Source organism: Rhizobium sp. AB2/73 (assembly GCF_020871915.1).
Taxonomy (GTDB): domain Bacteria; phylum Pseudomonadota; class Alphaproteobacteria; order Rhizobiales; family Rhizobiaceae; genus Rhizobium; species Rhizobium dioscoreae.
The window spans coordinates 396,871-454,541 of the sequence record NZ_CP067073.1 but is presented as its reverse complement, the minus strand read 5'-3'; the positions used below and the strand labels follow the sequence as shown (position 1 = coordinate 454,541).

The window sequence follows — 57,671 nt, the reverse complement described above, 5'->3', positions numbered from 1 at the left end:
CCGTCAATACCATGCATATTGACCGCTCGACGATGCTGACCGTCCTGGTTCTCGCCAATATCGTGGCATTGGGCGCGATTCCCGCATGGGCCATTCTAGCAGACCGCATCGGCCGCAAACCCGTGTTCATCTTTGGAGCCGTCGGCTGCGCGGTACTGATTTGGCCCTACATCTGGGCCATCAGCCAGAACAACCTCATGCTCGTCTTCGTCCTCGGCATCCTGCTTTCGGGCGTGGTCTATAGTGCATCGAACGGCATCTGGCCGGCCCTCTATGCCGAAATGTTCGATACCCGCGTCCGTCTGTCCGGCATGGCCGTCGGAACCCAGATCGGTTTCGCGCTCGGCGGCTTCGCGCCAACGATCAGCGCGGCGGTCATGGGCACCGGACCGATGGGTTGGGTGCCAGTCGCGGTCTTTACCTCGATCACAGCCTTGATTGCCGCCATTTCCGCGGCAACCGCGACGGAGACCTACCGGACGCCGATCGATCAGCTTGGCAGGGATGAACGACGCTTGGCAGCTGCCGTTCGCCACGCCGATCGCATTGTCTAGTCGTCGCGTCTGACCTTGATGGCGATAACGTGTCGCGATCGCGGATGAGTTTGTTGAAAATCGTCAAGTAACGGGATGAAACAATGAAAACCTCGATTGCGACCGTTTCGATCAGCGGTGACCTCAAGGAAAAGCTTCAGGCCATCGCCAAGGCAGGTTTCGATGGCGTCGAGATCTTCGAGAACGACTTTCTCGCTTTCGATGAATCACCGCGCCAGGTCGGTCAGATCGTGAGGGATCATGGGCTGGAGATTACGCTCTTTCAGCCGTTCCGTGACTTTGAGGGCATGCCCGAACACTTGCGCAGCCGCACCTTCGACCGGGCTGAACGCAAGTTCGACCTGATGCAGGAGATGGGGACCGATCTCGTTCTTGTTTGTTCGAACGTCTCGTCCGTGGCGCTGGGCGGGATTGATCGTGCCGCCGCCGACTTCTTCGAGCTCGGCGAGAGAGCGGCCAAACGCGGCCTGCGCGTCGGATATGAGGCGCTCGCCTGGGGGCGACACATTCACGACCACCGCGATGCCTGGGAAATCGTCCGCCGTGCCGATCATCCGAATATCGGCCTCATTCTCGACAGCTTCCATACGCTTTCGCGCAAGATCGACGTCAATTCGATCCGGTCGATCCCGAAAGAGAAGATCTTCATCATCCAGCTTGCCGACGCGCCGCTAATCGACATGGATCTGCTGTATTGGAGCCGCCATTTCCGCAACATGCCGGGGGAGGGCGACCTTCCGGTACTCGAATTCATGAAGGCCGTCGCCGCGACGGGCTATAACGGCTATCTGTCGCTGGAGATTTTCAACGACCAGTTCCGCGGCGGCTCGCCGACCGCCATCGCCGTCGATGGCCGGCGCTCGCTCATCTATCTCGGCGACCAGGTTCGTCGCGCGGAGAGCAGCGGTCTCACCTTGCCCCCGATGCCGCCGCGTGCCGAAGTGGACGGCGTTGCCTTTGTCGAGTTTACCGTCGATGAAGTCGAGGCGTCCGTCCTTTCTGATCGGCTGCGCGCGCTGGGCTTTCGCCATGTCGGGCGCCATAAGAGCAAGCGCGTCGATGTCTTCCGGCAAGGCAATATCAATCTGGTCGTCAATACCGATCCGGACGGGTTTGCGGGCGCTTCTTACGCTTTGCACGGGCAGTCGGCCTATGCGATGGGATTATGGGTGGATGATGCGGAAGCCGCGGTTGTGCGGGCCGTGGCCCTGGGCGCCGAACGCTTCGAACAACCATTGGATCCCGGCGAGATTGAAATGCCTGGTGTCAGGGGCGTTGGCGGCGGCATCCTGTATTTCCTCGATCGCAGGAGCGCGCTCGGCCGCATATGGGAGATCGAATTCGATCCGGTCCATGACGATACCGATTGGCGACCTGTCGGGTTGACGGGCATAGACCATGTCGCGCAAACGATGAAATATGAGGAGCTGCTGACCTGGCTGCTCTTTTATACCGCGATATTGAATGCGCATAAGACGCCGATGGTCGACATTATCGATCCCGCCGGGGTCGTTCGCAGCCAGGTTGTCGAAAACGAGCCGGGCAGCTTGCGCATCACGCTGAACGGTGCGGAAAATCGCAACACGCTCGCCGGGCATTTCATCGCCGAAACTTTTGGCTCCGGCATCCAGCATCTTGCCTTTGCGACCGATGATATCTTTGCCGCCGCGGCCGCTCTGTCGGACAACGGTTTTGCCACCTTGATGATCTCGCCCAACTACTATGACGATCTGGAAGCGAGATTCGGCCTGGAGCCGGCTTTCACGGATCGCCTGAAGGCGCACAACATCCTCTACGACCGCGACGATCACGGCGAATATTTCCAGCTTTACAGCCCCACTTACGGCGAAGGCTTCTTCTTCGAAATCGTTCAGCGCAGCGGCTATCGTGGATATGGCGCGGCGAATGCCATTTTTCGCATTGCGGCGCTGAGGCGGCATCTGCGACCGATTGGTCTGCCGAAACTTTAGGCCCTCCCCATTGGCGTGAAGCCTGTGTTAAAGCTTTGATCTTCAATGTTGGGCAGGGACAGACCCAGGAAGACGGGCAAGGCATGACCAAAGCGCAAGCGGCCAAGATCGAGCGTCTTACGCGAAAGAACGATCCAGACGCGACCAAGGAAAACATTCTCAAGATCGCCACCGAGGAATTCGTCGCAGCCGGTTTTTCCGGTGCGCGCGTCGATGAGATCGCCGAGCGCACCAAGACGTCCAAGCGCATGATCTACTATTATTTCGGCAGCAAGGAAGGGCTCTATCTCGCCGTTCTCGAGCAGGCCTATACAAAGATTCGCACGCTGGAGAGCGAACTCGATCTCGAAAACATGCCGCCCGTTCAGGCCATGGCGCAATTGATCGCAAGTACCTTCGATCATGACGACCAAAATCCGGATTTCGTACGGCTGGTCAGCATCGAGAACATTCATCGCGCCGAACATATGAAACGTTCGGTCGTCCTGTCGCAGATGAATATCGCCGTCATCGATATCATCACGAACATCCTTGAACGGGGTTATGCCGATGGCAGCTTCGTGCGCAGGGTAGACCCGGTCGATCTGCATATGATGATCAGCGCCCAGTGCTTCTTTCGCGTTTCCAATCGCCATACCTTTGGGGCGATCTTCGAGCGTGACCTGTCGTCCGAAGCCTTGAAGAAGCGGCACAAGTCGCTAATCGTCGATGCGATCCTTGCATTTCTGAGACATCCTTCCTCCGAAATGGCCTGACGAGGCCCGGGGTGATTTGATTGGCTTTGGCGTTTTCCGGCGGCGCTCCATCACGCCTTCATATTGACTTTACGTACTAGTTCGTACATTTTGTGAGCAAGCCTGCGGCATGGCTTTGTTTTGCTGCTCGGGAGGAAAGATTGAACACTCAAGCCGCCATTGTTCCTCGTCAACTTCATGTCGGATTGATCGGCGCCGGGATCGGCCGATCATTGACGCCGGCCATGCATATGCGCGAAGGCGAGCATTGCGGCCTGTCCTATCGCTACGATCTCATCGATCTCGACGCCCGCGGTCTCTCCGTATCGGACCTGCCGGCTCTCATCGATGAGGCCGAGGCGATGGGGTTTGCCGGCCTCAATATCACCCATCCTTGCAAGCAGGCGGCCGTCGCGCTGGTGGACGAGCTTTCGCCCGATGCCCAGACGCTGCGATCCATTAACACGATCGTTTTTGATGGGCGGCGCAGGATCGGACACAATACCGATTGGTGGGGATTTGCCGAAAGCTTCCGGCGCGGGCTGGCCGGGGTTTCACTCGACCATCTCGTGCAGCTGGGCGCGGGCGGCGCCGGCGTTGCCGTTGCGCATGCAGTGGCTGAAATGGGCGCGCATTCCGTGGAGATATTCGATCTCGATCCTTCGCGTGCACAGGCCCTCGTCGACCAGCTTCAGCCGGCACATGCCGCTTGCCGTTTCTCGGTCGGTCATGATCTCGCCGCGGCACTGGGTGCCGCCGATGGTCTGGTTCATGCAACACCAACCGGCATGGCCGCCCATCCTGGGCTCCCGCTCGATGCGCAACTTCTATCCGATCGTCTCTGGGTCGCGGAAATCGTCTATTTCCCGATCGAGACCGCGCTGGTGAAACGCGCCCGACAGACAGGGTGCCGTGTTCTCGACGGCGGCGGCATGGCGGTGTTCCAGGCAGTGAAGGCTTTCGAACTCTTCACCGGCATCCGGCCGGCGGCCGAGCGTATGATGCAGCACTTCAATTCGCTGCGCGCCTAAAGCACGTCGCGATCTTTCAGATTCGCTTCCTGTGCTTTAGGTCCTTGATTTCGCGCATGTCGGTCTCGCAAAACCGCTACACACTTTTGCGCGACATGCTTTAAACGCCGATCAATAATCGAAGAGCCTCGATCCCAAAACTCCGGCGTCGAAGTTTCATCCTCGCCGCCGGAGACGTCACAGGCGGTATCAGACCGGTTGCTCGATCACCAATACGCCGTAGCCGGCAAGCTCGGTCGCGCCTGATATGACTTTGCCCGTCAGCAGGTCGGTACCCGCCGGCAGATCGACAATCTTCGTTTCATGCTCGGTATTGAGCACGAACAGCAGCTTCCTGCCGCCACCTTCGCGCAGTGACACTTCGACGCCATTAGGCATATCCTGCACCAGCGGCGCGGCAACATCGTTGCTGACGAGAAGCTCGCGAATGGCTTCTGCGAGCGGCGCGGTGAGATAGGTGCCGAGGTAGTAGACCTGACCATTGCCATGCCGGCGGCGCGTCAGCATCGGCGTGCCTTCCAGGAAACGGTCGGACCAGCGGCCGATGATCTCGGTGTCGGCGGATGTCTCCAGCTTCTCGTAAAGGTGTCCGGCTTCCAGCTGACGATTGCCGATCGTATAGGCATATTTGCGCGAGGCCGAGGATGCCGGCGGACGCGGGGATGGTTGGTGGCTGCCGATACCGCCCTCGCGGAAGCCGCTGAACAGTCCATCCGCCCCCGGGGCGGAGACTGGTCCGAATTCATAGACGCTGACGCCGGATAGCTTGGAAAGTGCAGTGCCCGGCGCTTGGGTGCGGATGATGTGGTTGTTGTCATCGCGGGTGCCCGTCATTGCCGACAGGATGAGCGTACCGCCGTCGGCGACGAACTTCTCCACCGCTTTCGACCACTCCTCCTTCCACATGACCCAATGGGGAACATAGAGGGCCTTGATGCGCGAGAGATCATCTTCCGGATGGATGAAGCCGCAGGCAATGCCGGCCTCATAGCATGCGCGGTGCAGATGGGCTGCATCCTGCATCGGGCTTGGCAGGCCGATCGCGTAGGTCTTATAGGCTTCCTGATTGTCGAAATCCGCGCCGGCGATGGCAATATCCATTCGGACGGTGGTGCCGAGCAGCTTGTCCTCGATCTTGCGGATGTCGGACGCGAATTGCTTGGCTTCCTCGTAGCGACGGCGCGGAACGTCGTCATGGTCGATAATGCCGTTCCAGTAGATCTCTGCGCCGAAATGCGCCGGCCGCCAGCGGAAGAACATCAGGCCATCAGCGCCGCGCGATACCGAGGTCATCGCCATGCGGCGCATCTCGCCCGGTTCCGGCACGGAGGAGGAAAAGCCCGGCTGGCTGCCGAGGCCGGAGGCCTGTTCCGGGACGATGAAATTGCCGGAATAGGCGCGGCATTGGTCGAGATGGAAGGCCTGCGTGATCGCATGACCGCCGCCGCGACGCATCTCGTCATAGAGGAACGGATAGATGTCGAAGCCGATGAAATCGAGATCCTGGCCGAACTGGCCGCGGAAATCGATGTCCACAAGGCCTCCGAGATTGTGGAAGATGAAACACGCGGGATTGGTCGCCCGCAGGATTTCGACCTGATCGTGCTGGAAGAGCGCTGTCGCGAAGGCGAGAAAGCGATGATAGTCCTGCACGTGACCAGGGCTGGAGAAGGATGGATTCATCGGCTGCGGGAAGACGATCTGGTCGAAGGTCTGGTACGCCGTTGCCCAGAAGTCGCCGCCCCAGGCAAAATTCAGCGCGTCGATCGTTCCATATTTCGCGCGGCAGAACTTCTGGAACTCGATGAGTGCCGAGGGCGAATAGCTCTCGGAAGTCGTCGTATTGAGCTCGTTATCCGTCTGCCAGCCGATGACGTGAGGATTGTCCCGGTAGTGCTCGGCCATCGCACGGGTAATCCGTTGGCTGTGCCGGCGCAGCACCGGGCTCGTCGTGTCGCAGTGCTGGCGCGATCCATGGCTTGCCTGCCGGCCATTGGCATCGACGCGCAGGACTTCGGGGTACTTCGCAGTCAGCCAGCGCGGCGGCGTTGCCGTCGGCGTGCAGAGAATGGTCTTGATGCCGTGCTTGGCCAGGCCGGCGATTGCCTTGTCGAAGAGCGAGAAGTCGAAATGGTCCTCATGCGGCTCCATGATATGCCAGGCGAATTCCGCCATGCGAACGGTGTTGAAACCGGCGGCCGCCATGCGTTCGGCATCGCGGTCCCAATAACTCTCGTCGACATGTTCGGGATAATGCGGGACGCCGACTATGAAACCGTCGAGATTGAGCGTCCGCCAGACGGATAGCGGCTTTTTTTCCAAAACTTTCATGAGGTCACAAGCTTTCTTTACAGAGAGGCAATGATTGACTTCGGCCGGCTGAGGGTTCTGCCATCGGGACCGAAGAGATAGAGGGACGATGTCGAGGCGGATAGCTTGATCTGCTCGCCGGCCGAAAAGCCGGCGGCATTGCCGAGCTGAACGGTGAAATTGCGCGTGCCGCTTTCAGAGCCGATCGTTGCGAGCGGACCCGCATCGACATAGAGAATGGTTTCACGGCCGAGCTGCTCGACCAACCCGACCTTGCCGTCAAAGGAGATCGCGGCGTCTTCAGTGGAGGAGCCTATTTTGAGCGATTCCGGCCGAATCCCCAAGGTCAGGCTGGCTTGCGCTTTAAGATCGCCGACATTGGCCACCGGCACATGGACCGTCGTGCCGCCTCCTTCGAACGCGACTTCAGCGATGCCGTCGCTGAGGGAAACGAGCTTCGCATTGACGAAGTTGATGCGCGGCGCGCCGAGAAAGCCAGCGACGAATTGGTTTGCCGGATTGTGATAGAGATTGAGCGGCGCGCCTTCCTGCTCGATGATACCCTTGTTGAATACCACGATGCGGCTTGCCATGGTCATCGCCTCGACCTGATCGTGCGTCACATAGATCATCGTCGAGCCAAGCTGCTGGTGCAGCGTCGAAAGCTCGACGCGCATTTGCGTGCGCAACGCGGCATCGAGATTGGAGAGCGGTTCGTCGAAGAGGAAGACCTCCGGCGAGCGGGTGATGGCGCGGCCGATGGCGACGCGCTGGCGCTGGCCGCCCGAAAGCTGCTTCGGGCGCTTGTCGAGCTGGTCGGATATTCTGAGGATTTCGGCCGCGCGTTTGACGGCCGCATCGATCTCGTTTTGCGGGCGCTTCGCCATCTTCAGGCCGAAGCCCATGTTCTCGGCAACCGTCATATGCGGATAGAGCGCATAGGACTGGAAGACCATGGCAATGCCGCGGTCGCCCGGCTCTTCGCGCGTCACGTCGCGGCCGTTGATCCAGATCTCGCCGGAGCTGATGTTTTCCAGCCCGGCGATCGTTTTCAGCGTGGTGGATTTGCCGCAGCCCGACGGGCCGACCATGACGATGAACTCGCCCTTGTCGACGGAAAGATTGACCGAACGCAGGGCGTGATAGCCGCCATAATGTTTGTCGATGTCGATCAGCTTTACATGGCTCATGAGTGATACTCCAAATCTGTTCGCGCGGTACGGGACATGTCAGCCCTTGACGGCGCCCATGGTCAGGCCCGCGATGAAATGTTTCTGCATCAGGAAGAACATCAGGACCGGCGGAACGGCGACGAACAAGGTTGCCGCCGCCACGATATTCCAGGCGGATGTCCACTCGCCTCTGAGATTGTTCAGGCCCGCCGTTACCGGTTTCACGACATCGCTCTGGGTGAGCACGATCGCCCAGAAGTAATCGTTCCAGACGAAGGTGAAGATCAGGATCGCAAGGGCTGCGAGCGCCGGCCGCATCAGCGGTATGACGACATGGCGCATCGTCTGCCAGGGGGACGCGCCTTCCGCGCGCGCGGCCTGAAACAATTCGTCGGGCAGAGCCGCGATGAAATTGCGCATGAACAGGGTCGCAAAGCCGGTCTGGAAGGCGACATGGAAGATGATCAATGCGAAATAGGTGTCGTATAGGCCAACCGAGACCATGAGATCGCGCACCGGGATCATCATGATCTGCGCGGGCAGGAAGTTGCCGCCGACGAAGAGCGAGAAGAGCAGGGCGTTGCCGCGGAAATTATAGCGCGCGAGCACATAGCCGGTCAGCGTCGAGAACATGAGAACCAGCAGCACCGAAGGCAGCGTGATGATGAGGCTGTTGATGAAATAGCCCCACATGTTCGTCTGCTGGAAGACCGCCTGGAAGTTCTCGACGAGATTAAAGTGCTTGGGCCATGTCCAGTATTTGCCGGCCATGATTTCATCGGCCGTCTTGGATGCGGTCAACATGACCGCGAAGAGGGGCAGCAGCCAGAGGATCAGGATCAGGCCGACGAAGCCCGCATAAAGGCCGCGAAGTACGGGCTTTTCTTCGGAGATCGGGCGAGGATACATCAGCGTGTCTCCCGTTCCATGCGCACCATGACGCGCAGATACCAGGTGATGAAAACGATCATGATTGCAAAGAGGACGGTGGCGATCGCCGCGCCGTAGCCAAAACGATAGGAGAAGATCGACTGCTCGTACATCTGGTAGGCCAACACCTCCGACGAGCCGAAGGGACCGCCTGATGTCATCACGGCGATCATGTCGAAGGATCGCAAGGCGCCGACAACGGTCACGGCAAGAGCGATGAAACCCACCTGGCGCAATTGCGGCAGGACGACGTGCCAGAGCATGTTCCAGCCGCGCGCGCCATCGACACGTCCGGCCCCGATGATATCGGAACTCAGATTGTTGAGGCCCGCGAGAAACAGCACCATGCAAAAGGCGATCTGTGGCCAGAGCGCGGCGGCAACCACGGCGAAGGTGACGAAATGCTCATCGGCGAGCAGGGCAGGCGCCGTCGCGCCGAAGAGATTGAAGATGAGCGCAAGAAGCCCGTAATTCGGATCATAGACCCAGCCGAACACGACACCGACCGTGACCGTGGCGAGTACGAGCGGAATGAAGAAGAGCGACTTCAAGATCCGCATCCCGGCAATCTGCTGGTTGACGAGCAGCGCCAGCGCGAGTCCGAGCGGCGGCGCCGCCATGAACATGACGAGCCAGATGATGTTGTTCTTCAGCGAGACGTAGAATTGCGGGTCGGCAAAAAGTTCGGAATAGTTTGCCAATCCCACCCAGCTCTTCTGCGCGACGCCGTCCCAATCGAAAAAGGAAATCCAGATCGATTCCACCGAGGAAGCGATGATGATCGTTCCGAACAGGATGCATCCCGGCACGATGAAGAGGACAGGCGTCAGCCAGTTCCTGTGTTTTTTCCACATGGCTCAGACTTTTTGGTTCGATAATTCAAGGCACGCGCGGCGGGGTGAGGGCTTAAAGCCGATGCCCGCCGCGCCTTGGTCCGGGAGGACTATTTGAAAACGCGCGCGCGCGTCTTTTCGAGCCGCGCCAGGATCTGGTCGCGACGCTCGGGCTTGACCGTGAATTCCTGGAAGCCTTTCATGCCGTCCTGCGCCATGTCCGGGTCAGTGTCACGGTCATAATATTGCGACGTTCCCTTCACGCTCTTGAGCGATTCCACGGCGATGTTGACCAAAGGGTCCTTGCTTGGCGGGCAATCGTTACGCGGCGGAATGGTGCCCTCGGCTTCGAGGAATGCGCCGAGATTGTCAGGCTGATAGAAGTGGGCGAGAAAATCGCGCGCGCCTTGCCGGTTCTTCGCCTTGGCCGGGATATGCACGGAGTTGACCGAGAAATCCTCGTAGCGTTCGACGCCAGAGACGATTTCCGGGAAGGGAGCGAACGCAATCTGGCCCTCGTCGCTTGCCGGGAAGGCGGACTTGATGAAGCCTCCAAGGTCCATCATTGCAGCCTTCTTCTGCGCTAGGGCGGCGCCCGCCTGTTCCCAGCCGAATGACGGCGCGCTTGCGGAGAAGAAATTGGCCTTGATGAGCTCTTCCCATTTGTCGAAGACCAGCTTCAGCATCGGGTCGGTATAGGGGATCTTGCCCTCCATCAGCGCGAGGTGCTTGTCGAGGCCGTTGATACGCAGGTTCATGTGGTCGAACCAGCCCCCGGTCGGCCAGAGCTCCTTCGTACCCATGCTGATCGGTGTCATGCCGGCGGATTTCGCCGCCTCGCCGAATTTCAGGAATTCGTCCCAGTTCTTGGGCGCCGTCCAGCCCTTCTCGGCAAAGACGTCCTTGCGATAGAAAAGACCCCAGAGAATGCCGCCGAGCGGCAGACCGTACTGCTTGCCGTTGACGGTGACGGCTGTCATCGTAGCGCCGAGCTTGTCGCTATAGCCTTCCTTGGCGAACAGGTCGGAAATGTCGTCGAACAGTCCGCGATCGACGAAAGCCTTCATGCGGTTGCCGGAGAACCAGAAGCAGATATCCGGGGCGCCGACGACGAGGTAGCTGCGGATCGCCGTCTTGTGAGCCTCGTGATCCATATTGTTGATGGTGACTTTCGTCCCTGTCTTCTTGGTAAAATCGGCAGCGATACGGTCAAGGACGGCGCGCTGATCGGCATTGCCGATATCCGAAATGATCGTCACCTCGCCGCCATTGGCAATTGCCGGCCGATAAAGCGCCGTGGCGGCCAGGGCAGCGCCCGTGCCGATCATGAACTGGCGCCGTGACGCCCTGATTGCATTGACGAGTGAAAGTTCGTTCTTCGATGCCATCCTTTTCCTCCCGAGGCATATCAAATCCAGGCCCGCCCACCGAGGTGAGCAACCACTAACCTTCAGAAATTTCGCAATAAACCGGCAATTCCGCTTGTGCTGATACAAGCAGACATTCCTCCATTGCCATGCGCTATTGCATACCGTATCTTCCAAGAAGCAACAATAGTTAATTTACAAAATAAATTTAAAGGATCACCGTGCGCGGCAACCCCAGTACCTCCCGAGCCCTCAACCGGCGGCTCATCCTCAACCTGCTGCGAAATCGCGGAGCGATGCCGCGCGCCGAAATCGCCACCGTGACGGGCCTCAGCCCGGCGGCCGTGACTTTCGTGGTCACGGAGCTGGTCGAGGAGGGGCTCGTCATCGAGGGAAAAGCGCAGACGGGTGCCACGGGCCGGCGGCCTGTGCCGGTCGACATCAATTATGATGGCCACCTCGCTGTCGGCTTCAAGCTTCGCCACGACAGCATCGATTGTGTCCTGACCGATCTCGCCACGACGCCGATCGCCTCCTTCGATATGCCTGTGCCGGACACGCGGCCGGAAACGATGGTCGAAGCGATTGCGGTGGCAATCCCGAAGCTGCTGGCCGATGCCGGCCGCACCGGCTTGCCGGTCATGGGGGTCGGGGTTTCCATCCCCGGCGAGGTGGACGCGGTCAAAGGCATCTGCGTCCAGAGCCCGCGCTTCGGTTGGCGCAATCTTGCTTTTCCCGAACTGCTGCGGGAACGGGTCCACGTCCCTGTCTGGATCGACGACGATATCAGCGCCTTCACCGTCGCACAGCGGCTCTTCGGTGCGGGCCGCAACTACAGTAATTTCGCGACGATTGCCGTCGGCACCGGCGTCGGGTCATCGCTCGTAATGGGCGGGGAGATCTATCACGGAAGTCACGGCCTGGCCGGAAAGCTCGGCCACATCATCACTGTTCCCGGCGGACGTCTTTGCGAATGCGGGAGAAGGGGCTGCCTTCAGGCTCATACAGCCGAGGCCGCGATGATCGAGGACTGGGGCCGACAAAGAGGCGCAAAGGCCAATCGCGATGAATTCGCAGCCGCGATCGATGGCGGCGATCCGGCGGCGCTCCAGGTCATGGCGGAGGCGGGGGAGCTGATCGGGCGCCATCTGGCCGATCTGGTGAACCTGTTCGATCCAGAGGTCCTCATCGCCGGCGGCGAAGCCATGCAGTTCGGTGAAGCGATTCTTGAGCCGATCCGCCGTTCGATGGCGAAATATGTCTTCTTGAATACGCCGGAATTACTTTCTGACTGGGTGCCGGGCTCCTGGGCGCGGGGCGCTGCAGCTCTGGCGACCCAGCATTTCTTTGATCTGGACGTTGAATGATACCGCTGCGCGCATGATCCGCTTATGCACACCGTGTCGCCAAGATCGCCCGCCCGAGGCGCGGCTCGCTCCTCATCGGGAGCATCCTTGGTGGAGCTGGCGGCCATTGTCACGCCACGTTTCGACGGCTGCTTCAGGCATTCGCGCGCCGTAACTCCGTGGGAGATTGTCCGTAGAGCCGGCGAAAGAGCCTCGCAAAATGGGACGCGCTGTCGAAGCCGACCTCCAGTGCGATTTCAATGAGCGGAGCCTCTGTCTGGAGAACCAGCTGCTTGGCCCGTTCCATGCGAATACGGGTGTAGACGGCTCCGGGAGAGGTTTTCATTTCCTCGGTGAACAGACGTTCAAGCTGCCGCCGGGACAGTCCGACAGATGCGGCGAGATCTTCGGTCGGCACCACGTCCTCTATATGGCTCTCCATGGTAATCAGCACGGCCTTCAGGCGTGGGTCCTGGCATTCGATCGCGAGCGGCTTGCGCGGCTGGATATCCAGCCCGGATCGGGCGCGCTCGATCTGCAGCACTTCAAGCGCGTTTCGCTCGGCGTCCCGGCTGATGTGCCGTCTGACAAGAAAGGCGGCCATATCGGCGGCGCTGCTTCCGCCGGCGCATGATCCGCGGCTCCGGTCGAGATTGAACAGGCGATCGGAGCGAACGGGGTTTTCGGGGAATTGCTCCCGGTAGGCCTGATAATGCAGCCAGCTGACGCAGGTCTGGTGTGTTTTCATCAAGCCAAGGCGTGCCAAGATGAACGTGCCGGTGCAGACCCCGATCAGCGGGATCTTCTGAGCCGCGGCCTTCTTCAGATAATCGGCGGTCTGATTGTCAATCGTGATGTCCGTGTTCAAAAGTCCGCCGACGACGACAATGTAATGGAATTCCTTCGGGTCGATAAAGTCCGACGTCGGTGCGACCTGAACACCGCAGCTCGATGTGATGAGATGCCGGGTGCTACCCAATACCTGCCAATCGGCCAGCACTCTGCCCGATTTATCGGCTTCGTCGCTCGCCAATCTCAGCGTATCCACGAATAGAGCGAAGGCGGAAAGCGTAAATGATCGCGCGAGGATGAATCCGACCTTCAAGGGATCGTGCTTAGCTTCTTGTTTGACGGATTTCATGCAATGCCTCGACGGACAGGCCTCTTCTATTTGATCTGGAAACCTAGGCCAAAGGATCTCGATCGTCGACGAAGATCGTATTACGGCCGATGGTCCGCGCCCAGCCCCCGACGCTGGGCCCGATGTCGCGGAAACCTCCGATTTCAACGTCGGACTCGATGTATGCTTCGAATACCGTGCCGATATCAGTGGCAGTGGTACCCCGTAAACTGGAGATAGGCCGCAAGGCTGACGGCGGAAAGCGCCACAATGGCAGCGGGGTGGGAAAGGCTCTTGCTGATGGCCGCGAGCAGCAGGCCGAGCAAGACGATGGCACTTCCCAGTAACGGCCCCTTATCGGCAAAGGACAATGCAAGGGCCGTCAGGCTGACTGCCGCCGCGACCATCGTAACCGGCATCTGGTTTTGAAGACTGTCACCGCGGCTTGCGAAGGTCAGCAGAAACCTGTTCCAGCTCAAGCCGAGGGAGATGCTCAAAAGTAGCGGCAGGAGAATGGACAGCATGAATATCGTCTCTTCCGATGGATCAATCGTAAAGACGCAATTCATGTGCCAATAGGCGCCGGCGTTAATCCGGCCGGGTATATCGGAGCTCAGGTGTAGACTGCTGCCCGTTTGTGCGGCGATCTGCCGCTCCGTTCAGCATCCGTCGGAATTGGCAGGCTTAATGCCGGGCAGGAAAAGGGCTTTGAGTTCATCGATAGCGCAGTCCCGCCTGCGTGACGATCACGTCCATCGGAATGTCATGAGCGAGCGGACGGATGGTATCGATCCTCTGCGATTCGAAGCCGACGCCGATGACCAAAGGCTTGCGCTCGAGGGCCGCGAGGGTTCTGTCGAAAAATCCGCCTCCATAACCAAGCCGGTAGCAGGCTGCATCGAAGCCGACCAGGGGCGCGATGACGATATCGGGAACCGCTTGCCTGCCCTCTGCCGGCACGGGAATGTTCCATACCCCGCGTTCAAGCCGCTCTCCCGTTTTCCATGATCGGAATATCAAGGGTTCTGCCTTGGCGACAACAACCGGCAACAGGCAATTCGCGCCGCGTGCCGTCAAGGACGCCATCCATCCTCTCAAGTCCGGCTCTCCCGAGAAGGGCCAGAACAGGCTGATATATTTGCCGTCGATATCGGTGACAATCTGATCGAGATAGGTGGCGATCACGCCTGTATATTCTTCACGCTTTGCGATTGGCAGCGCCTTTCGCTCGCCGATCAGCCTTTGCCGCTCGGCCCTTCGCCACGCGAAAATATCCGAGATCCGGTTCTCGTTGGGTGAAATGCCGCTATAGGCTGGGTCGACCTCGTGCAACATGCAGGCAGGCGACGCGTATTCGCGGATTGCCTCGTCGGTTTCACGTCGATCTGGTTTTGCCATCCGCCCGTCAGAACTCCATTCCCTGGCTCGATACCGAAACATGCTTGAGCTGCGCCAATGATTTTTATATAGGGAATGATAAGGTAACTTAATTCCTGAATCGAGATCTTTTAATTGGACCTCTCATCAATCGAGATCTTCCTTGCCGTGGCCAGTGACCGCAGCGTGACCAAGGCCGCGAAGGCGGTGGGGCGCGTGCCGTCGAACGTGACGACGCGCATTCAGCAGTTGGAAGACGATCTGGGCGTCCTGCTCTTCAGCCGCGACGGCAAGAAGATGACCCTGACGAAAGAAGGCGAGACATTTTACTGCTATGCCAATCGGCTCGCCGCGCTTGCGCTCGAGGCGCGTCAGGCGGTCAGGCCCCAGCGCCCGACGGGCACGTTGCGTCTGGGGACGATGGAAAGCACGGCGGCAAGCCGGCTGCCCGCGGCGCTCAGCCGGTTCAACCAAATGTGGCCGGATGTATCGCTCAAGCTGACGCTTGGCGCCTCCCGCGATCTTGCTCAAGATGTTCTGCGCGATGTTCTGGACTGCGCGCTGATCGCCCGGCCGCCAAAGGCAATGCTGGATGAAGATCCAAGTTTCGCGGCTGAACTCAAGCAGCTCGAAGCCGAACCGGTATTTGTGGAGGATCTGCTGCTCCTGCTGCCATCCGGGCATCCGCCGATCCGGTCGGCTGCCGATTTGCGCGTCGGTTCGATTGCTGCCCTTGAGCCAGGATGCACTTATCGCGGGATTGCTGAAGGCTGGGCGCGCAGGTCGAGCTCTCTGCCAACGATCGAACTTGGCTCCTATCATGCGATTCTGGCCAGTGTGGCGACCGGCAACGCAGCCGGTGTCATGCCAAGATCGGTTCTCGATCTCATGCACTGGCCGGCGACATCGGTGACGCACCAGCTCGCCATCGTCGACACGATCCTTATCTCGCGCAAGAATGGCCGCCCGAGTTCGCTCGATGCGTTTCATGAGGTCCTTGGCGCCACCAAGGGCAAGAGCCTGCCGCTAGCGCTGAACTAGCCGGCGTCCCGCCGTTCATCCAAGGAATGCCCTTCTCTAATACTGGTTTCATCATGCAGCATCCAGAATCCCATAAGGCGGCGTCCAGCCGGTTCCGCCTGTTTTCCCCGATCCTGGCCGGAGCCACCTTGCGCGAACGGCTGATCGCGTGCCTCGGTGCCTTGATCGGCATCGGCCTTACCGGCGTGATCAGCGGCTATCTCTTCGGTCAGGGGCCGCATCTTCCGCTCATCGTCGCGCCGATGGGAGCATCCGCGGTGCTGCTTTTCGCGGTTCCGGCAAGCCCGCTTGCCCAGCCTTGGTCGATCATCGGCGGCAACACCATTTCAGCCATGATGGGTATCATCGCCGCCTATCTCATCCACGATCCGATCATCGCGATTGGGGTCGGCGTCTCGCTTGCGATCGGAGCGATGTCATTTACGCGATGCCTGCATCCGCCAGGCGGTGCTGCCGCCTTGACCGCCGTTCTCGGCGGCCCGGTCGTCGCGGGCTGGGGCTTCCTGTTTCCGTTCGTGCCGGTTGCCTTGAATTCCTGCATACTCGTCGGCCTCGGACTTATGTTTCACAAGCTTTCCAGGCGCAATTATCCGCATGTCGCCGCAAAGCCTGCCGAGAATTTCCATCAGACACGTGATCTTCCGCCGCCCTTGCGGGTGGGCTTTCGAGAAGAAGATGTCGATGCCGCCCTGGGCGTGCTGGACGAGACCTTCGATATCGATCGCGCTGACCTCAGCCGCCTCTTGCGGCAGGTCGAACTGCAGGCAGCGGTGCGATCGCATGGAGATATAAGCTGCGCCGACATCATGTCGCGCGATGTCATCGCCATTGGCGAGGATGCCGAGCCGGATCACGCGAGACATCTTCTGCTGAAGCACAATATTCGAACATTGCCTGTCAAGGATCGGGAGGGCCGTCTGATCGGTACGGTCGGTTTGCGCGAGCTCTCCGGCGGCCTCGACGCCATCGCGCACGCCATATCAAAGCCGGCTGTCGCCGATGCGACCGATCCTGCTCTTTCGCTCCTGCCTGTTCTGACGGACGGACGCACACACGCGGTCATCGTCATTGATGCCGATCGGCGCGTTCTTGGTCTGATATCGCAGACGGATTTGTTGAGCGCGATGGCGCGACTTCTGCCGACCCGCGATGCCCCGGCTCAGGTCGTCGCCTGAAATCCGCGCGGAGGTTCCGACATACTTCCATCTTCGGGCGATGGCAATGCCGGTCAATGATCTACCGATTGGTGAGGAAGTCCATGAGCACGACAGCGTTATTGTGCTCGGTGTCTGTCGCACCATAAAGAAGCGTGGCAGTCGATTGTCCGATTTGCTCTCTAAGCTCTTTTACGGCCTTCGAATTCTTCTCGAGTTCATCCTGGTAGCGCCGGCGAAACTCATCCCATTTTTGGGGATCGTGACCGAACCAGCGTCGCAGCTCAGCGCTTGGCGCAAGGTCTTTCAGCCAGGCGTCAATATGAGCGTCGTTCTTGCTGACGCCGCGAGGCCATAGACGGTCGACCAGGATGCGCTTGCCGTCGCCGTCGTCAGCGGGTTCGTAAATTCGTTTGATGTGTAGTGGCATGTCCATCGCCTTTGCGGGGCGGCTGCCCCTTGCCAATGATAGCATCCATCTGCGGAAGCCCGGCCGATAATCGGGAGATCGGCGCGGATCGCGAAGGATTTCGCGCCGACGATCTTGCCGCGATCCTGCGGCTCGATGCCATCGCCGTGGCGCATCATGCCGGCCAATTTCTTCGTCTCGACATGTACATGGAGAGCGGCGATTTCGCCCCTTACGTGTCGCAGTGCGGGATGCTTGTCTACGATACGGTCCTGACCATGTCGCTTGGAAACCATCCCTCCAATAGAAACAAGGCCGCCGCCGGCATGGCGGCAACACATGCTCTTGCCAGGCGCTCGGCTAAAATCTCACCGCGCATAGGCCTTTCGCGTGTTGGCCAGATGTTATTTAGCCAAACAGAGGAGATGGCGTGGCGTCATCGTCAGCCGTCTTCCGCCCTCCGGCGTAACAACCACCGTCTCGCTGAATCCAAGCCTGGCGGCTGTCGTATAGACATGGAAAACCATGCCTTCCTCCAGCGTCCAATCCGCATCCGGCAGAAAGACCCGGGAGAAATCGCTGGTGCGCGGCGTGCGGGTATAGAGACCAAGCGTATAGGCCGTTACATTGTCGTAACGCTGTCTCAGTCCTGACGACATGAGGCCCTGACGGACAACAGCATCCACCTCGCAGGCAGGAACGCCCGGCTTCATGGCTTCGATCTGCCGGTCCTGCAATGCGATGATGCGCGAGGCGATATCCTGAAGCCTTGCCGATGCACTGCCGATGACGATCGGCCGCATGAGACGGGCACCATAGCCGCCCACACGCGGAATAAGCTCCACGTGCAAAATATCGCCTGCGTCAAGCAATTCACTCTTGAAAGAGCCGTGCAGGAATTGGTGGTCGCCGCTGGCCTTGACGATCGGACCGGTCTCGCCGCTATCAGCACCTTCAAGCAGGAAGGTGGCCGCCGCGGTCGCCGCAGCCGTACGGGTCGAAGAGCCGGCCCGCGTATTCTGCGCTATCGCCAGCATGGCCCTGTCGGCGATGCCGGCCGCTTGCGTCAGAACGGCAATTTCGCGAGCCGATTTGACCCATCGCAGACTGTCGCTGATGCCGGGAAGAGCGACGAATTGCGCTTGGGGCAGGTGCGCCCCAAGCTTGGCCGCCGTATCGGCGCTGAAGCTATAGGCGGCGAAGTCGGCGCCGATGCGGGCGCTGGCGAAACCTCGAGCATGGATGCTGGTGGCGATCGCTTCGTGCGGATTGGTCGTATCGGCGAACCCGATGATATCGGAAATCCAGGTTTTTTCCCTGCACGGCGCTTCGTCGAGCTCGCGCAGGACGAACCAGGGCGCACCGTGTCGCGGGAGAAAGGCGGCGCGGTACATGGTTTCCGAAACGGTATAACCGGTAAGCCAAGCAAGGAGCTCACCGCTGTCGATCAGGAGCAGATCGACAGCGGCGGCGTCCATGGCGGCATGTGCCTTGGCGATACGCCAATCATATTCGTCACGAGGAAACATGCGGCCTCAGGCAGCCTCGCAAATGTCGAGAATGGTGAGCATGTAGACCCGGATCATGTCGAGATAGTCGACGATGTCGACGCGTTCGTCCGGCATGGTGTTGTACCGGCCGCCTGGTCCGCAGACGATGCCTTCCATGCCGAGCTCATGGTAGAGATGGCCGGCGTCCGTTCCGTAAAAACGCGTGGGCGTAATGGCGCCCGTCGGCTGCGTCTCGCCGCGGACGGTCTCATAGGCGGCGTTGATCGAGGTCACGATGCGTGAGGTCGGCGAGACTTCGAAAGGAGGCATCAGGGGACGGCCTTCGATCATCTCAGGCACCAGCTTGGCTTTCAGCCCGGGAAAGCGCTTTTCGAGCGCGACCAATTCCGCGGTGAGATCGGCAAGCACGCCTTCCTGCGTCTGGCCGGGCGCATAGCGGGCCGAACCTCGGATGCGGACGAAATCGGCGACCTGCGGCGGGCGCCATTCCTCCAGCTCACGCCCGAGCGCACCATGGACGACACCGACATGGCCGCGATTGATCGAGCGGTGCACTTCGCTTCTCGCGCCGCTGAAGGTCATGGCGTTGATACGCGGGATGAGATCGCAGGCGGCGGCGATGGCGTCGACCGATTGTTCGCGTTTGGACAGGTGCCGCGTGTCGCCGGTCAGCTCGATCACGAAGCTCAGCGCGGCGGCATGCATCGTCACGGCAGCAAGATCGCTCGGCTCGCTGTTGATGAAATAGTCGGCCTTAACGCCGCCGCGGATGGCTGCGAGCGTGCCCACGCCGCCCTGAAGTTCGCCGACGACATAGGTCAGGATCACATCGCCCTTCAGCTTGACGCCGGCGTCGAGCAAGGTCTTGACCGCGCAGAAGTAGGCGGCATCTCCCGCTTTCATGTTGGAGACGCCGATACCGTAGATGAATTTGTCGTCGACGAGGCCGCCCCAGGGATCGACGGTCCAGCCCTCGGTAACCGGGTTTGTATCGAGATGGCCGTTGAAGAGCAGGCTCTTTCCACCGCCGGTTCCCTTCAGGCGTCCGATCGCATTGAAGCGCTCGCCATTATCGAAGGGTTGCAGTTCGGACTGAAGTCCGATCGCCTCCATCTGGCGCGCCATGATGCGCGCAAGCTCGCGTTCGCCTTCGGTCTGGGAATGGCTCTTCTGGCGAACCATCATCGACAGGAAGTCGAGGCAGCTCTTCTCATCGATTGTTCCGATGAGCGATTTCGGGTCCATTTGTAATGCTCCTTAGAAGTCTCGTTCTGTAGGTGCGGCGCCGACAGGCGTCGGGACCGCGGCAAGCAGCCGGCGCGTATAGTCGGCCCGCTCGGGGCTGGTGATGTCATCCGTCGGCACGACTTCGAGGAGATCGCCGCGATACATCACCGCGATGCGGTGGGCGATCTGACGAACGAGGTTGAGGTCGTGGGTGATGAAGAGGAAGGCGGTGGAATGCTCGCGATGCAGTTCCAGCAGCAGCTCGATGATGGAGGCCTGCACCGAGACGTCGAGCGCGGAGGTGATCTCATCGCAGATCACCAGCTTTGGTCTGGATGCGAAGGCGCGCGCGATGGCGACGCGCTGCTTTTCGCCGCCGGAGAGCTGATGTGGATAGCGATCGGCATGGGTACGCGGCAGGCGCACCTGCTCAAGCATGTCGCCGATCCGTTGCGCGATGGCCCCATTCTCGCCTTCGCCATAGAGCTTCAGCGGCCGCGCCAGGATTTCGCGGATTTTCTGGCGCGGATTGAGCGAGGCATCCGGATGCTGGAAGATCATCTGGACATTCTTTCGATAGGATTTGTCCATGTCGGCAAGGCCTGAAATCGTGCGCCCGGCGAAGGTCATCCGGCCTTCGAAGGGATTGAGCCCGGTCATTGCCTTGGCAAGCGTCGATTTGCCGGAGCCTGATTCCCCGACGATGCCGAGGATCTCTCCCGGCTGCACGCTGAGGCTGACGGCACGATTGCCCGCGAAGCGCTCGAAGGACCGGCCGGTCAGCGCCGACAGGAACGGCTTGCGGCCGTAATGCACGCTGACATTCTCGACCTTCATTAGGGGCTGGTCCTGATAGGACGGGCGTGTCTGCGTCCGGCGGTCGCTCGGCCGCGGCACCGCGGCAGTCAGCTGGCGCGTATAATCATGCTGCGGCGCATTGAAGATCGCGTCGACCGCTCCCTGCTCGACGATTTCGCCGCGCCGGATGACGGCGACCCGTTTCGCGGTGCGCGACAGCAAGGCGAGATCATGCGAGATATAGAGCGAGGCGACGCCGGTTTCGGCCTGCAGGTCGAGGAAGAGGTCGAGGATCTGACGGGAGGTGATGACGTCGAGCGCCGTCGTGGGCTCGTCGAAGATGATGCATTCCGGATTGCAGGCAAAGGCGGTGGCGATAACCACGCGCTGCTTCTCGCCGCCGGATGCCTCGTGCGGCATGCGCTTCATCATGTCAGCGGGGCTTTTAAGGCCGACGCGATGCAGCATGGCTTCGCCCTCGCTCCAGGCCTGCCTTGCGCTCAGGCCGCGATGGCGCCTCAGCGTTTCCGTGAGCTGCGTGCCGAGCGAGAGGGTCGGGTTGAGCGAGGTGCCGGGGTCCTGGAACACCATGCTGATCCGCTTGCCCCGCATGCGATTGACCTCGGCCGGCGACTTTGCCGTCAAATCCTCGCCGCGAAGCCGGATGTCGCCACCGGCCTCACGGGCATTTGCCGGAAGGTAGCGCATGATCGACCACGCCATCGAGGTCTTGCCGGAGCCGGACTCGCCGACAAGGCCGAGAATCTCGCCGGCACCGACTTGGAGATCGATATTCTTGAGCGCATGAAACACGCCGCCCGCCGTCAGATAGTCGAGCGAATAATTGCGGACCTGTAGGACGATATTGCTTGCCGTTTCTGTCATCTCAGCCTCCGGTGCGCGGGTTGAGCGCATCGCGCAGGCCGTCGCCGAGAAGGTTGAAGCCGATGGCGACAATGGCGATGGCGAGGCTCGGCCAGATCAGGATGCCGGCGCTGAGGTGCATGTATTGTCTCGCCTCCGAGACCATCAGCCCCCATTCGGTGGCGGGCGGCTGGGCGCCCAGACCAAGGAAGCTCAGTGTCGCGAACAGCATGACGGCGAAGGAAACGCGGATCGTCGTTTCCACCACGATGGGCGCGACGACATTCGGCAGCATCTCGCGCAGGATGATGTAACGCGAGCTTTCGCCGCGGGCGATCGCCGCGCTCACATAGTCCTGCTTGCGCACGGCAAGGGCTACGCTGCGAGTGATGCGCGCCATGCCCGGCGCGAAGGCGACGGCGACGGCGACCAGCGCATTGATGCTGCTGGACCCGAGCAGATTGACGATCAGCAGCGCGAACAGAAGGTTCGGGATTGCCATGATCGCGTCGATGGTGCGCATGATGAATTCGTCGGCGCGGCCGCCCAGGAAGGCGGATACCGTTCCGATGAGGGCTCCGGCAAGCGTGCCGGCAAGCGTGGCGAAGACCGCCATCGTCACGGTCGAGCGCGCACCGATCAGCAGGCGGCTCAAGATATCGCGGCCGTATTGGTCGGTGCCGAGAAGGAAATTCGCGCTCGGGCCCTTATAACGGGCAAGGATCGACATGGCTTCCGGATCGCGTGGAGCAAGCCAGGGACCGAAGACGACGACGATGAAGACGAGGACGACCAGGAAAAGGCCGACCGCGCCCTGCGGCGTGCGCAGCAGCCGTTTGAGAAGCTCAATCATACTGGATCCTCTTGTCGAGCCATGCGTAGAGAATGTCGGCGGCGAAATTGACGATGGAATAGGTTGCCGCCATGAGCAGCACGCCGGCCTGGATCGCGGGAAGGTCGCGCGTCTGGATCGCGACGATCAATTGCCTGCCGATGCCGGGAAGCGCGAAGATTTCCTCGACGACGATGATGCCGCCGAGGAGATAGCCGACATCGAGCGCGACGACGGTAATGGTCGGCAGCAGGGCGTTGCGCAGCGCATGACCGAACAGCACCCTTGACGTGGAAAGACCCTTCAGCCGCGCCGCGCGGATATAATCGGTATGCAGCACGTCCACGAGTTCGGAACGCACCATGCGGGAGACATGCGCGATAAGGATGATCGACACCACGCAAACCGGCAGTAGCAGATGGGCAAGGCCGCCGAGAAAATTCTCGGTCAATGGCACATAGCCCGTTGGCGGCAAAAGCTTCGCCCAATCGGCGACAAAGAGCACCGCAAGCGTCGCCGTCACGAATTCCGGCAGCGATACGCCGGCATAGGAGATGAGGCTGACGATCATGTCGGCGAGCTTGCCGCGCCGGATCGCTGCGAGGACACCGAGCGGTATGGCAAGCGCCAGCATCAAGGCGATGGAGAGCACGGCGAGTAGAAGCGAACGGCCGAGCGCCTGAAGCATGGCCGGCCCGACGGGTTGGCCGGTGCGCAGCGACTGGCCGAAATCGCCATGCAGGACGCCGCCCAGCCAATGCAGATATTGCAGCCAGACGGGATCGTTCAATCCCATCTGCTGGCGCAGTGCCTCAAGCGCCTGGTCGGTGGCGTTCTCTCCAAGCATCATCACGGCGGCATCCGCCGGCAGGACCTGGGTGATCGCGAAGACGACGAGCGACACGATGAAGAGCGTGTAAACGATCATCAAAAGCCGCTTCAGGAGATAGTTCGGTGACAAGGGCCATTCCCTGGCGTTGGAGCGACCGGTCGCTTCAACATAAGCGCCGATCTTCTTGCTATGGGATGCGTCGCGAAGGTCGTTGACCTCGCGACGCTCATTCAGCTCGCAGGTGCTATTAGCTCCGCTTCGGCGCCTTGTCGGTCAAGGAGACGTAATCGAGACGGAAGACGGAAGCACGCGGATGGACCTCGAAACCGGCGATCCAATCCCGCTTGGCCGCGAGAACGTCGAAGAAGACCGGAATGATGGAAGGAACGTCCTCATTCATCAGCTTCTGCGCCTCGGCATAAAGCTCCTTGCGCTTGGCTTCGTCGGTGATGCCGCGGGCTTCGTTGACGACCTTGTCGAAGGCGCCATTGTTCCAGCGCGTTTCATTCCAAGCGGCATCGGAGGTGTAGAGCAGCTTGAAGATCGCATCCGCCGTCGGCTGCATGTTGTAGAAGCCGACATAGAAGCTGCCCTTCTTCCACACCTGCTCGAGATAGGTCGCGTGCGGCATCGTCTGGACGTTGATGTTGATGCCGGCTTCCTTCGCCATCTCGCGCAATGCGACGGCGAGCTGGGTGCGCTGGCTCGGCTTGTCCGATGCAATCAGCGTCGCCTCGAAACCGTTCGGATAGCCTGCCTCGGCCAGCAGCTTCTTGGCTTCTTCGACATTGGCCTGGCGCAGCGGCAGGTCGGCATAGAAGCGATAGGAGGAATTGAGGGCGGTATCGTTGCCCGGCGTGCCGAATCCCTCGGTGACGAAATCGACCATCGCCTGCCGGTCGACGGTAAGGGCCAGCGCGCGCCGAACGCGGGCATCGTTGAAGGGCTTTGTGTCGCAGCCGAAATTGATGTTGCAGAACTGGCCCGACGGCACGCGCAGCGGATTGACGCCTTGGGCATCCTTCATCCGTAGATATTCGGTCGGCTGCACGGTCGAAATGATGTCGATATCGCCGGCAAGCAGGGCCGAGGTCTGCGCCGAGGTATCCGGGAAAACCTGGATTTCGACGCGATCGAGATAGGGACGCTTCGGATCGTAATAATCGGGATTGCGCTCGACGACGATCAGACGGTCGGGTTCGTAGGAGACAAGCTTGAACGGACCGGTGCCGACGGCTGTCGTCGACAGCTTCTTGAAGTCGCCAGTCGCGATGGAAGCCGGGATGATGCGCGCGACCGTATAGGCTGTTGCCACGGGAAAGTCGGCGTAAGGGGTCGAAAGCTTGAAGACGGCGGTCAGCGGATCGGCTGCGATCACATCGGCGATCGGGCCGACATTGTTGAGTGCCGGCGAAGCGTTCTTCGGATCGAGGATTGCCTTGAAGCTCTGGACGACATCGTTTGCGGTCAGCGGCGATCCGTCGTGGAACTTGACGCCGCTACGCAGCTTGAAGGTCCATTCCGTCAGTGCATCGTTGGCGCTCCAGCTTTCGGCAAGATCCGGCTCGACCGACATATCGACCTTCAGTCGGGTCAGATTGCTGTAGAGCAGCTCGGTGACCATGTATTCCGGATTGACGCGCGTCAGCAGCGGATGGATCACGCTTGCGGCCTGATCGACGGAAATGCGCAATGTGCCGCCCTTGCCCGGCGCAGCGGCTTGAGCAAAGCCGATGGCAGGCGTTGCCAGAATGGCGGCGGTGCTCGCCAGGAAATGACGTCGATTCAGCTTCAGCATTGCGATGTTCCCTTATTTGATGGTGCGTGTTCTGGAATAAGGCCGGTCTCAAAGTCGCGGGCGAGATAGGCAAGGATGCTCTTCGCCAGCGCGACGATATCCGTGGTCGTCGTATGTTCGTCGGCGCTATGGATGCAGCTCTCCGGACGTCCAAGGCCGCCGAGCAGGACTTCCTGCATCGCACCCGTCCGCTGCACGTAGCCGAAATCGGAGCAGCTGGCGGCACCCCATTTTCTGAAATCGGAATCCTGATAGCCGAAGCCGAGGCTGAGCGCCTTCTGCCAGCGCGGCCAATGCGGACCGTCCGGGTCTGAGGTCGGAATGAGATGGCCGACAAGATCGATCTCGACGCGCAGCTCGGGCGATTTTGCCATGGCGGTGCGCACGAGCTCTTCGATCTCAGCCTTTGCCGTTTCGTAACTTTCCTCGGGTGCGTAACGGCGGCTGACGAGGATCTTCAGCTCCGCGGGAACCTGTCCCCCCGACGTACCGCCATTGATGGCGGCGATGGAAAGCTGTGGCCGCAGCGCTCCGCTCGCATGTGGCGGCGCTGGCAAGGCGGATGCAAAGGCGGCCACTTGCGGCTTCAAGGCGTGCAAGGCATTCAGAAGAGGAAGCGCTCCGTCGATGGCATTGATGCCCGAGCCGGTGCGGTTGCCTTCGCCCGCGTGAACCGCGTGGCCGCGAATAGTGATCTGAAGATTGAAGACGCCGAAGCAGCCCGCCCATATGCGCGGTGCGGCCGAACCGTTGAAATTGACGATATGTCCCTTGAGCATGCCCTGCTCGGCGAGATATCGGATTCCCGGATAGAGGCCGCCTTCCTCATCGGTGCAGAGGAGCAGCATCGGATCGTAGGCAAGCTCGACCCCACAAGCATCGGCGGCACGCAGCGCAAGGAGTGTCGCCGCGATGGTGCCTTTCATGTCCGCAGCGCCAAGCCCGAAGAGGCGTTCGCCTTCGCGGCGCAGACACAGCGGATCCTGTTGCCAGGCAGGGGCGGCCGGAACCGTGTCGACGTGGTAGTACAGCCCGCAAACCGGGTTGTTGCCGGATCGCTCAGCAATGAGATTAACCCGCGCCCCTTGGGCAGGGCCATTGCTGACCCGCCACAGCTCTTCCGGCACGGTAACCTCCCGGCAATGAAAGCCCAAGGGTTCCAGCAGGCCCGACATCAGCTCCGCAAAAGCGGGATAGCCGTCTCCGGGCGGAAAAGACGTATCGATCGCGACCATCCGCGCGAGGTCGCCGACAGCGCTTTCGACGGTCTCCTCAATGATTTTCAAGGCGCTTGCAAATGGCTCCTCGAAAGATGACAAGATTTGATCGCGCATACTCGATTTCCGAAAAGACGCGCAGAAACACATGGAGGTTCCGCACTCGTATTTATATAAACTATATAGTAATGATGCTGCCGCTCACGCTTCGAGTCAACTCCAAATAAGAGGCAAATAATTGCGCGAAATGCCCAAATTTTCAGCAGATGTGCCGCGTGCATCCGAGCTCTCGGTTCCGCTCTATGAGGTCGTGAAACGTCAGATCACGGAAGCCATCATGATGGGCAAATGGCCGGCCGGGACCGTGCTGCCGAGCGAGATCGCGCTGTCGCAAAAGTTTGGAGTTGCTGTCGGCACGATCAGGCGTGCCCTGCAGGATCTGACCAACGAGGGCTTGCTCAGCCGCCGGCGCAAGACGGGGACGGTGGTCACCGGCCGCACCCCGCAGCACAGCTTGCGCTTTTTCTTCCAGTATTTTCGACTGCATGGGCTCGATGGTTCGCTGCAAAACTCGACATCCGACATTCTTTCGCTGAAACGCCGTGCGGCGAACGAAGAAGAGCGGGCAGGACTGCGGCTTGACGATGCGGCTGAAGTCATCTCGATTCACCGGCTGCGCAGCGTCGGAGGCAAGCCGGTCATGCATGAAGTCATGGCACTTTCGGCCAGCATGCTGCCGGAGTTTCCCGATAAGAAGGAGGAGATCCCCTCCCTTCTTTATCTCTTCCTTCTCGATCGCTATGGGATTCGCATTTCCGCCGTCAGAGAGCAGATTGCCGCCGATATGGCGACGGAGGAGGATTGCCGGCTGTTGCAGTTGAGCATGCCCAGCGCCGTGCTGACGATCGACGAAGTGGCCTATGATCAATCCGCGGTTCCGGTTCTCGTCGCAAAACATCGTGCGACGACCAGAAGCCACCGCTATGTGCATGAGGTCCAATAGCGGGCGAAAGGCGTAGCTCTCCAGCGCCGCAATCCAAAGACCGCGCCGCATTATCCCGCCGCGGGCGCGCCTGTCATCTATGCGAAATCCAGAAAGCCCGGCTGCGCTCGTTCACGGTTTGAGGACCATGATACGCAATGTTCGCGATTTTGAGGGCGCGGGCCTCTTCGCCGGGCGATTTCTGTCTGCCGATCAGCTTCGGAGATTTGCCGCGGCGTCTTTCAGCTCTTTGCCGGGGCGGCAGAATAACTTCCGTTCCGCTTGTATCACTTGCTGCTCACCATGCGAGTTGCTCAATGATATAGAGTTAATGGTTGTAATGAAGTTTGGCTTGATTACAGCATAGCGATAGTGTGACTAGGTGCGGGCTATGAAAATCTCGGAGCATCCTTACGGATTTATTTTATGTTAGGAATGTGATAGCTGACATATATTAAGGCTGCGAGAGTGAGAATGGTAGAATTCAAATTTAGTGAACCACCTGTAGGAAACGGTGCTGACGACATTTCAAGCGAGTGCCAACGCCAATTGCAGCCTATAGTTGGTGAAATCGTTCGGGCCGCGGCTGCAGCCGGATGGAATCAGAAGGATGTTCTTCTAGCGATGGTGGACGTCGCTTGGGATCTATATGAAAAGCACCGAGCCGATCTTTAGCGGTCACAGCCGCTCCACAATCGTTTTTTCTACTTCGACGTGAACAAAGATTTAGCCCAACGGCAACCATCTATCGAAGTGCGTGGATATATTTGTCCGCGCTAAAGATTGACGTTTTTTTACCGTGTCATCCTTTCTTTACCATCCTCATATCTCCCCTTCCCAACTCAGTAAATTATACTATTTAATCTTGCGCTATAAGCTGGTTTACGGCGGTATCCGGCGGGTAGTGTTGGGACTAATGAGATCTCGGATGACATTGGGATCTCGTCTGCTTGTTGGCAGTTGCATGATTTCGTTCGGGCGGGGCGATGAAGAATGGACTATGCGGGTGAGGTGCGGGAACGCACCGATCGATATGTGTTCGACATAATTCCCGAAAGTGCGGGTCCGAGAAAGGCCACCATACAAGGGAGCGTCATCAGTTCCGTTCGCGAGCCTGGATCACAGACGTTCCTGGCCAAAGAACATGCCATGGGGATCGTACTGGCTCCCATGCGTGGCTTACGAGCGTCTCTCGGCAGCGACAAGATCACCCAGTATGACGCACCCGTCGGTTGCCTCATCATCAATCCCGCCGGCGTGGACAGCACTCTTGCCTGGTCGGAAACCAGGGAAAATCTAGTTGTCGCAATTCCTCCCCAAATTCTGTCCGAGCTGGCGCTGCAGGAGTTTGATCTTGCCGACCCAGAACTCGAACCTCCAGCATTTGGAACCGTCGATCCTATCGCCCTCGGCCTAGCGCAGAGGATTTCCGTCGAGCTAACCGGGAAAGCAACTCCGAATGAACTCTATCTGGATTCATTGGTTACGCTGTTCAGTACCCATCTTCTCCGTACCTATGCGAACAATATGAGACAGGTTCCGTCGCCCAGGGGAGGGCTCTCCGCGAAAAGCGCTCGACGCGTGGAAGAGTATCTTCGCGAACATTTCACCGAAAAGGTTCACGTCGCCGAACTTGCGGCGGTCGCTGGCATTTCGCCCAACCATTTCATCGTGAGGTTCGCCAAGACCTTTGGCATGCCCCCACACCGGTATCTGATAAATCTGCGCCTGGATCTCGCGGAAAAGCTTCTCGCCGAAGGCGAGATCGCGATTGCGGAAATCGCCTACATGACAGGGTTTTCGGATCAAAGCCACCTGGCGACCACGATGAAGAGATACCGTGGGCGGACGCCGACGGAGCTTCGATACATGCGATAGCCGCTTGGGTTTGCAGGCAAGCCCCGGATTCGTTCCAAGCCAATTCGAATATTCCGTGACCCATGATTCCGCGGGCTGACCGAGAGGTGCATGTGGGCATCGGGCTTTTCTGCTCATGCGGCGGAAGAGATTTTTCGGAATGGAAAGAACCGTTTGTCGCCGATCATCAGGCGATTCGCCTCTTCATGCGGAACAGCTTTAGGTTAAGTGTGGCAAAGCGGTTACACCTGCAACCGGCTAAGCAAAAAACCGTAATTTCCTAAAAAAAATCCGGAATTTTCTAAAATACCGTTGTGCTGAAATAAGGCCATGTTTCCGGACGGTAATCATCCGGTGCTCTATGGACATTCAATTCCCTGAATTTGAAATATTTGCTCCAAAGATCGAGGTAGCCTGGACTGCCTTGCAAGACCGATATGCCAGCCGCCTGACCGGCGCGGAAGTCGATTATCTGTTTGCCTGCCTGGTCTTCGGTTTGACCTCTCCGGCCTATGGGGAAGGGGAGCCACAATTTCATTTCGATGTCTGCCGCGCCCTGGTGGCGATGAAGCTTCCGCCCGATCGGGCCGACGCTGCATTGCATAGCGTCCCGGCGCCGACGGAGCCGTGGGTCGAAAGCCTGCGCGAGCAGCTCGAAAGTCAAAGCGCCAGGATGGGGCAAACACTTCTGGACATGCGGAATTTCAATGACGACGCGGCCGCAGATGTGGGTTCAAACGCGCCTAGTCGTCCAGTCAACAGCGAGGATAAGGCAGCATGAGCAAGGGCGTTGGGGAACATCTGCAGACTAAATCTCGTACAGGGTTTGTTGAAAGCTTTGCTTCGGCTGATCCGAGGGACCGTTCGCTCCGGCGTCGCCTGATGGCTGTACTGCGGATGGCGTCTCGCGTTCTTGGTATGCGCCGCAAGGATATAGGAGTTGGCGCACTTGGTGCTCGTGGCTCGCTTACGGCAGCTTTAGGCGTCGGCGAGGCCTTGGCAGCGGCGCTGGTGGCAATCGGCATCGTCGCCCTCCCGCAGGTCGCCAGCGGTCAGGACTACTCGGCAGGCGGTGGGACCGCGACGGCGGGCAGCGGGGTGGCGATCGGCGTAAACAGCAAAGCCACAGGCAGCGGCAGTCCCGTGGCCATCGGAACTTCTGCCAACGCGTCCGTGACGAGTGGAGCTGGCTCTCCGATCGCCATCGGCATCGGTGCCACCGCCAGCGGAGCCGCCGGTATCGCGACTCCAGCCGGCTTCACTGCCTTTGAAGCGATTGCGATGGGCAACGGTGCCATCGCAACGGGACAAACCAGTACGTCGATAGGCTCTCGAGCTCAAGCGACGGGGCACTTTAGCACGGCGACCGGTTCGTTCACCACTGCAAGCGGGCTGCGCTCTAGTGCTTTCGGTTTCAACACTGTTGCGTCGGGATTGGATTCTCTCGCCCAAGGCAGCGGCGCTGCCGCCAGCGGTCAGAATGCCGTCGCAACCGGCTTTGCAGCGAGAGCCACTCAGATAAACAGCGTCTATCTCGGTGCGCGCACCGTCGCTAGTTCAGGAGCGCTTGCTGAAAGCGCCATCGCCATCGGCACCGATGTTACAGCATCCCAAAAGGACGCCATTGCGATAGGACGCCAGTCCATTTCGTCGACCCAATATGGTGTGGCTCTCGGCCTGAATGCGTCGGCCACGGGTACAGGCGGCGCGATTGCGATCGGCCAAGGTACGGTTTCAAGCAACGTCAATTCGATCGCCCTCGGTGTGGACGCCACCGCTAACGCGGCGGGCTCCAGCGCTCTGGGCACCTTCTCCACTGCTTCGGGAGGGAACTCCACCGCCCTCGGCGTCAGCTCGGGTGCTACCGCCAGTTATGCATTTGCCGGAGGTTGGGCCTCCGTCGCCAGTGCGGACAGCGCCCTTGCCCTTGGCAAGCAAGCCGCCGCTTCGGGGCCAGCCGCTACGGCTCTCGGCAGCACGGCCAATGCTTCCGGACAAAACGCGACGGCGCTTGGCGCTGAAACCATTGCAAGCGGAAATCAGTCGGCGGCAGTGGGCCGCAATGCGCAGGCGACCGGCCTTGCTTCGAGCGCCCTCGGCAATCTGGCGCAGGCGCAGGGCGATTACACGATTGCGGTCGGATCGGGCGCCGTGGGCGCGGGTCAGGCTTCGGTTTCCGTTGGCCAGGGCGCGGGGTCCGGTTCGACGACAGCCAACGCCAATTCCGTCGCCATGGGTACGGCGGCGGGTGGTCTCGTGAGCGGCGCGCAGAACACCGCTATTGGTGGTGGTGTCGCCGGCAGCATGAGAGGCGCCGGCTCCGGCGTTACGGGAACGCGCAACGTTGCACTTGGCACAGGGGATGGCACCGTTGCCTATGATGCTTCGGTGAATGCAGCCGCGGGTAACCTGGTAACGGGCAACGATAACGTCGCGATCGGCACCAATGCCGGTATCGGCGTTGCCAGCAACAAGACGACCTCGATCGGCTATAATGCCAGTGTCACGGGAGACAACGGCATCGCCATGGGCACCAGCACGACCGCGGCCAACGACGCAACTGCGATCGGCAGCACGGCCGAGGCTACAGGTGCCCGTGCGTTTGCGGGCGGCCGCTCAGTCACCGCCTCAGGTGATGACTCCGTTGCCATCGGCACGACGGCCATCTCGCAAGGGGCAAGCTCGACAGCAGTCGGAGCAGGCGCGGTATCACAAGGCGTGAACGGGATCGCCATCGGCACCGCCGCCGGCTCCCTCAGCGATGATTCCGTCGCCATCGGCACGGGCGCAGTGGCTGACGGCGGCAAGGCGGTCGCTATCGGTTCGGGCAATAGCGCTTACGGCGACGGCGCGGTCGCGATCGGCGATCCGAGCTATGCCAGCGGCACCGGCGCCTTCACCGGCGGCGCCAACAACATCGCCAACAGCGATGGCACGGCGACTGCCACCAGTGCCAACCAGGCGGCCGGCGCGGTCGCGATCGGCAACAACAACAAGGCGATCGGCCAGGGCTCCGTCGCGCTCGGCAACGGCTCCACCGCAGGCGCTTCCGGTTTCGTCGGCAATATCGCCTTGGGTAACGGCGCGACGGCGGCGGCGAGTTCCGGCGACGTGGCGCTTGGTTCCGGCTCCGTGACTGATGTAGCGGTCGGCACATCAAGCGCGGTGATCGGCGGCAATACCTATAATTTTGCCGGTACAGCACCAAGCTCGACAGTGAGTGTGGGCGCGCCGGGTGCCGAGCGCACCATCACCAATGTCGCCGCGGGCAGGCTCAACAACGGTTCGACGGATGCCGTCAACGGCTCACAGCTCTTTGCGACCAACCAGCAGGTTGACCTGAACACGACTGCGATCAACAACATCACGACGGGTGGCGGCATCAAGTATTTCCATGCCAACTCAACGCAGGCGGACTCGTCGGCGACGGGGCCGGACTCGGTTGCGATCGGACCTCTCTCGACCGCGGCGGGGACGAATGCCATTGCGGCTGGTACGAATGCGACCGCCTCCGGCCTAGACTCAGCTGCATTGGGATTCATATCCAAGGCGACAGGCGACTACAGCACCGCCATCGGCCCCAACGCCAATGCGACGGCCACGTCAAGCACCGCAATCGGCCAGAACTCACTTGCAACCGGCTTTCAGGCAACGGCTCTCGGCTTGGGAGCGAATGCCGGCGCTCAAAATGCGCTAGCGCTGGGTGCTCTCTCTTCGGCCGTCAACGCCGGCGACGTAGCGCTCGGCTCAGGCTCGGTGACCGACGTCGCGGTCGGCACGGCCAGCACGGTGATCGGCGGCAATACCTATAACTTTGCTGGCACGACGCCGGCTTCGACGGTCAGCGTTGGCGCCGTCGGCGCCGAGCGCACCATCACCAATGTCGCGGCGGGCCGTCTCAACAACGGTTCGACCGATGCGGTCAACGGCTCGCAGCTCTTTGCCACCAACCAGGCGGTCGACAGTCTCAATACGACGGTCACCACGATCGGCGGCGACCTGACCAATCTTGGCAATACGATCAACAATCTCGCCGGCGACACATCGACAACCTATACCGACGCAAACGGTAAGGGCATCCGGTACGTGCGCACCAATGACAGCACGCTCGCCGTCAGCGACTCCTCGGCTCAGGGCGTCGGCTCCACCGCCGTCGGCTATAACGCCACCTCGACCGCCGACAATGCTCTTGCGCTTGGCATGAACAGCCAGTCGACCATCGTCGGCGGCGTGGCGCTTGGTTCGGGATCGGTTGCCGATCGCGCCCTGGCGCCGGCCACCGGCCAGTTGCCCGCGGGTCCGACGAACTTCATCCAGTACAACACGACAGACAAGACCCTGCTGGGGGCTGTTTCGGTCGGTTCGAGCACGTCCTATCGCCAGATCACCAACGTGGCCGATGGTAGCAGCGCGCAGGATGCCGTCACGGTTCGCCAGCTCCAGGGTGCCATCGCTTCGGTCGCTGCGACGCCGAGCAAGTACTTCCATGCAAACTCGGCCGCCGGCGACTCCCTTGCTGTCGGTGCAGAGTCGGTGGCCGTCGGCCCGACGACCGTCGTCAACGGCGACAACGGCATCGGCATCGGCAATGGCGCAGTCGTCGACCAGGTTGCTCCCGGCGGCACGGCGATCGGCCAGAACGCCCATGTCATGCTGGCCGACGGCGTGGCCCTCGGCACGAACTCGGTGGCTGGAGGAATCCAGTCTGTCGCGCTCGGTGCCGGCGCGCAAGCCAACAACATCAACAGCGTCGCTCTCGGCGCACAATCCGTGACGAGCGTGGGCGCTCAAACCGGCTACACCGGCTTTGCCCTTACGGCTCCGCAAACCTCCGTCGGCGAAGTATCGATCGGCTCGGCCGGCTCGGAGCGCAAGCTGACCAACCTTGCTGCTGGTTCGGCCGACACCGACGCCGTGAATGTCAGTCAGCTCAAGGGTCTCGGCACCAACATTACCAACCTGATCGGCGGCGGCACGACGGTGAATCCGGATGGATCGATCACCGGTCCGACCTACAACATCCAGGGCAATAACTACAGCACGGTCTATGATGCCTTCGGTGCGGTCGATAACTCACTGACCAACATCATGAATGGCGGCGGCATCAAGTATTTCCACGCCAACTCGACGCTGGCCGATTCCACCGCCAGCGGCACGGATAGCGTTGCGATCGGTCCGCAGAGTGTCGCCAGCGGCGTGAGCAGCCTGGCGGCAGGACTTGGATCTACGGCGACAGGGCAGGGCGCGGTTGCCCTCGGTCAGGGCGCGCAGGCCAACAATGCCAATGATGTGGCTTTGGGCTCCGGTTCCACAACACAGGCTGCTGTCGGCACGTCCGGCACGGATATTCAGGGTCAGCACTACGATTTCGCCGGTACCACGCCTGTCGGAACGGTGAGTGTGGGTTCTCAAGGGGCTGAAAGAACAATCACGAACGTAGCCGCCGGCCGCATTTCTTCCGACAGTACCGACGCCATCAACGGATCGCAGCTTTATGCGACCAATCAGGCGATCGACAGCCTGCAGACGGGTGTCGGCACGATCACCAAGAACGCCGTCACCTATGACCTCAATCCCGATGGCAGCAAGAAGAACAGCATCACGCTGCAGGGCGGTGACGTGAATGCGCCGGTGGTCATTTCCAACGTCGGCAAGGGTGTCGCTCCCACGGATGCCGTCAACGTCGCTCAATTGGGTGACAGCATCACTCAGGTCAAATCCTACACGGACACGGCCGCCGCCACTACGCTGGCTTCCGCCAATAACTATACGGACCAGAAGTTCGGGCAGCTGAACCGAGAGCTTGGAGACGTACGGTCGGAAGCGAGACAGGCGGCCGCGATTGGACTTGCCGCGGCATCGCTTCGCTATGACGATCGCCCCGGCAAGGTAAGCGTGGCAGTCGGCGGCGGCGTCTGGAGAGGTGAGGGTGCCTTGGCCTTCGGTGCCGGCTACACCAGCGAGAACGGCCGGGTCCGGGCGAATTTGTCCGGTACGGCAGCCGGCGGGCAGGTGGGTGTCGGCGCTGGCCTCAGCTTCACTCTGAATTGAGCCTGTCATGGTCAAAGGAGCGCTTCTCGGCGTCCCGACTTTCCTGATGTGCATGCTCCTGTTCGGCTCGATCACAGCCGGACAGGAGACTGCCTCTCCCGCGTATCGCATAAAGCCGTCCGAGGTCGTCGTTCCTCCGGAAGTGAAGCCTGGCGATTATCAGCGGACCATTCGTCCCTTCGAAAACTGGACGCTGATCTGCGACGAAAATCTCAAAATTCGCCAGCGGGTCTGCAACGTTACCCAGATCATCGAGAACGAGGCGGGGCAGGTCGCATTCAGCTGGTCGCTCGCCGCGACGAAAAAGGGTGATCCCTACATGATCTTGCGTGCGGCCCCGATTGCCAAAAGCGACGGCGGTATCCTGTTGCAATTCGACGGCCGCAAGGAGCCGATACAGGTCCGGTTCAACGGCTGCAACAACACGGTATGCGTCGGCATGCTGCCGGTCGGGGCCCTGCTGCGCGAGCAGATTTCCAAGAATACGGCGCCAACGGTTTCCTATCCGACCGCGGACGGGAGAACGATCAGCGTGACCGCAAATCTCAAAGGCCTTTCCACAGCCGTGAAGGCGATAAAGTGATGGATGAATTTCAATGACCCAGCAATCGATTCACGATCGCATCATGTCGCGAAACAGCAAAGACGCAGCTATTCAGAACGTGGCTGTCGAGCAAGCCGAACCGAAGCGAAGCTGGCGAAAGACCGCCGCCCTTTCGGTGCTGGCGATCGCAATCGTCGCCGCTGGCGGCTATGCCGCCTTCCGGTATGACGTTCTGGGTAATCTTCTCTCGCAGCCGGCAGTTGCGGCCGCGAACGACGCCAATCAGGCGCTGCCCGATACGCCGTTTCTGCAGCACGCCAAGCAGGCCGGGCTGCACTCCTGCTCGACGATTTTCCCGGTTCTCGGGCAGCTGTTGACCAATGGCACGCAGTACAATGTCCAATCGGTGTGGAATAAGGAGGCGGCCGACAAGCATGCCGTGCAGGCGCTTGTCGGCATGAACTATGCCACGCAGGGTTATAGCGGTCCGGCCGCCGGTATCGTCTTTGCAGCGCCCGTCGCATCCGGCTGCGAAGGAGCAATGGTTCGCGTCGCACCGTTCACGATGTCTTGCCCGGAAGTTTCGGCTAAGTTCCCGAACGGAAGCAAGCTCGTCAACAATCTCGACCAGGTCGGTGTCTACCAGCTCGGCAACGATGGTGGTGATGCCATGCTTTTGCCGACAGGAAGCGGCTGCGTCGTCATTTCCGTGGCTTCGGCAGCAGGAAAGCAAGGGAGCTAAAAATGAGACTGAAATCCGCGATTGCCGCGATGGGCATGCTTCTTGTCTCCACCGCTCATCCGTGGGCGGCCGATCTCTTCACGACAGAGCAGCCGCCGGCTCCGCCGCCTGATGAACGCGGCATATGGGCAGCCATCGCCTATTCCGCCCCTGATGAAAAATACGGCTTCTTCTGGGGCGCCGACAAGCGCCAGGAAGCCATGGATATCGCCCTCAAGCATTGTGAGCGGGATAAGGGCAAGAGCTGCGTCGTGGTCAGCGTCTTCCGCAATCATCGCCATTGGGATGACGACGATAAGACCGGCTTCCCATACAATCATTGCGGTGCGCTTGCCATTAGCAAGGAAGGCGGCAAGCGCGTCACGCCGTGGGGCGCGAATTCGGCACCGACGCGCCGCGAAGCCGAAGACCTCGCGCTCAAGGCCTGCGAGAGTTCCGGCTCCCGCTGCAGCGTGTGGGAGTGGGTGTGTACCTGAACGCTCCCGAGCATGACCGCCTTTGGGCGCGCCAGTTCGCGTCGAAAGGCGGCAGTCGCCCGCTAGCCCGTTATCTTGGCCTTTTGCGGAACCGATTGCGCAAGGTCATATTTCAAGCTGAGAGATTTTATCCCTTGTCAAATTCCGCATTCATTTCATCTCGGACCATCAGCCGCATATCCCATGCGGTACTTGCCTTCATCTCCGCGGGCTTTGCTCTGACGCCCGCACCTTCGGCCTTTGCCCAATCGGCTCTGCCGAACGGCGCATCCAGTCTGCAGGAGACCTATCAGGATTGGCATGTTGCGTGCAATCAGCGCGACAAGGCTGCGTCTTGTGCGCTCTCGCAGGATCAAACCCAGCAGAATGGTCAGAGATTGCTCGCCGTGGAAATGCAGATGCGTCCCGACGGCAGCGCGCTTGCAACGCTGCTGCTGCCGTTCGGTATTGTGCTCGACTCGGGCGTCACCCCGAATATCGACGATCAGCCGCCCCTCAAGCCGGTGCGCTTTCGCACCTGCCTGCCGAACGGCTGCATAGCCTTGCTTCCGATCGATGCTCCGACCCTTGCCAAATTGCGAACCGGCTCGCGCTTGAATCTCAAGGTTGTTGCCGATGGCGGCAATGCCCTTGGATTCCAGGTGTCTCTGCAAGGCTTCTCAGCGGCGGCCGATCGCGTTGTTGCATTGGCCAGCCGATAGAAAGTGCACGGTGCGGACGGTTCCAACGAGTGGCCGCACCGGTCAAGCCGGCATGGCGCCCGAGCTGTGCGGCAACGATCGGCACGTTGCGGTAAGCGGGCATGGCGACGCGCGGTGACTTTCGGGGAAGGTAACGGCACGACGATAGCGCCAGCGCTTCGCTCTTGACCAGCTCAGTGGCAAACCTGTTGATTTTTTCGACCGGTCGCGTGGAACAGCCGGGCCATTAGCCTATATGGATCGCGCAGCGAGGTTGCCTGCCCCAGCGCAATGAGTGCATCAGCCATATTGTCGTCAAAGCTGTCCGCATCGAGGTGATCTGAGAAAATGCGGATTCCCCTCCACTGGCAGTCGTTGAAACCACATTGCTTCATGCAGTCAACAATTACTGAAGGATCGTCGCCACGCGTGCTGATGCCGAGATTGCCGACGCTGCTCGCCGCGCGGGTCTCGATCAACTGCCGAGCCAACTTATAGTCTCCTCGGAGTGCTTCGCGAAAACCGTTGGAGAGTGCATTCTTGGTTCGAATACTGAGCAGGCCGCCGGGGCTGACATGGTTTGCTAATGTTTGAATGGCAGCGCCGCTGTCATCCAAATACATCAACACTCCGTGGCAGCAGACCGCGTCGAATGTCTGCTTTGGCTTGAAATTTTCGATAGTGCCGACTGCAAAATCAAGTCGATTGCGGGCTCGCTCCGACAATTGATCCTTACGCAAATATGCTCGACGCAGCATTTCGGGTGATGCATCGACACCAAGAACATTGAAACCCGCCTTGCATAGACGCACGGCTATTTCACCATCGCCACATCCCATATCCAGAACCGTGTTTCATCGGTTAGCTTTCTGCTCATATATCCCACGAGTGGTCTGCTTTTTGTTCGGACGAACGATTCCGCCAAGCAGATCAGAGAGCCGAAAGGGGCGCATTGAGTTCCAAGACGCACCATGGCCGACAAGGCCAGAAAGAGCATTGCACGTTCAACGCCGTTCAAGCAGCCCATGCAGGACGAGATCCATGTGCGCGTTCACATAGCTTGCCTTGTCCAGAGTTCGCCGCTCGTCGAAAAGAAGCTTGAAGAATAGAAAGGCAATGGCCGGCGCCACGACGGCATCGCAGAATGCCGCTGGTGCTTGACGGAACTCCCCAAGCTTTACCCCTTCGTCGATAAGGGACTGCATCTGCCGTTCGAGAGGATCGATGAATATGTCGTGGTGCCTGTCGACGATATGTGGAAACCGCGAACCTTCGGCAATGACGAACCTCATCAATTCGCGCAATTTTCGATCATTGATTATGAGATCGTAGATCAGCTCGATATTTTTCCGAAGCCGCTCCGTAGCGGTCCCCTTCAGCTCATTTCCGCTTATCAATAGATCTTCGAGGGGCGTCGAAATGTGCCGGATCATTGCTTCGAAAAGCTGCTCCTTGGTCTCGAAGTAGACGTAGATGGTTCCCTTCGTAACTCCAATCCTGGTGGCTATATCTTCGACGCGCGTCGCGACGTAACCACGTTCGACGAATTCCTCAAACGCAGCATCCAGGATCTGAACGGGGCGGCGGGCTTTCTGCTCCGCGCGCGTCAGCTTTTTCGTATCGGGCATATCCCACCTTGAGCGTTATTCGTCGTTTGGCGTCAAGACAATTTCCATTGACTTCCTAGTCAGTCAATAATATTCGTCTGCCGAACGGATGCAAGAGGTCAAATTCATGAAAACTGTCCTTGTCGTCGCCTGGCTCGGTGTCAGCGCCGTCGCGCTTGCCTCATGCGAAGAGCAAAGCGCGAGCGAGGCCAAGCCTAAGAATGTGGAGACCGTCGTGGCCAAGGTGACGCCGGTCGTCGAAAACAACAGCATCACCGGCGAAGTCAGTGCCCGGGTCGAGAGCGATCTTTCCTTCAGGGTCAGTGGGCGCATTGTCGAACGCCTCGTCGATGTCGGCTCGTCGGTGAAGGCGGGGCAGGTGCTTGCGCGCATGGATGCGGAAGAACAGAAGGCCGATCTGGGGGTCGCCATGGCAAACCTCCAATCGGCGATTGCCCAGCAGACACAGGCTCAGCTCGCCTTCGACCGGCAGCAGAACCTCTTCAAGACGCAGGTTACGACCCGCGCCGCGCTTGACCAGGCCCAGGAAACCCTCCTGACGGCTCAGGGGAGCGTGAAATCGGCGCAAGCGCAACTCGACACCGCCCAGGATGCGCTTTCCTATACGGAACTGCGCGCTGATGCCGATGGCGTCATCACCGCCAGAAACGCCGAGGTGGGCCAGGTCGCGCAAGCGGCGCAACTGGTCTTTACCCTTGCGCATGACGGTCCGCGCGACGCGGTCTTCAACGTCTTTGAATCCCTTTATCTGGGCCGCAATCTTGAAAACAAGGTCGCTGTCAGCCTCCTTTCGGCGCCGTCTCACAGGATAGAAGCCTCCGTCCGTGAAATCTCGCCCACGATTGACTCGTCGACCGGGACGATCAGGATCAAGGTGGCGCTCGAGGGGGCGCCGGACATGCAGCTCGGCGCTCCGGTGGTCGGGCTGTTTCGGTCCGCGGCGCGGGACGCAATCGAGCTGCCGTGGTCGGCGATGGCGTCGAAGAGCGGCAAGCCGGCCGTCTGGATCGTCGATCCCGCCTCGTCGAGCGTCTCTCTTCGCCAGGTCGAAGTCTCCAGCTATGAAACCGGCCGCTTTGCCGTGCGGGCGGGAGTGTCGCCGGGCGAGATCGTTGTTGCTGACGGCGCGAAATTCCTGCGATCGGGCCAGGCCGTCACATATGACAACGGAGCTGCAAAATGAATATCCGCATCACGACTGGCCTGGCGATCCTCGGGTCATTGCTGCTGACTTCTTGCGAAAAACAGGATGAAGCCCATTACGAGCCGCCGCGTCCCGTGCTTTCCGTTGTCGCCAAGCCCACAGCGGCTTCGGCGCTGACCCTGCCGGGAACGGTCGAGGCCAGGATCGAGACCCAGCTTGCATTTCGGGTGCTGGGACGGGTCATCGCGCGCAAGGTCAGCGTCGGCGACATCGTCAAGAAGGGCGATATCGTTGCCGCAATCGATCCGCTCTCGCTCGAACTTGCCGTCAAAAGTTCGCAGTCCGAGCTTTCGAACGCCCAAGCGCAGTTGGTCAATGCCGCATCCACCGAGGAGCGCCAGCGATCCCTGCTCGAGAGCAGATCGGGAAGTGAGGCGGCGTATGAAGAAGCGCAGCTTGGGCGCAAGAGTGCGAGTGCTTCGGTTGCCAAGGCGCAGGCCAATCTGGACAAGGCGGAGGAGCAACTGGGGTATGCGCAGCTTCGTGCGGAATTCGATGGCGTCGTGACCGCGACTTCCGTCGAAGTGGGCCAGGTCGTCTCGGCCGGCCAGAGCATCGCCACCGTCGCGCGTCCCGACCAGCGCGATGCCATCATCGACATACCGGTGGCAAGCTTCGACGGTCTCAAGGTGGGCTCGCCCTTTGAAGTGGCGCTCCAGCTCGACCCGACCATCCGCGCGAGCGGTGTGGTCCGAGAGATTGCTCCGGAAGCCGAGGCGACCACCCGCACGCGGCGCACGAAAATCACGCTCATCAATCCGCCGGCAGCATTTCGCCTTGGCTCCGTCGTTACCGCGACCGCGACTGTTATCGCGGATCCGATGATCCTGCTGCCGTCCTCATCCGTGCTGGTGAAAGACGGAAAGCCGAGCGTCTGGGTGGTCGATACCGCGGCTCGCAAAGTCTCCATTCGGCCGATCAAGATCGAGGGCGATCTCGTCGAGGGCGGTTCGGTCAAGATCGCTGAAGGCATCAGCCCCGGCGAACGCATCGTCGTTGCCGGAGTTCACAAGCTTACGGACGGCCAGGCCGTCAGGGTAGACTAAGGAAAGATCCCCGTGAAAAAATTCAATCTGTCCGACTGGGCGCTCGAACATCGTTCGCTCGTCTGGTACTTCATGATCGTCTTCATTCTGGCCGGCGCGTTTTCCTATATCGGTCTCGGCCGCGAAGAAGATCCCGCCTTCACCATCAAGACCATGATCATTCAGGCCCAATGGCCTGGCGCATCGGCCGAGGAGGTGACCAAACAGGTCACCGACCGCATAGAAAAGAAGCTGGAGGAGCTGGATTCGCTCGACTATACGAAGAGCGAGACGGTTGCCGGCCAGACGACCATTTTCGTCGAGCTTCTGCCGACGACCAAGGCAAAGGATGTCAATGCCATCTGGATGCGGGTCCGCAACATGGTCGGCGACATCAAGGGAGATTTTCCAAGCGGCGTCGTCGGACCGTTTTTCAACGATAACTTCGGCGACGTCTATGGCAATATCTATGCCTTCACCGGCGACGGGCTGACGCAGCGGCAGCTTCGGGATCTGGTCGAGAATGCGCGCGCGAAGGTGCTGACGGTTCCCAATGTCGGCAAGGTCGATATCATCGGTGCGCAGGACGAGGCCGTCTATCTCGAATTTTCCACGCGAAAGATCGCCGCTCTCGGCCTTAACCAGCAATCCGTCATCGAGACGCTTCAGGCACAGAACGCCGTCACCCAGTCCGGTTTCGTCGATGCCGGTCCCGAGCGCATCGCCTTGCGCGTCAGCGGCCAGTTCACATCCGAAGACAGCCTCAGATCGATCAATCTTCGGGTCAACGATCGCTTCTTTCCGCTGACCGACGTCGCGACGATCAAACGCGGCTATGTCGATCCTCCTTCGTCCCTATTCAGATTTAACGGGCAGCCGGCCATCGGGCTTGCCATCGGCATGAAGACCGGGGCAAATCTGCTTGAGTTCGGCAAGGCACTCGACAAGGAAATCGAGCAGGTCACGGCCGATCTTCCCATCGGCGTCGACGTTCAACGCGTATCCGATCAGCCCGCCGTTGTCGACGAGGCCGTATCGGGCTTCACTCGCGCGCTGTTCGAGGCGATCGTCATCGTGCTTGCGATCAGCTTCATCAGCCTTGGCGTCCGGGCGGGACTCGTGGTCGCCATTTCCATTCCGCTCGTGCTGGCGATTACCTTTCTCGTTATGGCCTATACCGGCATTTCCATGCAGCGTATTTCGCTTGGAGCGCTGATCATCGCCCTCGGCCTTCTTGTTGACGATGCCATGATCGCCGTCGAGATGATGGTAGCCCGACTGGAAGTGGGCGACGACCTCAGAAAGGCGGCGACCTACGTCTACACCTCGACGGCCTTCCCGATGTTGACGGGCACGCTTGTGACGGTGGCGGGCTTCATCCCCGTCGGCCTCAACACCAGTGCTGCCGGCGAATTCACCTTCACTCTCTTCGTGGTCATCGCCGTTTCGCTCCTGGTTTCATGGGTCGTCGCGGTGTTGTTCACGCCGCTTCTGGGCGTGACGATCCTTCCGAAGACCATGAAATCCCACCATGAGCAGAAAGGCCGCTTTGCGGGCGTCTTTGCCTGGCTCCTGGGCCTTGCCCTGCGTTGGCGCTGGATAACCATCGGCGCGACCGTGGCCGCGTTTGCCCTCTCTATCGGCGGGATGAGCCTGGTGCAGCAACAGTTCTTCCCTTCCTCCGACAGACCTGAACTGATCGTCGACTGGAACCTGCCGCAGAACAGCTCGATTTCCGAGACGAACAAGCAGATGGCCAGGTTCGAACGCGAGATGCTGGCGAACAACAAGGATATCGATCATTGGACGAGCTATGTCGGGCAAGGCGCTCCTCGCTTCATCCTGTCCTTCGATGTGCAAACACCCGACGTCTCGTTCGGCCAGACCGTGATCGTCACCAAAAGTCTTGACGTTCGCGACAAGGTCAAAGCCGAACTGCAGGATTACCTGACCAAGACCTTCCCCGGAACCGATGCATTCGTGAAGCTGCTCGACATCGGCCCTCCAGTCGGCAAGCCGGTACAGTATCGAATCAGCGGACCCGATATCCAGAAGGTTCGGGACATCGCCCAGCAATTTGCGGGCATCGTCGGCCAGCATCCCCTGCTGTCCAACATGACCTTCGACTGGAACGAACCTTCGCGTGTCGTCAAGGTCGACGTTCTGCAGGACAAGGCGCGGCAATTGGGCGTCTCGTCCCAAGATATCGCAACGGCTCTCAACGGCATCGTCGAGGGAACGGCCGCAACGAATATTCGTGACGACATCTATCTGATCGATGTGATCGGCAGAGCACAGACGGCCGAGCGCGGCTCGATCGAGACGCTGCAGAACCTTCTACTGGCCGGCTCGAACGGCAAATCCGTGCCCCTCTCGGCGGTTGCGAATTTCCATTACGAGCTGGAGCAGCCGACGATCTGGCGGCGGACGCGCATACCGACCATCACCATCAAGGCCGCAGTGGTCGGATCGACGCAGCCGGCGACGATCGTCAACGAACTGCAGCCGAAAGTCGACGAATTCCGCAAGACGCTTCCAAGCGGCTACCATATCGTGGATGGCGGCTCAGTCGAGGAAAGCGCCAAAGCGCAAGGGCCGATCGTGGCGGTAGCGCCGCTGATGCTCTTCATCATGGCGACGATCCTGATGATCCAGCTGCAAAGTTTCAGCAGGCTCTTTCTGGTGTTCGCTGTCGCTCCCACAGCACTTATCGGTGTCGTTATCGCACTTCTCTTCAGCAACGCGCCGATGGGGTTCGTCGCAATCCTTGGCGTGCTTGCTCTCATAGGGATCCTGATCCGCAACTCGGTGATCCTCGTCGTGCAGATCGAGCATCTTCGAAGCGAGGGCGTGCCGGCCTGGCAAGCCGTTATCGAGGCGACGGAGCATCGAATGCGGCCCATCATGCTGACGGCCGCTGCGGCAACGCTTGCGCTAATCCCGATCTCCAGGGAGATATTCTGGGGTCCGATGGCCTATGCGATGATGGGCGGCATCGTCGTCGGCACGGCTTTGACGTTGCTTTTCCTTCCCGCCTTGTACGTCGCCTGGTTTCGCATTCCCCGTGATGGCGCCCGGCACGAGGTGATCTGATGTCTGGCGTTCGAAAGGCGACCTGTGCTCCTAGGCGGTCGTGTCTTTCTGTCCTGATGACCCTATCGGTATTGGCCGGATGCGCGGGGCGGCTGGAGAATGTTCTCCAGCCGGTCGCAACGGCGGGACCGGGCACCAGCACCGTGGACATGATGGTGGCGACGACACGCCGGCCGACCGACAAACCAGGCGAGCTTTACTCCGGCGAACGTGGAACGGCGATTTCTCTCAACGATATCGTCGTTTCCATTCCTCCCGATCGAAATCGCAAGATCGGCGAAGTGCAATGGCCATCGCATGTGCCGGCCAATCCCGAAAAGGAGTTCGCTGTCCTCAAGGTCCGAAGGGTGGCGTCCGAGCGCAATATTTTCGAGTGGTTCAGCAAGAACCGCAATGCCAAGCGCCAGGTCGTCATTTTCGTGCACGGCTTCAACAATACCTATTCCGACGCGGTCTTTCGCTTCGCGCAGATCATTCATGATTCGGGAACCGACGCAGCGCCGATCCTCTTCACCTGGCCCTCGCGCGGCAATGTCTTCGACTATCTCTACGACAAGGAGAGCACGAATTTCTCTCGCCGGGCATTGGAGGATCTGATCCTGCAATCTGCCAGAAGCCCTGACGTCGGGGAGGTGACAATTCTTGCCCATTCCATGGGATCCTGGCTGACCGCCGAGGCGCTGCGCGGCGTCGCGATGCGCAACAAGACAATTCCGTCGAAGGTAAAGAATGTCATCCTGGCATCGCCCGACATCGATATCGACGTCTTTCGTCGGCAGATGATCGAAATGGGGCCGCAGCATCCGCATTTCACGATCTTTTCATCGACAAGGGACAAGGCTCTCCAGGTCTCGCGATGGCTCTCCGGCGGCGTCAACCGTGTCGGCGGCTTCGATTCGACACCTTATGCAGCCGATTTGGCCAAGCTCGGTATCACGGTGGTCGATACGAGTTCCGTTAAACCCGACGATGCGCTGGGCCACAATACGTTTGCGGACAATCGCGATATGGTCCAATTTCTTGGACGGCGGCTGGCAGGACAGTCGTTGGACACCGGGCAAACCTCGCTTGCGGATCGGGTCGGCATGGCGGCGGTGCGAACCGCAGACCTGGCGGGCTCCGCAGCGAGAGTTGTGGTCGCCGCTCCCATGTCTATTGTCAGCGATGATGCGAGGCAGGTGTTGAAGCAGCAGCTTTCATCTGGCTCCTCGCCCATCGTCGATGGGCGTATTTCCTACTGAGCTACGGTCGTGAAGCCGTTGTTCACGAGTGGATCAAGTCGAACCTGCCGATATTGAAGGGCGCGGCCGCATGTCGCGGCCGGCCCAAGCAGCAATCAAACTCCAATAGCAGCAGAAACGTGAGATTAAACACTCGCATGCTCGGCGGGAGCGCGAGAGGCTTAATCGCTTACAGAATTGACGACACGGCAGAGATTGTCGCTCATGTTAGGGGCGACTTGGCCCTGCGGCACCATGAAAAGCGCGTCAACCCGGCTGCCCTTGCCGCTCTTTCTGACGACGACGCGCAGGGTCTGAGGCCGACCCGAACCGGTCGTTTCCTGCTGCGCGGTCAGTGTGCCGAGTTGCTTCTCGACATTCACATCCACAAAACCTTCGGCCAGGACCGCCCGCGAAACCTTATCAAAGGCGACGGCTGGGCTGATTGACGGGAATTCCATCCAGGTCTTATAGGTCACGCCGGTTACAAGCGGAACGCCGGTGCTTTGATAGTGTTGCGAGCATGGGCTGGCAGCGGCGGAGCCGAGAGAAACAGTGGCGAACGCAAAAGCGTAGAAAGCTGTCTTATACAAAACGAAAACGTCCTCTGTTGATGATACGGCGATAGATCCATGGGGAGGGGTAGGACAATCGCGGTGGCCGACCTCATGTGCCGTGCGGCGGCTCGATTCGTGGCGAAGCTGGCGATTAAGTTCATCTTTTCACCGATTCTATTGCCGACAGCATATTGGTGCGGCCTGGATCGTCGGCCGGCGTCAATGCGAGTGCCTTCTGAAAATCGGCCAATGCGGACCTGAAGTCCGATTTGCTTCGATAAACCTCGCCTCGCACGAAATAGGTCGAGTTTGATTGATCTTTGAGCGCCCTCGTATTGAAGGGGTTCAGTTGCAATGCACGGGTATAGGCGTCGATCGCCGCACCGTAATTGCCGTCTTCTACATACAAGCCCCCCGCTCGACATAGGTAACCTCGAAAGTCTGCTGCAGCATGGCTGACAGCTCAGGCTTGAGGGCGATGGCCTTCTCATAATCCCCTTTCGCAAACGCGGCATCGCTTCGCCCCGCATCGGCGAGATCCGATTTTGCATCGAGCTCGAGTGCCCTGCTGAAATACTCCTCAGCCAGATCCAGTTCGTTAGCGTCAATCTTGATATAGCCGGCGCTGCTATAGGCAAGCGATCGATCCGCGTTTGTTTGCCTGTCGTGCTGGGCCATGGTGAGGCAATTCGATAAGGACTTGCATATGGATGTATTGTCGTTTCGCGCAGTCGCAGAGCTGGCGGACGTTGATTGCTGGGTCCCTGTATGCTCGGTTGTTTGCATATCGCTTGCATCCGCGCGCACCGTCGCCGCCAGTCGCACTCCAGAAAGACCGGCAACTGCATTGCGACGCGCAGCACGTGACTACTCCGCCAGGGCCCTATCCAGCGCGGTCTTCTGTGCCTCGGAAGGGTTTCCCAAATAGAGCTTTGGACTCTTCTCGTCCTGGACCTCCGCCCATGCCTGCGTGCCATCCGCTTTAAAGAGAATTGCTGCCTGGCCGTCGTTTGTCGCATGCTGCTTGGCAAGGATGCTGATCGAGTAGTCCACCGAGTCGATGGAGACGGTCTTGACCGGCTCCGCGATGAACCTGTTCTCGTCGCGCACCCAGGCAGGCGTTCCCTTGGCGGATGACAGCATGGCCTTCCACGACCGGGCATGAACCGGGTCCTTCAAAAGATCAAAAAAGTTGATGTCCTTGGCGTGGGCGATGCCCGCGGTGCCGGCAATCGCAAGAATGAATAGGAGCTTACGCATGAATCCGTGTTTGTCCTCTCACGACGGCGGATCACAAAGGGAAGCTCGGCGCCTCGAACGGGACCTTTGTCGCAGTCGTGGTATCCGCATAGCCTGACAGCGTAACCGATGACAGCTGATTTCCGAAATCTGAACGCAAGTGCACTTGTTATGGATGATCCTGCACCGCGCGGACCCTGAATGAGAAAACGGTTTTGGCAGATTTGCGACGCGGCCGGCAATGTCCAGCTATCTCTGGAGAAAGCGATTGCCGGGGATGAATCGGTGCGAACACGCAATTCTGGACGCATGTGCACTCGAGATGGAGGGGAGTAGACCTCACTCGAGTCCGCACGTCTTGAACGGTGCACAGCCGTTGAATAGACATCCCTATATTCTTGCTGATGTCCACGTCTTCGAGGCACTCTTGATCATTCACAAGCGTACTCTCCAACGCTCCGCCGGTCGCGCTTTATTCGTATTAGCCTTTCTTTTGGGTGGCGGTCCGATCGCGGTGGGCCAGGGCGCGGAGGTCGCGCCGAGCATACGATCACGAGTTCCGGGGCTCGAAATCGCGCTTCTATCGCAATTGCCTAAAGCGCCCGCCTCGGCCCGATCCCGGGAGGAATGTGACGCGCTGGTCATTCCGAAGAGCGCGGGCGGAAAGGCGGCCAATGCTCTCGGCTGGGGAGTGACGGGGGAAGCAAAGCTCGGATCCTATGATGCGGTGAGCTTTGCCGGCGAATTTGAGCCTTCGACAGCCGGCGCCTGCGAGATCAGTCAAGGCAATATCGCGCTCTTTAGCGGCACGCGGCTTTTCGTCATCATCTACGCAAATAAGAGCAGCAAGCTATCGATCGGCAGGATCATCGCGGCCAAGGATAGCCTGCGCGTTGTCGATGGCGACCTTGTTCAAACGCCTATTGGCGACGTGCGGCTCGTTGACGGCCGTGCGATTGAACTCGAGCCTCTCGCGAAAGAACAATCCGTCTGCGGTGGACAGGCCATTGTGCCGAACATTTACGGCAAGTCCGTCGCCGAGGCTCGCGCGGCGATCATTGCCGAAGGGTGGGAGCCGTTTCGCAGTCCACCCCCCGCCTATCAGGATTTCGTCGGCGACAATATTCGCAAGAGCGGGATCATCGAGGCGACCGATTGCTCGGGCACGGATCTCGCGTCCTGCAGCTACTATTACCACAAGGGCGACATGGAATTGAGTCTCACCAGTTTTGGTGACGGCAAGCCAACGGTCTCCGACTATGAAGCCACCTGCGAGCGCTCCAAATGGCATAAGGCGAATTGACAACCGCACATGGAAGCTCCCGGCCTTCTTTCCGTCTCCGGTCTGAAACGAACTCATCGTTCATCGGGGAAATGCGGGGAGCTTTCGATGACGGTAAAGATCGACGAGATTGCGATATCACCCAGCCGGATCATCCGGCGGAAGAAGGAAAGGAACGGAAGCCACCATGTGCCGTCATCAATCCATAGCAGGAGTTCGGCTGACGATCGCCGGCCTTCTGGCGATCGTGGGAGTGAGTGCTGCAACTCCTTCCTGGGCAATCGACTGCACCAAGGCGAGCGATCCGATCGATAAGAAGATCTGCGGCAACGCAAGCCTCAAGGCGGCCGACGCCGCCATGGGGCAAGCCTATGCCGCGCTCCTCAAATCGGCGCCAGATCCCGAAATCCGCTCGATGCTGGTGAGTAGCCAGCGTCGTTGGATCGCGGCGCGCAACGAGGGGCTGAAGACCGGCTTGGACGGTTCGGCCATGCCCACCGGAAAGCTGCGGCAAGCGATTACAGACCGCACCGCACAGCTCAGTGATCAATCGGAGAAGGGGTTGATCATGCAAGCCCAGGCGCAGCGCCGCTTTCTGGCGAAATACAGCGGGGGCGCCTTTGCCGGCTTCGATACGAGTTGCGAGTTCATTCCCAACGACAGCGATGGGTCGAGCTATTCCTATCAATGCAGCGGTGCCATGCATGTCCAGAACAAGGCCCGCCTTTGCAGCGCCAGCACGGAATGGGCCAGCTGGTCCCTCTATGAATATCACGCCGTCAGCACCATCGAAGGTGACAATGCGAAACCCACCGCCCTGTGCGGCGATCAATCGGGCGATATTTGCGGTGGCGGCAAGGATGTAACCTGGACGCCGAATCCCGATGCGGATCAGCATTTTCCACCGCCGAAGACGGGCCTTGCCAAACTCGATGTGGAAGGTATCTGGCCGCTGGAAACGACGGATACAGACTGGTTCGACCGGTGCCTGACGAGCGCAACCTATCCGCCGGCACAATGAAGGCAGCTCGAGGCTAAGGACAGAGCGGGCACGAACATGCCGCGCCCAGACCTCAAGCAGGCGACATAATGGCACCTCCCTCTCGATCACAAGGAGAAACAATGGCTATTGTTTTACCAGATAAACCCGTGACCAAGACGACGAGTGCCCGGCGGCCGGCCCCCTTTTCGACCTTCGCCACACGCGCGGCCTATCTGACGGAGAAGCATCGGGAGCAGACGGCCTTGGCCATGCCGAAACCTGTGGCAATGCGGGAGGGCGGCACACATCAAACCCTGGTCTCGACGAAGTGGGTCTCAAGACTCTGGTGAACGGCCGTCTATGAGGCGGAGGTTGACTATCAAAACCGGGCCATGGACGTGCAAACGCAGCGGATCGTCACCAACATTTCCGGGAACGCTATTCCTTAAGTTGTCAAGGTGCGGCCTTAGAGGGACGGTTCAACGCGGCCACTACCTTCCGGCGCTGGAGCCAGCCCCCTAAAGGGCTAGCGTCCAGGAATAATTTTGAGCTTGGCTATCAGGGAAGCCGGCCTTCCAGCTCGGTGGCCCGCTTGGATGTCGTTTGCACCAAACAATCGTCCGCAGCGATCAAAGCGGCCGTACCGCCGTCTTTGTCCACGGCACATTGTTGGTCGCGTTCGGCAATCCAGCCCCGTTGTTCGTCACGCAGCTGCATGGCACTGGGCTGCTTCAGCTTCGCCCGCAGGGTGCGATAGGCTCGATTGAGGCGATCGTCTTGATATTCAAGTTCCGCGCCTGCGCATTCGCGCATGGCGACGGTAACGCCTCCGGATTTGTCGAGGCAGGCCTTATAAGAGGGGCGCGCTGCGTCGACCTGCTTCTGCACAGTGGTTGATTTTGGCGTTCCGGCTTTTTCGGCGGGTGCCTTCTCGTCGGTCCGGTGATAGACCCGAGAAAAACTTACGTTGATGCCTCCGCACATATGATTGTCGCCGACGACAAGATAGCGTCCCAGTTGGGTCATCCTGACCTGGCAGAGGCCTGGGACATTCTTATCCTGATAGGGAAGAAGTTTCTCCGGCCGGCCATCAACGCCCGGCTCATAGCCAAACGCAGCTTGGGACTGCCTGCCATCGATCAGAGCTGCAAACGTGCCTCCCTGTTCACCGTTGCCGAATTGTAGCTTCGCCGTAGCGTCGACGCGGATCTTGTCGCCCTGAGCTTTGGCAACGATTGTTGTATCGCTATCTCCCCACCGCCCGAGCCAATTTGGCGCAGGCGATACCTGGGCGAGCCGCGCCAATGGCAACCATCCCGCGGTTTTGTCATCATAGGACTGTTTTGCGGGGCTCAGATATTCGGCGCAGGCACGATTGCCATCGACCCTGCTCACAACCACCTGATCTCCCGGTAGGAGAAATGCGCCTTTCTTGCAGAACACGGATTTTTCAGGACACTGAAACTCTACTCTGTCTCCCGGCTTGATCTCATAAAGCTGAGCTGTGAGCGGATTGTCGTCCATTGCCTCAAAGCCATAGCAATCCGTCCTTTGCTCGGCCGCGGCAACAAGCGTCGGACTGAACAACACCAGAGTAGACAATAGGAGATGAAAAGAGGCGCCACGCCAGATGTTCATGCTGGTATCCTTTCAACGAGATAGAACGTTGATGGGGCTAGACCTCGCCGCGATTTGTTGTGCTTGCGGAGCGATGTTTCTCCCCACCTAAAATGCTGTTCATCCATATTCATGAAGAGTGACAGGCTCCCTCGTTCGCCCGCGGATGAATACGATCTTCGGGCCTCAACGCGTTTCATCGCGCTTTCAATCTGCCAGAATTGTTATCAGCGGATCGTCTGCACGAGCGGATCGAAAGAGCTGGATATAAAGTTCCGCTCAGCAATTCGCTTCGGCACCCTTACGACACGCGGGAGTTGCCGGCCAGCCGCGTGGATGTGGATTTGAAAATATAGACGGATGTACACTTATAACGGACGCAGGGATATCGGTGCAAAGCAGGCGTTCTGGTAATTGCCGACCGGGCCGAGGTGATCCGGCAGGCAACGGCTCTTGAGAAAAGGCCTGGAGATATCCGGCGTGTGATGATTGAAACCGTTATTGGACGTTGGATTCGATGCTCGAACCGATGAGGAATGCACACCTCCGGAAACCGCGGCTCATAGCTGCGATATCTGTCATCAGTATCCGTCTGGCGTCGCCGATCGCAAGAATAAATCCTGACGCTCCGGCGGCCCCCAAGAACCGGCTTAGCGGAACCTTCTTCTGAAAGATCTAGCAATGCGTTTTATTCCCCTTGCCCTTGGTGCCTTGATACTTTTTTCCACCCATGCCCTCGCGGACGACAGCTCGGCCACGCTGGGGACCGGTGGCTTGATCCTTCAGAAAACCGACAAGATCGCGCTCCTCTCCGAGGATCTCTACCTTTCCGCCGCCGGCATTCGCATTTCCTACCGCTTCCGCAATCTGACGAACGCCGACTATACCACCACCATCGCCTTTCCGATGCCCGCATTTCCAGGCGGAGGCTCCAACTCCACGACTGTCGTTCCCGACCCGGCGAGCGACAATTTCATGAAATTTCAAACCGTGGTCGATGGGCAGCCTGTTGCCTCGCAGCTTGAACAGCGGGCTTTCCTCGTCACGGATGGTCAGCCAGACGAGGAGATTACGGACAAACTCAAGGCGCTGCACATATCCCTGGTGCCGACGGTAGAGGCCACCGAGGCGGCGATTGGCCGCCTGACGAACGCGCAGCGCAAGGAGTTGGTGGATGCCGGTATCTTCGATACCGGCGAGGGCGATTATAACGGACAGCCAGCCTCTCTCTATCCGCTTTGGACGCTGCGATCCAAATATTGGCGGAATCAGACCTTTCCGAAAGGGAAAGAGATTGTCGTACAGCAGACCTATGTGCCTGTCGTCGGCAGTCAGTCGACGCTATCGCTCGGCGCGCCGGACATGGACGCGGATCAGCTCGAATCCTACCGCGAGAAGTTCTGCACCGACGAAACCTTCACGAAGGCGGCCCGTTCCCTCTACAAGCGGATATCTGATGATAATGCCAAAGGTGTTCAGGCGTTCGAGCAATATCTTTCCTATGTCATCACTTCGGGCGGCAATTGGGCCGGGCCGATCGGCAATTTCAAGCTGATCGTCGACAAGGGCGATCCCAAAACGCTGGTCTCCTTTTGCGGCAACGGCGTGAAGAAGATCTCCCCGACGGAATTCGAGATGGATATCAAGAATTATGCGCCTGATCGGGACATCGACGTATTGCTGCTGCGAACCGTCTCCGGACAGTGATTTTCCGGCATGTGCAAGCGCCTCCTCATGTCAAACACGTTCCATCTTACGACAATCAATCCAGAGAACCGGAGCTCGCCCATGATGAATCTTGCCTTGAGGCTTTGCTGCTCCAGGACAATCTTCCTCGCCTTGGCTTTTCTCCTGGCCTTTCCGTTCTCCGTATCGATCCAGCCTGCCCTGGCGCAGTCTTCAAGCCAGGATGTCTCCCGGCCGGATATCGAAAGCACCGGTTCGATCGAGGATGCGCTGAACATTTGGGAGAGGCGCCTCACGCAGGAAGGGCTCATTTTGCTCGGCTACTATAACGGTTTTGCCGACGGCTCCTTCGGACCGAGTGGCCGCAACGCGATTGCAAGCTATCAGCGCGATCATAACCGCCCGGCCACGGGCAGGCTTTCCGCTCCGGACGCGCTTGAACTGGGCAGAACGGCGCTCGATCTGCGCAAGCAATTGCAATGGCGCGCACTGGACAATTCCCTGACGGGCATGACGATCTCCTATCCTGCGGGCCTGCTGACCCAAAGGCAGGGCAACAAGCTCGGCGGTGAGACCCTGCAGACGGAGGACGGCGCCGTCGCGCTGAAGACGGCTCGTTTTGCCAATAGTGGCCCGGGTGATATCGATGCAGTCTACCAAAACCTTGCCAGCGAGCAGGGCAGCACGATCACGTACCAACTCAAGCGTCGAAACTGGTTTATCATCTCGGGTACGACCGGCGATCGAAAATTTTATTCGCGCTTCGAACAGAGAAGCAATGAGATCCGCGGCTATGATCTCAGCTGGAACGCCGACAAGAACAGCAAGATCGTCGAAAACATCTCCGTGTTGATCTCGAACGGCTTTTATCCGTTCGGAGAAAATCCGGCCGACGGCGATCCGAGCTACCCGACACTGACGAAACTTGCGGATCTCGCAAGCGCCGGCAGCCGCGGGTCTGCGTCAAATGGCAATGGCTCGACAAACAGTTCGACCGACGGTGAGGCGCAATCGGAGCAGAGCAATGGTTCGGCCGACGGCCAGACAGCGCAGGCTGGCGGCGATGACGGGCTTACGGAACAGAAGGAGGGCGCGCTGCCACCACCTTCGGACGGCTCGTTGGTGACTTCGGACGGCAAGGGATTGCGTTTCGTCTATCACTATTTTCCGCCGGAAGATCCGAAGCTGAATTACGCTTACAAATGGGCCGTCGATACCCACCTCTTTTTGAACATTCCCGAAATCGACGGTCTCGACGGACTGTTCGTGACGCCGCGTCCGCTGCACTACGTCACGCGGCAATGCGATACGATCAATGCGTTCTACAACAAGAAGAACGGCGCGGTTTTTCTTTGCTATGAGATGATCGACAGCCTCCTGCAGATGGGCAAGGCGCTCTCGAAAGGCGCATCGGACCCGGAGGCGTTGACGATTGAGTTCGTCAAGGACAATCTCCGCTTTATCCTGCTGCACGAATCCGGCCACGCATTGATTGATCTGCTGGATCTTCCTGCCGTCGGCCGCGAAGAGGATTCCGTCGATCAGCTCGCGGCGGTCCTGTTGCTTTCGCATGTCGACGACAATGAAACCAAGAACGATATTGCGCGCGTTCTCCAGCTCGCATCCGTTTGGTTCAAGGTCAACAGCCAGTCGTCGGGCACGCCGGATACAGCCTCATTTGCAGACGAGCATTCGCTCGACGCACAGCGCTACTTCAATCTGCTTTGCATGGTCTATGGCCTTGACCCGGCAAACAACAGCCCCATCGTCGACAATGGCATGCTGCCGAAAGAACGGGCTGCCCGCTGCCCAGACGAAGCTTCCAAGATCAATCGATCCTGGGCGCGGTTGCTGCTCCCGCATTTCTCACCGAGATTTCAGCCTAAGTCGGACGACAGCAGTGGCACCCAGCAGAATGCGGCCGCCTCACAGCAGCCGACAGGCGGCAATCCGCTCGAATGGGACGGAAAGGCCAATCCGTTCGGCAAATAAGTATCGCTGGCATCGGCGCCACCGCACGCGAGGGAGTGACGGACAGGTGTCGGCTATGGCCTGGCAGATATTTTCAATTGCCGGGTACGCCGAAGGGCAAGGTCCAGCCGGAAGGTCGATTATCACGCTCTCGACGGCGATGAGAAGCGGCGTGTTTCAGCGAGGAGCCGTCGCGGATATTTTTCAAGGTGTCGCCAGGAGTATGGCCGAATTCGGCTTTGAAAAGGCGGTAGAAGTATTTCTCGTTGGAGAAACCGTGCCGCCAGGCGATCTCGGCGATGTGAGGCTGCGGCCGATTTGGATCTGCCAGCATCTGGTAGGCGCGGTGCAATCTCCTGCGCTGTATTTGCCGCATGACGCCGCCGCTGCCTTCAAATAGCTGATAGAGTTTTGCGCGTGACACGCCGACGTTCCGGCAAATGCGGTCGGGCGTAAGATTGGCTTCCAGCAAATGTGCATCGACGTAGCGCAGGATTCGATTGAAGAGCGCGTCTCTTATCGGGCTGGCCGCTTCAACGACTGCATCCGGCGTCAGCGAAACCGCGGCAGTCAGAAGCTGCAAGGTTGATTGAACGACATAGGGAATTTCGTGTTCACCCAGGCTTTCAAGGTTTCGCGACAATGAAAGGAGATGGTCTCCAAGGAGACGGCCGACACCGCCTGCAAGAGTCAGCCCATGCAGAAGCTGGGTGCGGCTCGGCAGGAGATCTCTCGGCACCACCAAAGAGATCACTTCACCGGCCGCAATCATGCCTTGGTTCACTTGAGCAGCATCAAGAACGAAAAGATCCCCAGCCGATTTTAGGGGTTGATCCGTGTTCCATCGGCACAGGAATTGGCCGCTCACCATCAAGGTGAAACGGAAGAAATCCTGGCCGTCACTCCGTATATGTCGTTCTGTTCGATTGATCTCATAGGGAGAAAGTAGGACCTGATTGAGCCACCGCCCGGCGGATAGGATAAGAGGACCGAGCGCCGCGCCGCTTGCTTCAGCGTCGAACGTAGTGGGAGCATCGTCACGCAATCTGCAATCGCAGTGGTTGTCACTGACCCAAGCATGAACCCGATCTTTTTCGGGAAAGTCGAGCGTTGAGAAATTGAACATGAAGGTCGAATGCATCTGGGCCACGGGAACTGTCTACTTCAGGCCTATGGCCTTTGAGCGATAGGTAGAGCAACCTGAGAATGCGGCAATAGGTGCGCGATCAAACGTTTTGCGTGCTCGGACAATATCTCCTTCGGCACCCTCACGGCAGGGAAATGCGATGAGATGGCTCCTCATTAACATTCATGGATTCCCGCGAACTTAGGAGACGCCGCCAGCGCCGGTTGCTTATTTAGATAGAACGGTCAGTATATAAAGTCCATATAGGAATTGCTGGACAACGAGGCATAATCTGTCCATTGCAGGCTAAACTTCGCTTGAGGCATCGATGAGCCCGAAAAAAGAGCAACTTATCCTCATTGCGACCGACCTTTTTTCAAGGCATGGCTTTCATCCCGTCGGCATAGACCGCATTCTGGCCGAAGCTGGCGTCGCCCGCATGACGCTCTATAATCATTTCCCCGGCAAGGATGATCTGATCGCCGCCGTGCTGGATCGTCGCTATCACGACATCATGGCCAGTCTTCGGGCATGTGTTGAGCCCATGGCATCGGCGAAGGAACAATTAAGGGCTATTTTTGCCTGGCACGAGACATGGTTCGGCACTCCGCAATTTTCCGGCTGCCTTTTCGAACGTGCACTTGCTGAATTCGGCACCGACTATCCAAACATCTCTGCCGTCGCCATTCGATACAAGAAGACCATGACGGCATGGATGGCCGACATGCTGAAGGCGGTTGTGCCGGAACTTGCGGCTGCGCGCATTGCTTCAATCCTCATGATACTTCTCGACGGCGCGACGATCGACGCACGCGCTTTTCATGATCCGACCATCGCCACAAAGGCATGGAATGCCGCCGAGGCCGTGATCGAGCAGGAAATACTGGCTTCAAAGAAGCGATGTGAGGTCGACATATAGAATTTGGCTGGGCGATGTTTCTTGCCAGGCAGTTCACAGCGGCCCAAATTGCTTCCCGGCATGGGACTCGCGGCCCGTTCGGTCGGGTACAGGGCATCCCAGCCCCCTGTCGATTGCGGGCTGGGATGCCATCCCGGCTAAATGATAGATCGACATGGATTTGCTGACGCCCGAGAGTTCCGCCTCGTTTCTTGAGAGCGGGTAGGACGCAATAATTTCCGCCGCAGTTGGAGGCGGGAGCGGGTCCTCGCCTGTTCAGCGGAATTCCGTTCGGTTGCTACACCGTCTCGATGGTCCGCTCGACACAATACGCGCGGCTGATCTTTTCGACCTCCCGGCGCGAGCCAAAAATCACCGGAACCC

Annotated in this window: 51 protein-coding genes and 2 pseudogenes (2 of these 53 only partly in view); 25 read left to right on the top strand and 28 right to left on the bottom strand. The window is 59.5% G+C overall.

Annotation, left to right across the window (positions count from 1 at the left end):
• The 4 genes from I8E17_RS28125 to I8E17_RS28110 all read left to right on the top strand — a co-directional run.
• Positions 1 to 554 carry the 3' portion of an MFS transporter gene (locus I8E17_RS28125; RefSeq protein ID WP_113366051.1) on the top strand. The gene continues 787 nt to the left of window position 1, outside the view, so 554 of the gene's 1,341 nt are visible here — the last part of the coding sequence; its start codon lies beyond the left edge, outside the window; the stop codon is at positions 552 to 554.
• Between the two features lie 83 nt (positions 555 to 637).
• Positions 638 to 2,524, top strand: coding sequence for a sugar phosphate isomerase/epimerase and 4-hydroxyphenylpyruvate domain-containing protein (locus I8E17_RS28120; RefSeq protein WP_113366052.1), 1,887 nt, complete (start codon positions 638 to 640; stop codon positions 2,522 to 2,524).
• Positions 2,525 to 2,607: 83 nt separating this feature from the next.
• A complete protein-coding gene (locus I8E17_RS28115; protein WP_069614448.1) occupies positions 2,608 to 3,279 on the top strand; it encodes a TetR/AcrR family transcriptional regulator in 672 nt (223 codons plus the stop codon).
• Positions 3,280 to 3,419: 140 nt separating this feature from the next.
• Entirely contained in the window at positions 3,420 to 4,289 is an 870-nt protein-coding gene (locus I8E17_RS28110) for a shikimate dehydrogenase (protein WP_112723724.1), read from the top strand.
• A 189-nt stretch (positions 4,290 to 4,478) separates the two neighbouring features.
• Here the strand turns inward: I8E17_RS28110 and I8E17_RS28105 are convergent, their stop codons facing one another.
• The 5 genes from I8E17_RS28105 to I8E17_RS28085 all read right to left on the bottom strand — a co-directional run bounded on the left by I8E17_RS28105 (position 4,479) and on the right by I8E17_RS28085 (position 10,922).
• Positions 4,479 to 6,620 carry a beta-galactosidase gene (locus I8E17_RS28105; RefSeq protein WP_113366053.1) on the bottom strand — a complete coding sequence of 714 codons (2,142 nt, stop codon included), beginning with the start codon at positions 6,618 to 6,620 and terminating at the stop codon, positions 4,479 to 4,481.
• Between the two features lie 17 nt (positions 6,621 to 6,637).
• Entirely contained in the window at positions 6,638 to 7,789 is a 1,152-nt protein-coding gene (locus tag I8E17_RS28100; protein ID WP_113366054.1) for an ABC transporter ATP-binding protein, read from the bottom strand.
• Positions 7,790 to 7,828: 39 nt separating this feature from the next.
• Positions 7,829 to 8,680, bottom strand: a complete 852-nt coding sequence (locus I8E17_RS28095) for a carbohydrate ABC transporter permease (protein WP_113366055.1) — start codon at positions 8,678 to 8,680, stop codon at positions 7,829 to 7,831.
• A complete protein-coding gene (locus tag I8E17_RS28090) occupies positions 8,680 to 9,555 on the bottom strand; it encodes a sugar ABC transporter permease (protein WP_112723720.1) in 876 nt (291 codons plus the stop codon). Before I8E17_RS28090 ends, I8E17_RS28095 begins: the two co-directional genes overlap by 1 nt.
• 89 nt (positions 9,556 to 9,644) lie before the next feature.
• Positions 9,645 to 10,922, bottom strand: coding sequence for an ABC transporter substrate-binding protein (locus I8E17_RS28085; protein ID WP_113366056.1), 1,278 nt, complete (start codon positions 10,920 to 10,922; stop codon positions 9,645 to 9,647).
• 200 nt (positions 10,923 to 11,122) lie between these two features.
• Here I8E17_RS28085 and I8E17_RS28080 point away from each other — a divergent pair, with 200 nt between their 5' ends.
• Positions 11,123 to 12,268: an ROK family transcriptional regulator gene (locus I8E17_RS28080; protein ID WP_083258261.1), complete on the top strand. Its 1,146-nt coding sequence runs from the start codon at positions 11,123 to 11,125 to the stop codon at positions 12,266 to 12,268.
• 133 nt (positions 12,269 to 12,401) lie between these two features.
• Here the strand turns inward: I8E17_RS28080 and I8E17_RS28075 are convergent, their stop codons facing one another.
• The 4 genes and pseudogenes from I8E17_RS28075 to I8E17_RS28060 form a co-directional block, all read right to left on the bottom strand.
• A complete protein-coding gene (locus tag I8E17_RS28075) occupies positions 12,402 to 13,388 on the bottom strand; it encodes a GlxA family transcriptional regulator (RefSeq protein ID WP_069614369.1) in 987 nt (328 codons plus the stop codon).
• A gap of 26 nt (positions 13,389 to 13,414) precedes the next feature.
• Positions 13,415 to 13,572 (bottom strand): annotated as a pseudogene (locus tag I8E17_RS28070) (proline racemase family protein); the annotation flags it as partial.
• A 1-nt stretch (position 13,573) separates the two neighbouring features.
• Positions 13,574 to 13,891 (bottom strand): hypothetical protein, encoded by a 318-nt coding sequence (locus I8E17_RS28065; RefSeq protein ID WP_112723975.1) that lies wholly within the window; start codon positions 13,889 to 13,891, stop codon positions 13,574 to 13,576.
• A 190-nt stretch (positions 13,892 to 14,081) separates the two neighbouring features.
• The gene (locus tag I8E17_RS28060; RefSeq protein ID WP_113366057.1) at positions 14,082 to 14,765 is read right to left on the bottom strand and encodes a 5-formyltetrahydrofolate cyclo-ligase; all 684 of its coding nucleotides are present in this window, start codon (positions 14,763 to 14,765) and stop codon (positions 14,082 to 14,084) included.
• 114 nt (positions 14,766 to 14,879) lie between these two features.
• Here I8E17_RS28060 and I8E17_RS28055 point away from each other — a divergent pair, with 114 nt between their 5' ends.
• Together I8E17_RS28055 and I8E17_RS28050 are read left to right on the top strand one after the other, a co-directional pair.
• The gene (locus I8E17_RS28055) at positions 14,880 to 15,785 is read left to right on the top strand and encodes a LysR family transcriptional regulator (RefSeq protein ID WP_113366058.1); all 906 of its coding nucleotides are present in this window, start codon (positions 14,880 to 14,882) and stop codon (positions 15,783 to 15,785) included.
• A 53-nt stretch (positions 15,786 to 15,838) separates the two neighbouring features.
• On the top strand, positions 15,839 to 16,960 hold the full coding sequence (locus tag I8E17_RS28050) for an HPP family protein (RefSeq protein ID WP_112723713.1): 1,122 nt from the start codon (positions 15,839 to 15,841) through the stop codon (positions 16,958 to 16,960).
• A gap of 61 nt (positions 16,961 to 17,021) precedes the next feature.
• On the opposite strand, the gene I8E17_RS28045 is transcribed toward I8E17_RS28050, so the two are convergent.
• The 9 genes from I8E17_RS28045 to I8E17_RS28005 form a co-directional block, all read right to left on the bottom strand.
• Entirely contained in the window at positions 17,022 to 17,309 is a 288-nt protein-coding gene (locus I8E17_RS28045) for a DUF488 family protein (RefSeq protein ID WP_229002281.1), read from the bottom strand.
• A complete protein-coding gene (locus I8E17_RS28040) occupies positions 17,246 to 17,644 on the bottom strand; it encodes a hypothetical protein (protein WP_229002282.1) in 399 nt (132 codons plus the stop codon). Before I8E17_RS28040 ends, I8E17_RS28045 begins: the two co-directional genes overlap by 64 nt.
• Before the next feature lie 108 nt (positions 17,645 to 17,752).
• The gene (locus tag I8E17_RS28035) at positions 17,753 to 18,877 is read right to left on the bottom strand and encodes a Xaa-Pro peptidase family protein (RefSeq protein ID WP_113366059.1); all 1,125 of its coding nucleotides are present in this window, start codon (positions 18,875 to 18,877) and stop codon (positions 17,753 to 17,755) included.
• Between the two features lie 6 nt (positions 18,878 to 18,883).
• Positions 18,884 to 20,104 (bottom strand): M20/M25/M40 family metallo-hydrolase, encoded by a 1,221-nt coding sequence (locus tag I8E17_RS28030; RefSeq protein WP_113366060.1) that lies wholly within the window; start codon positions 20,102 to 20,104, stop codon positions 18,884 to 18,886.
• 12 nt (positions 20,105 to 20,116) lie between these two features.
• Positions 20,117 to 21,769, bottom strand: a complete 1,653-nt coding sequence (locus I8E17_RS28025) for an ABC transporter ATP-binding protein (protein ID WP_113366061.1) — start codon at positions 21,767 to 21,769, stop codon at positions 20,117 to 20,119.
• Between the two features lies 1 nt (position 21,770).
• The gene (locus tag I8E17_RS28020; RefSeq protein WP_113366062.1) at positions 21,771 to 22,601 is read right to left on the bottom strand and encodes an ABC transporter permease; all 831 of its coding nucleotides are present in this window, start codon (positions 22,599 to 22,601) and stop codon (positions 21,771 to 21,773) included.
• The gene (locus I8E17_RS28015; protein WP_113366063.1) at positions 22,594 to 23,541 is read right to left on the bottom strand and encodes an ABC transporter permease; all 948 of its coding nucleotides are present in this window, start codon (positions 23,539 to 23,541) and stop codon (positions 22,594 to 22,596) included. The genes I8E17_RS28020 and I8E17_RS28015 overlap by 8 nt, the downstream gene beginning before the upstream one ends.
• Positions 23,542 to 23,659: 118 nt before the next feature.
• Complete coding sequence (locus I8E17_RS28010; protein ID WP_113366064.1) at positions 23,660 to 25,210, bottom strand: ABC transporter substrate-binding protein; 1,551 nt, start codon at positions 25,208 to 25,210, stop codon at positions 23,660 to 23,662.
• Positions 25,204 to 26,544, bottom strand: coding sequence for a M20/M25/M40 family metallo-hydrolase (locus I8E17_RS28005; protein ID WP_113366065.1), 1,341 nt, complete (start codon positions 26,542 to 26,544; stop codon positions 25,204 to 25,206). Before I8E17_RS28005 ends, I8E17_RS28010 begins: the two co-directional genes overlap by 7 nt.
• 130 nt (positions 26,545 to 26,674) lie before the next feature.
• Here I8E17_RS28005 and I8E17_RS28000 point away from each other — a divergent pair, with 130 nt between their 5' ends.
• The 8 genes from I8E17_RS28000 to I8E17_RS27960 all read left to right on the top strand — a co-directional run bounded on the left by I8E17_RS28000 (position 26,675) and on the right by I8E17_RS27960 (position 37,780).
• Positions 26,675 to 27,430, top strand: coding sequence for a GntR family transcriptional regulator (locus tag I8E17_RS28000; protein WP_069614445.1), 756 nt, complete (start codon positions 26,675 to 26,677; stop codon positions 27,428 to 27,430).
• Positions 27,431 to 28,402: 972 nt separating this feature from the next.
• Positions 28,403 to 29,287 (top strand): AraC family transcriptional regulator, encoded by an 885-nt coding sequence (locus I8E17_RS27990; RefSeq protein ID WP_113366066.1) that lies wholly within the window; start codon positions 28,403 to 28,405, stop codon positions 29,285 to 29,287.
• Between the two features lie 340 nt (positions 29,288 to 29,627).
• Positions 29,628 to 30,047 (top strand): hypothetical protein, encoded by a 420-nt coding sequence (locus I8E17_RS27985; RefSeq protein WP_069614356.1) that lies wholly within the window; start codon positions 29,628 to 29,630, stop codon positions 30,045 to 30,047.
• A 101-nt stretch (positions 30,048 to 30,148) separates the two neighbouring features.
• Positions 30,149 to 35,317, top strand: a complete 5,169-nt coding sequence (locus I8E17_RS27980) for a YadA-like family protein (protein ID WP_229002260.1) — start codon at positions 30,149 to 30,151, stop codon at positions 35,315 to 35,317.
• Positions 35,318 to 35,324: 7 nt separating this feature from the next.
• Entirely contained in the window at positions 35,325 to 35,900 is a 576-nt protein-coding gene (locus I8E17_RS27975; protein WP_113366067.1) for an invasion associated locus B family protein, read from the top strand.
• A gap of 13 nt (positions 35,901 to 35,913) precedes the next feature.
• Positions 35,914 to 36,603, top strand: a complete 690-nt coding sequence (locus tag I8E17_RS27970; RefSeq protein WP_113366068.1) for a hypothetical protein — start codon at positions 35,914 to 35,916, stop codon at positions 36,601 to 36,603.
• Between the two features lie 2 nt (positions 36,604 to 36,605).
• Positions 36,606 to 37,079 (top strand): DUF4189 domain-containing protein, encoded by a 474-nt coding sequence (locus I8E17_RS27965; RefSeq protein WP_113366069.1) that lies wholly within the window; start codon positions 36,606 to 36,608, stop codon positions 37,077 to 37,079.
• Between the two features lie 134 nt (positions 37,080 to 37,213).
• The gene (locus I8E17_RS27960; RefSeq protein WP_083258267.1) at positions 37,214 to 37,780 is read left to right on the top strand and encodes an invasion associated locus B family protein; all 567 of its coding nucleotides are present in this window, start codon (positions 37,214 to 37,216) and stop codon (positions 37,778 to 37,780) included.
• Here I8E17_RS27960 and I8E17_RS27955 read toward each other — a convergent pair.
• The 3 genes and pseudogenes from I8E17_RS27955 to I8E17_RS27945 form a co-directional block, all read right to left on the bottom strand.
• Positions 37,680 to 37,886, bottom strand: a pseudogene (locus I8E17_RS27955) (hypothetical protein); the annotation flags it as partial. The gene I8E17_RS27960 and the pseudogene I8E17_RS27955 sit on opposite strands and share 101 nt — an antisense overlap.
• A 67-nt stretch (positions 37,887 to 37,953) precedes the next feature.
• Entirely contained in the window at positions 37,954 to 38,571 is a 618-nt protein-coding gene (locus I8E17_RS27950; RefSeq protein WP_162750868.1) for a methyltransferase, read from the bottom strand.
• 192 nt (positions 38,572 to 38,763) lie between these two features.
• On the bottom strand, positions 38,764 to 39,387 hold the full coding sequence (locus tag I8E17_RS27945; RefSeq protein WP_113366072.1) for a TetR/AcrR family transcriptional regulator: 624 nt from the start codon (positions 39,385 to 39,387) through the stop codon (positions 38,764 to 38,766).
• Positions 39,388 to 39,493: 106 nt separating this feature from the next.
• Between I8E17_RS27945 and I8E17_RS27940 the strand changes: the two genes are divergently transcribed.
• Genes I8E17_RS27940 through I8E17_RS27925 form a run of 4 tightly spaced genes read left to right on the top strand, consistent with a single transcriptional unit; the run spans position 39,494 to position 45,950 of the window.
• Positions 39,494 to 40,570, top strand: a complete 1,077-nt coding sequence (locus tag I8E17_RS27940; RefSeq protein WP_113366182.1) for an efflux RND transporter periplasmic adaptor subunit — start codon at positions 39,494 to 39,496, stop codon at positions 40,568 to 40,570.
• Positions 40,567 to 41,637 carry an efflux RND transporter periplasmic adaptor subunit gene (locus I8E17_RS27935; RefSeq protein WP_113366073.1) on the top strand — a complete coding sequence of 357 codons (1,071 nt, stop codon included), beginning with the start codon at positions 40,567 to 40,569 and terminating at the stop codon, positions 41,635 to 41,637. Before I8E17_RS27940 ends, I8E17_RS27935 begins: the two co-directional genes overlap by 4 nt.
• A gap of 12 nt (positions 41,638 to 41,649) precedes the next feature.
• Positions 41,650 to 44,709: an efflux RND transporter permease subunit gene (locus I8E17_RS27930; RefSeq protein WP_113366074.1), complete on the top strand. Its 3,060-nt coding sequence runs from the start codon at positions 41,650 to 41,652 to the stop codon at positions 44,707 to 44,709.
• Complete coding sequence (locus I8E17_RS27925; RefSeq protein ID WP_229002259.1) at positions 44,709 to 45,950, top strand: alpha/beta hydrolase; 1,242 nt, start codon at positions 44,709 to 44,711, stop codon at positions 45,948 to 45,950. Before I8E17_RS27930 ends, I8E17_RS27925 begins: the two co-directional genes overlap by 1 nt.
• Positions 45,951 to 46,111: 161 nt before the next feature.
• Here I8E17_RS27925 and I8E17_RS27920 read toward each other — a convergent pair whose 3' ends face one another.
• From I8E17_RS27920 to I8E17_RS27905, 4 genes are all read right to left on the bottom strand, one after another.
• The gene (locus I8E17_RS27920; protein ID WP_113366075.1) at positions 46,112 to 46,522 is read right to left on the bottom strand and encodes a hypothetical protein; all 411 of its coding nucleotides are present in this window, start codon (positions 46,520 to 46,522) and stop codon (positions 46,112 to 46,114) included.
• Positions 46,523 to 46,643: 121 nt separating this feature from the next.
• A complete protein-coding gene (locus I8E17_RS27915; protein WP_113366076.1) occupies positions 46,644 to 46,895 on the bottom strand; it encodes a tetratricopeptide repeat protein in 252 nt (83 codons plus the stop codon).
• A complete protein-coding gene (locus I8E17_RS27910; protein ID WP_113366077.1) occupies positions 46,886 to 47,164 on the bottom strand; it encodes a hypothetical protein in 279 nt (92 codons plus the stop codon). The genes I8E17_RS27915 and I8E17_RS27910 overlap by 10 nt, the downstream gene beginning before the upstream one ends.
• A 189-nt stretch (positions 47,165 to 47,353) precedes the next feature.
• Positions 47,354 to 47,746, bottom strand: a complete 393-nt coding sequence (locus tag I8E17_RS27905; RefSeq protein ID WP_069614345.1) for an Ivy family c-type lysozyme inhibitor — start codon at positions 47,744 to 47,746, stop codon at positions 47,354 to 47,356.
• A 355-nt stretch (positions 47,747 to 48,101) separates the two neighbouring features.
• Between I8E17_RS27905 and I8E17_RS27900 the strand changes: the two genes are divergently transcribed.
• The 3 genes from I8E17_RS27900 (at position 48,102) to I8E17_RS27890 (ending at position 50,339) form a co-directional block, all read left to right on the top strand.
• A complete protein-coding gene (locus I8E17_RS27900) occupies positions 48,102 to 49,028 on the top strand; it encodes a hypothetical protein (RefSeq protein WP_162750869.1) in 927 nt (308 codons plus the stop codon).
• Positions 49,029 to 49,194: 166 nt separating this feature from the next.
• Positions 49,195 to 50,028 (top strand): lysozyme inhibitor LprI family protein, encoded by an 834-nt coding sequence (locus I8E17_RS27895; protein WP_113366079.1) that lies wholly within the window; start codon positions 49,195 to 49,197, stop codon positions 50,026 to 50,028.
• Between the two features lie 101 nt (positions 50,029 to 50,129).
• Complete coding sequence (locus I8E17_RS27890) at positions 50,130 to 50,339, top strand: hypothetical protein (protein WP_113366080.1); 210 nt, start codon at positions 50,130 to 50,132, stop codon at positions 50,337 to 50,339.
• A gap of 208 nt (positions 50,340 to 50,547) precedes the next feature.
• Here I8E17_RS27890 and I8E17_RS27885 read toward each other — a convergent pair whose 3' ends face one another.
• A complete protein-coding gene (locus I8E17_RS27885; protein ID WP_113366081.1) occupies positions 50,548 to 51,627 on the bottom strand; it encodes a lysozyme inhibitor LprI family protein in 1,080 nt (359 codons plus the stop codon).
• Between the two features lie 660 nt (positions 51,628 to 52,287).
• Here I8E17_RS27885 and I8E17_RS27880 point away from each other — a divergent pair.
• Both I8E17_RS27880 and I8E17_RS27875 read left to right on the top strand, forming a co-directional pair.
• Complete coding sequence (locus I8E17_RS27880) at positions 52,288 to 53,313, top strand: DUF4424 domain-containing protein (protein WP_113366082.1); 1,026 nt, start codon at positions 52,288 to 52,290, stop codon at positions 53,311 to 53,313.
• Between the two features lie 81 nt (positions 53,314 to 53,394).
• On the top strand, positions 53,395 to 55,284 hold the full coding sequence (locus I8E17_RS27875; RefSeq protein WP_113397542.1) for a DUF4344 domain-containing metallopeptidase: 1,890 nt from the start codon (positions 53,395 to 53,397) through the stop codon (positions 55,282 to 55,284).
• 73 nt (positions 55,285 to 55,357) lie between these two features.
• Here I8E17_RS27875 and I8E17_RS27870 read toward each other — a convergent pair whose 3' ends face one another.
• Positions 55,358 to 56,404 (bottom strand): helix-turn-helix domain-containing protein, encoded by a 1,047-nt coding sequence (locus I8E17_RS27870; protein ID WP_229002280.1) that lies wholly within the window; start codon positions 56,402 to 56,404, stop codon positions 55,358 to 55,360.
• A 313-nt stretch (positions 56,405 to 56,717) separates the two neighbouring features.
• On the opposite strand from I8E17_RS27870, the gene I8E17_RS27865 reads away from it, so the two are divergent.
• Positions 56,718 to 57,308, top strand: coding sequence for a TetR/AcrR family transcriptional regulator (locus I8E17_RS27865; RefSeq protein ID WP_113366085.1), 591 nt, complete (start codon positions 56,718 to 56,720; stop codon positions 57,306 to 57,308).
• 277 nt (positions 57,309 to 57,585) lie between these two features.
• Here I8E17_RS27865 and I8E17_RS27860 read toward each other — a convergent pair whose 3' ends face one another.
• On the bottom strand, positions 57,586 to 57,671 hold the 3' portion of the coding sequence (locus I8E17_RS27860; RefSeq protein WP_113366086.1) for a class 1 fructose-bisphosphatase. Its footprint extends 877 nt past the window's final position; only the last 86 of its 963 coding nucleotides appear in the window; its start codon lies beyond the right edge, outside the window — the gene reads right to left on this strand; its stop codon occupies positions 57,586 to 57,588.

What these genes read in the sequence shown, in the direction of transcription:
- I8E17_RS27885 (WP_113366081.1), bottom strand. Translation starts at nt 51,627, where the DNA reads ATGAACATCTGGCGTGGCGCCTCTTTTCATCTCCTATTGTCTACTCTG.
- I8E17_RS28040 (WP_229002282.1), bottom strand. Translation starts at nt 17,644, where the DNA reads ATGGTTTCCAAGCGACATGGTCAGGACCGTATCGTAGACAAGCATCCC.
- I8E17_RS27895 (WP_113366079.1), top strand. Translation starts at nt 49,195, where the DNA reads ATGTGCCGTCATCAATCCATAGCAGGAGTTCGGCTGACGATCGCCGGC.
- I8E17_RS28030 (WP_113366060.1), bottom strand. Translation starts at nt 20,104, where the DNA reads ATGGACCCGAAATCGCTCATCGGAACAATCGATGAGAAGAGCTGCCTC.
- I8E17_RS28000 (WP_069614445.1), top strand. Translation starts at nt 26,675, where the DNA reads ATGCCCAAATTTTCAGCAGATGTGCCGCGTGCATCCGAGCTCTCGGTT.
- I8E17_RS27890 (WP_113366080.1), top strand. Translation starts at nt 50,130, where the DNA reads ATGGCTATTGTTTTACCAGATAAACCCGTGACCAAGACGACGAGTGCC.
- I8E17_RS28025 (WP_113366061.1), bottom strand. Translation starts at nt 21,769, where the DNA reads ATGACAGAAACGGCAAGCAATATCGTCCTACAGGTCCGCAATTATTCG.
- I8E17_RS27945 (WP_113366072.1), bottom strand. Translation starts at nt 39,387, where the DNA reads ATGCCCGATACGAAAAAGCTGACGCGCGCGGAGCAGAAAGCCCGCCGC.
- I8E17_RS28010 (WP_113366064.1), bottom strand. Translation starts at nt 25,210, where the DNA reads ATGCTGAAGCTGAATCGACGTCATTTCCTGGCGAGCACCGCCGCCATT.
- I8E17_RS28095 (WP_113366055.1), bottom strand. Translation starts at nt 8,680, where the DNA reads ATGTATCCTCGCCCGATCTCCGAAGAAAAGCCCGTACTTCGCGGCCTT.
- I8E17_RS27870 (WP_229002280.1), bottom strand. Translation starts at nt 56,404, where the DNA reads ATGCATTCGACCTTCATGTTCAATTTCTCAACGCTCGACTTTCCCGAA.
- I8E17_RS28020 (WP_113366062.1), bottom strand. Translation starts at nt 22,601, where the DNA reads ATGATTGAGCTTCTCAAACGGCTGCTGCGCACGCCGCAGGGCGCGGTC.
- I8E17_RS27910 (WP_113366077.1), bottom strand. Translation starts at nt 47,164, where the DNA reads ATGGCCCAGCACGACAGGCAAACAAACGCGGATCGATCGCTTGCCTAT.
- I8E17_RS27980 (WP_229002260.1), top strand. Translation starts at nt 30,149, where the DNA reads ATGGCTGTACTGCGGATGGCGTCTCGCGTTCTTGGTATGCGCCGCAAG.
- I8E17_RS28005 (WP_113366065.1), bottom strand. Translation starts at nt 26,544, where the DNA reads ATGCGCGATCAAATCTTGTCATCTTTCGAGGAGCCATTTGCAAGCGCC.
- I8E17_RS27965 (WP_113366069.1), top strand. Translation starts at nt 36,606, where the DNA reads ATGAGACTGAAATCCGCGATTGCCGCGATGGGCATGCTTCTTGTCTCC.
- I8E17_RS27905 (WP_069614345.1), bottom strand. Translation starts at nt 47,746, where the DNA reads ATGCGTAAGCTCCTATTCATTCTTGCGATTGCCGGCACCGCGGGCATC.
- I8E17_RS28065 (WP_112723975.1), bottom strand. Translation starts at nt 13,891, where the DNA reads ATGCTGTCCATTCTCCTGCCGCTACTTTTGAGCATCTCCCTCGGCTTG.
- I8E17_RS27935 (WP_113366073.1), top strand. Translation starts at nt 40,567, where the DNA reads ATGAATATCCGCATCACGACTGGCCTGGCGATCCTCGGGTCATTGCTG.
- I8E17_RS28050 (WP_112723713.1), top strand. Translation starts at nt 15,839, where the DNA reads ATGCAGCATCCAGAATCCCATAAGGCGGCGTCCAGCCGGTTCCGCCTG.
- I8E17_RS27985 (WP_069614356.1), top strand. Translation starts at nt 29,628, where the DNA reads ATGGACATTCAATTCCCTGAATTTGAAATATTTGCTCCAAAGATCGAG.
- I8E17_RS28090 (WP_112723720.1), bottom strand. Translation starts at nt 9,555, where the DNA reads ATGTGGAAAAAACACAGGAACTGGCTGACGCCTGTCCTCTTCATCGTG.
- I8E17_RS27925 (WP_229002259.1), top strand. Translation starts at nt 44,709, where the DNA reads ATGTCTGGCGTTCGAAAGGCGACCTGTGCTCCTAGGCGGTCGTGTCTT.
- I8E17_RS28085 (WP_113366056.1), bottom strand. Translation starts at nt 10,922, where the DNA reads ATGGCATCGAAGAACGAACTTTCACTCGTCAATGCAATCAGGGCGTCA.
- I8E17_RS27880 (WP_113366082.1), top strand. Translation starts at nt 52,288, where the DNA reads ATGCGTTTTATTCCCCTTGCCCTTGGTGCCTTGATACTTTTTTCCACC.
- I8E17_RS27865 (WP_113366085.1), top strand. Translation starts at nt 56,718, where the DNA reads ATGAGCCCGAAAAAAGAGCAACTTATCCTCATTGCGACCGACCTTTTT.
- I8E17_RS28060 (WP_113366057.1), bottom strand. Translation starts at nt 14,765, where the DNA reads ATGGCAAAACCAGATCGACGTGAAACCGACGAGGCAATCCGCGAATAC.
- I8E17_RS28075 (WP_069614369.1), bottom strand. Translation starts at nt 13,388, where the DNA reads ATGAAATCCGTCAAACAAGAAGCTAAGCACGATCCCTTGAAGGTCGGA.
- I8E17_RS27990 (WP_113366066.1), top strand. Translation starts at nt 28,403, where the DNA reads ATGGACTATGCGGGTGAGGTGCGGGAACGCACCGATCGATATGTGTTC.
- I8E17_RS27875 (WP_113397542.1), top strand. Translation starts at nt 53,395, where the DNA reads ATGATGAATCTTGCCTTGAGGCTTTGCTGCTCCAGGACAATCTTCCTC.
- I8E17_RS28115 (WP_069614448.1), top strand. Translation starts at nt 2,608, where the DNA reads ATGACCAAAGCGCAAGCGGCCAAGATCGAGCGTCTTACGCGAAAGAAC.
- I8E17_RS28100 (WP_113366054.1), bottom strand. Translation starts at nt 7,789, where the DNA reads ATGAGCCATGTAAAGCTGATCGACATCGACAAACATTATGGCGGCTAT.
- I8E17_RS28120 (WP_113366052.1), top strand. Translation starts at nt 638, where the DNA reads ATGAAAACCTCGATTGCGACCGTTTCGATCAGCGGTGACCTCAAGGAA.
- I8E17_RS27975 (WP_113366067.1), top strand. Translation starts at nt 35,325, where the DNA reads ATGGTCAAAGGAGCGCTTCTCGGCGTCCCGACTTTCCTGATGTGCATG.
- I8E17_RS27970 (WP_113366068.1), top strand. Translation starts at nt 35,914, where the DNA reads ATGACCCAGCAATCGATTCACGATCGCATCATGTCGCGAAACAGCAAA.
- I8E17_RS28035 (WP_113366059.1), bottom strand. Translation starts at nt 18,877, where the DNA reads ATGTTTCCTCGTGACGAATATGATTGGCGTATCGCCAAGGCACATGCC.
- I8E17_RS28105 (WP_113366053.1), bottom strand. Translation starts at nt 6,620, where the DNA reads ATGAAAGTTTTGGAAAAAAAGCCGCTATCCGTCTGGCGGACGCTCAAT.
- I8E17_RS27940 (WP_113366182.1), top strand. Translation starts at nt 39,494, where the DNA reads ATGAAAACTGTCCTTGTCGTCGCCTGGCTCGGTGTCAGCGCCGTCGCG.